The organism is Amycolatopsis sp. NPDC051102 (genome assembly GCF_040682815.1).
In the GTDB taxonomy this organism is placed as follows: domain Bacteria; phylum Actinomycetota; class Actinomycetes; order Mycobacteriales; family Pseudonocardiaceae; genus Amycolatopsis.
Genome location: NZ_JBFBBT010000012.1, coordinates 56253 through 111892, shown reverse-complemented (window position 1 = coordinate 111892; position 55640 = coordinate 56253). Strand labels below are relative to the sequence as shown.

52 protein-coding genes, 3 tRNA genes and 2 pseudogenes (2 of these 57 cut by a window edge) are annotated in these 55640 nt (G+C 70.4%); 28 read left to right on the top strand and 29 right to left on the bottom strand.

The genetic code is table 11. From position 1 onward, the window contains the following. Nucleotides 1–1174: the 5' portion of an AAA family ATPase gene (locus tag AB0M93_RS30025; protein WP_364279167.1), read on the bottom strand. 293 nt of this gene lie to the left of the window's left edge; only the first 1174 of its 1467 coding nucleotides appear in the window; it begins with the start codon at nucleotides 1172–1174; its stop codon lies off the left edge, out of view. Between the two features lie 269 nt (nucleotides 1175–1443). On the opposite strand from AB0M93_RS30025, the gene AB0M93_RS30020 reads away from it, so the two are divergent. Next, complete coding sequence (locus AB0M93_RS30020; protein ID WP_364279164.1) at nucleotides 1444–2430, top strand: hypothetical protein; 987 nt, start codon at nucleotides 1444–1446, stop codon at nucleotides 2428–2430. Nucleotides 2431–2444: 14 nt separating this feature from the next. Here AB0M93_RS30020 and AB0M93_RS30015 read toward each other — a convergent pair whose 3' ends face one another. Beyond that, the gene (locus AB0M93_RS30015) at nucleotides 2445–3344 is read right to left on the bottom strand and encodes a LysR family transcriptional regulator (RefSeq protein ID WP_364279161.1); all 900 of its coding nucleotides are present in this window, start codon (nucleotides 3342–3344) and stop codon (nucleotides 2445–2447) included. 87 nt (nucleotides 3345–3431) lie between these two features. On the opposite strand from AB0M93_RS30015, the pseudogene AB0M93_RS30010 reads away from it, so the two are divergent. Next, nucleotides 3432–4731 (top strand): annotated as a pseudogene (locus AB0M93_RS30010) (aspartate aminotransferase family protein). 53 nt (nucleotides 4732–4784) lie between these two features. Here the strand turns inward: AB0M93_RS30010 and AB0M93_RS30005 are convergent. From AB0M93_RS30005 to AB0M93_RS29990, 4 genes are all read right to left on the bottom strand, one after another. Then, nucleotides 4785–6137: a cellulose binding domain-containing protein gene (locus tag AB0M93_RS30005; protein WP_364279159.1), complete on the bottom strand. Its 1353-nt coding sequence runs from the start codon at nucleotides 6135–6137 to the stop codon at nucleotides 4785–4787. After that, nucleotides 6134–7765, bottom strand: coding sequence for a glycosyl hydrolase family 18 protein (locus tag AB0M93_RS30000; protein WP_364279156.1), 1632 nt, complete (start codon nucleotides 7763–7765; stop codon nucleotides 6134–6136). The genes AB0M93_RS30005 and AB0M93_RS30000 overlap by 4 nt, the downstream gene beginning before the upstream one ends. A gap of 204 nt (nucleotides 7766–7969) precedes the next feature. Further along, complete coding sequence (locus AB0M93_RS29995) at nucleotides 7970–8389, bottom strand: DUF5360 family protein (protein WP_364279154.1); 420 nt, start codon at nucleotides 8387–8389, stop codon at nucleotides 7970–7972. 9 nt (nucleotides 8390–8398) lie between these two features. Then, on the bottom strand, nucleotides 8399–8941 hold the full coding sequence (locus AB0M93_RS29990; RefSeq protein WP_364279151.1) for a TetR/AcrR family transcriptional regulator: 543 nt from the start codon (nucleotides 8939–8941) through the stop codon (nucleotides 8399–8401). Between the two features lie 524 nt (nucleotides 8942–9465). On the opposite strand from AB0M93_RS29990, the gene AB0M93_RS29985 reads away from it, so the two are divergent. The 6 genes and pseudogenes from AB0M93_RS29985 to AB0M93_RS29960 form a co-directional block, all read left to right on the top strand. After that, nucleotides 9466–10644 carry an aminotransferase class I/II-fold pyridoxal phosphate-dependent enzyme gene (locus AB0M93_RS29985; RefSeq protein ID WP_364279149.1) on the top strand — a complete coding sequence of 393 codons (1179 nt, stop codon included), beginning with the start codon at nucleotides 9466–9468 and terminating at the stop codon, nucleotides 10642–10644. Nucleotide 10645: 1 nt separating this feature from the next. Then, nucleotides 10646–11836, top strand: a complete 1191-nt coding sequence (locus tag AB0M93_RS29980) for an MFS transporter (RefSeq protein ID WP_364279146.1) — start codon at nucleotides 10646–10648, stop codon at nucleotides 11834–11836. Next, nucleotides 11833–12702 carry a class I SAM-dependent methyltransferase gene (locus tag AB0M93_RS29975; protein WP_364279143.1) on the top strand — a complete coding sequence of 290 codons (870 nt, stop codon included), beginning with the start codon at nucleotides 11833–11835 and terminating at the stop codon, nucleotides 12700–12702. Before AB0M93_RS29980 ends, AB0M93_RS29975 begins: the two co-directional genes overlap by 4 nt. Further along, the gene (locus AB0M93_RS29970; RefSeq protein ID WP_364279140.1) at nucleotides 12699–15239 is read left to right on the top strand and encodes an MMPL family transporter; all 2541 of its coding nucleotides are present in this window, start codon (nucleotides 12699–12701) and stop codon (nucleotides 15237–15239) included. Before AB0M93_RS29975 ends, AB0M93_RS29970 begins: the two co-directional genes overlap by 4 nt. Beyond that, a complete protein-coding gene (locus AB0M93_RS29965) occupies nucleotides 15236–15946 on the top strand; it encodes a type II CAAX endopeptidase family protein (protein WP_364279137.1) in 711 nt (236 codons plus the stop codon). The genes AB0M93_RS29970 and AB0M93_RS29965 overlap by 4 nt, the downstream gene beginning before the upstream one ends. A gap of 2 nt (nucleotides 15947–15948) precedes the next feature. Beyond that, a pseudogene (locus tag AB0M93_RS29960) lies at nucleotides 15949–16206 on the top strand (transposase); the annotation flags it as partial. 195 nt (nucleotides 16207–16401) lie between these two features. Here AB0M93_RS29960 and AB0M93_RS29955 read toward each other — a convergent pair. The 5 genes from AB0M93_RS29955 to AB0M93_RS29935 all read right to left on the bottom strand — a co-directional run bounded on the left by AB0M93_RS29955 (nucleotide 16402) and on the right by AB0M93_RS29935 (nucleotide 21119). After that, nucleotides 16402–16475, bottom strand: a tRNA-Arg gene (locus AB0M93_RS29955). Between the two features lie 41 nt (nucleotides 16476–16516). Further along, nucleotides 16517–16606: transfer RNA gene (locus tag AB0M93_RS29950), tRNA-Ser, on the bottom strand. Between the two features lie 65 nt (nucleotides 16607–16671). After that, nucleotides 16672–18387 (bottom strand): phosphatidylglycerol lysyltransferase domain-containing protein, encoded by a 1716-nt coding sequence (locus tag AB0M93_RS29945; protein WP_364279134.1) that lies wholly within the window; start codon nucleotides 18385–18387, stop codon nucleotides 16672–16674. Nucleotides 18388–18424: 37 nt separating this feature from the next. Beyond that, nucleotides 18425–20404: an acetoacetate--CoA ligase gene (locus AB0M93_RS29940; RefSeq protein ID WP_364279131.1), complete on the bottom strand. Its 1980-nt coding sequence runs from the start codon at nucleotides 20402–20404 to the stop codon at nucleotides 18425–18427. 85 nt (nucleotides 20405–20489) lie between these two features. After that, nucleotides 20490–21119 (bottom strand): dienelactone hydrolase family protein, encoded by a 630-nt coding sequence (locus AB0M93_RS29935; protein ID WP_364279129.1) that lies wholly within the window; start codon nucleotides 21117–21119, stop codon nucleotides 20490–20492. Nucleotides 21120–21243: 124 nt separating this feature from the next. Between AB0M93_RS29935 and hisC the strand changes: the two genes are divergently transcribed. The 3 genes from hisC to AB0M93_RS29920 all read left to right on the top strand — a co-directional run bounded on the left by hisC (nucleotide 21244) and on the right by AB0M93_RS29920 (nucleotide 23437). Beyond that, a complete protein-coding gene (gene hisC / locus AB0M93_RS29930) occupies nucleotides 21244–22299 on the top strand; it encodes a histidinol-phosphate transaminase (RefSeq protein ID WP_364279126.1) in 1056 nt (351 codons plus the stop codon). Nucleotides 22300–22388: 89 nt separating this feature from the next. Continuing rightward, nucleotides 22389–23261, top strand: coding sequence for a DUF5753 domain-containing protein (locus tag AB0M93_RS29925; protein ID WP_364279123.1), 873 nt, complete (start codon nucleotides 22389–22391; stop codon nucleotides 23259–23261). Then, complete coding sequence (locus AB0M93_RS29920) at nucleotides 23258–23437, top strand: DUF397 domain-containing protein (RefSeq protein WP_364279120.1); 180 nt, start codon at nucleotides 23258–23260, stop codon at nucleotides 23435–23437. The genes AB0M93_RS29925 and AB0M93_RS29920 overlap by 4 nt, the downstream gene beginning before the upstream one ends. Here the strand turns inward: AB0M93_RS29920 and AB0M93_RS29915 are convergent. The 3 genes from AB0M93_RS29915 to AB0M93_RS29905 all read right to left on the bottom strand — a co-directional run bounded on the left by AB0M93_RS29915 (nucleotide 23430) and on the right by AB0M93_RS29905 (nucleotide 25054). Further along, complete coding sequence (locus tag AB0M93_RS29915; protein WP_364279117.1) at nucleotides 23430–24200, bottom strand: sulfite exporter TauE/SafE family protein; 771 nt, start codon at nucleotides 24198–24200, stop codon at nucleotides 23430–23432. The two genes, AB0M93_RS29920 and AB0M93_RS29915, sit on opposite strands and share 8 nt — an antisense overlap. Before the next feature lie 61 nt (nucleotides 24201–24261). Then, the gene (locus AB0M93_RS29910; RefSeq protein WP_364279559.1) at nucleotides 24262–24378 is read right to left on the bottom strand and encodes a VOC family protein; all 117 of its coding nucleotides are present in this window, start codon (nucleotides 24376–24378) and stop codon (nucleotides 24262–24264) included. Between the two features lie 52 nt (nucleotides 24379–24430). Beyond that, nucleotides 24431–25054 carry a GNAT family N-acetyltransferase gene (locus tag AB0M93_RS29905; protein WP_364279556.1) on the bottom strand — a complete coding sequence of 208 codons (624 nt, stop codon included), beginning with the start codon at nucleotides 25052–25054 and terminating at the stop codon, nucleotides 24431–24433. A 44-nt stretch (nucleotides 25055–25098) separates the two neighbouring features. On the opposite strand from AB0M93_RS29905, the gene AB0M93_RS29900 reads away from it, so the two are divergent. Together AB0M93_RS29900 and AB0M93_RS29895 are read left to right on the top strand one after the other, a co-directional pair. After that, nucleotides 25099–25782 carry a FadR/GntR family transcriptional regulator gene (locus tag AB0M93_RS29900; RefSeq protein ID WP_364279114.1) on the top strand — a complete coding sequence of 228 codons (684 nt, stop codon included), beginning with the start codon at nucleotides 25099–25101 and terminating at the stop codon, nucleotides 25780–25782. Then, entirely contained in the window at nucleotides 25782–26594 is an 813-nt protein-coding gene (locus AB0M93_RS29895; protein WP_364279112.1) for a class I SAM-dependent methyltransferase, read from the top strand. Before AB0M93_RS29900 ends, AB0M93_RS29895 begins: the two co-directional genes overlap by 1 nt. Here AB0M93_RS29895 and AB0M93_RS29890 read toward each other — a convergent pair. Continuing rightward, nucleotides 26591–27088 (bottom strand): FBP domain-containing protein, encoded by a 498-nt coding sequence (locus AB0M93_RS29890; RefSeq protein ID WP_364279109.1) that lies wholly within the window; start codon nucleotides 27086–27088, stop codon nucleotides 26591–26593. The genes AB0M93_RS29895 and AB0M93_RS29890 overlap by 4 nt on opposite strands. 64 nt (nucleotides 27089–27152) lie before the next feature. Here AB0M93_RS29890 and AB0M93_RS29885 point away from each other — a divergent pair, with 64 nt between their 5' ends. After that, complete coding sequence (locus AB0M93_RS29885; RefSeq protein ID WP_364279106.1) at nucleotides 27153–28643, top strand: adenylate/guanylate cyclase domain-containing protein; 1491 nt, start codon at nucleotides 27153–27155, stop codon at nucleotides 28641–28643. Here AB0M93_RS29885 and AB0M93_RS29880 read toward each other — a convergent pair. After that, nucleotides 28631–29620 carry a beta-ketoacyl-ACP synthase III gene (locus AB0M93_RS29880; protein ID WP_364279103.1) on the bottom strand — a complete coding sequence of 330 codons (990 nt, stop codon included), beginning with the start codon at nucleotides 29618–29620 and terminating at the stop codon, nucleotides 28631–28633. The genes AB0M93_RS29885 and AB0M93_RS29880 overlap by 13 nt on opposite strands. Before the next feature lie 200 nt (nucleotides 29621–29820). Here AB0M93_RS29880 and AB0M93_RS29875 point away from each other — a divergent pair, with 200 nt between their 5' ends. After that, nucleotides 29821–30294: an Lrp/AsnC family transcriptional regulator gene (locus AB0M93_RS29875; RefSeq protein WP_364279100.1), complete on the top strand. Its 474-nt coding sequence runs from the start codon at nucleotides 29821–29823 to the stop codon at nucleotides 30292–30294. 179 nt (nucleotides 30295–30473) lie between these two features. After that, nucleotides 30474–30878: an SsgA family sporulation/cell division regulator gene (locus AB0M93_RS29870; RefSeq protein WP_364279097.1), complete on the top strand. Its 405-nt coding sequence runs from the start codon at nucleotides 30474–30476 to the stop codon at nucleotides 30876–30878. 92 nt (nucleotides 30879–30970) lie between these two features. Here AB0M93_RS29870 and AB0M93_RS29865 read toward each other — a convergent pair whose 3' ends face one another. Beyond that, entirely contained in the window at nucleotides 30971–32074 is a 1104-nt protein-coding gene (locus AB0M93_RS29865) for a S1 family peptidase (RefSeq protein WP_364279094.1), read from the bottom strand. 462 nt (nucleotides 32075–32536) lie between these two features. Between AB0M93_RS29865 and AB0M93_RS29860 the strand changes: the two genes are divergently transcribed. After that, on the top strand, nucleotides 32537–35458 hold the full coding sequence (locus AB0M93_RS29860) for an AAA family ATPase (protein ID WP_364279091.1): 2922 nt from the start codon (nucleotides 32537–32539) through the stop codon (nucleotides 35456–35458). Nucleotides 35459–35525: 67 nt separating this feature from the next. Beyond that, on the top strand, nucleotides 35526–36134 hold the full coding sequence (locus AB0M93_RS29855; RefSeq protein ID WP_364279553.1) for a hypothetical protein: 609 nt from the start codon (nucleotides 35526–35528) through the stop codon (nucleotides 36132–36134). A 1-nt stretch (nucleotide 36135) separates the two neighbouring features. On the opposite strand, the gene AB0M93_RS29850 is transcribed toward AB0M93_RS29855, so the two are convergent. The 4 genes from AB0M93_RS29850 to AB0M93_RS29835 form a co-directional block, all read right to left on the bottom strand. Then, complete coding sequence (locus AB0M93_RS29850) at nucleotides 36136–36846, bottom strand: G1 family glutamic endopeptidase (protein ID WP_364279088.1); 711 nt, start codon at nucleotides 36844–36846, stop codon at nucleotides 36136–36138. Between the two features lie 226 nt (nucleotides 36847–37072). After that, the gene (locus AB0M93_RS29845) at nucleotides 37073–38122 is read right to left on the bottom strand and encodes an ABC transporter substrate-binding protein (RefSeq protein WP_364279086.1); all 1050 of its coding nucleotides are present in this window, start codon (nucleotides 38120–38122) and stop codon (nucleotides 37073–37075) included. Between the two features lie 22 nt (nucleotides 38123–38144). Beyond that, entirely contained in the window at nucleotides 38145–39029 is an 885-nt protein-coding gene (locus AB0M93_RS29840; RefSeq protein WP_364279083.1) for an ABC transporter permease, read from the bottom strand. Further along, entirely contained in the window at nucleotides 39019–39825 is an 807-nt protein-coding gene (locus AB0M93_RS29835) for an ABC transporter ATP-binding protein (protein ID WP_364279080.1), read from the bottom strand. The genes AB0M93_RS29840 and AB0M93_RS29835 overlap by 11 nt, the downstream gene beginning before the upstream one ends. Nucleotides 39826–40020: 195 nt before the next feature. Between AB0M93_RS29835 and AB0M93_RS29830 the strand changes: the two genes are divergently transcribed. Together AB0M93_RS29830 and AB0M93_RS29825 are read left to right on the top strand one after the other, a co-directional pair. Further along, nucleotides 40021–41604: a sensor histidine kinase gene (locus AB0M93_RS29830; protein ID WP_364279550.1), complete on the top strand. Its 1584-nt coding sequence runs from the start codon at nucleotides 40021–40023 to the stop codon at nucleotides 41602–41604. Next, a complete protein-coding gene (locus AB0M93_RS29825) occupies nucleotides 41601–42260 on the top strand; it encodes a response regulator (protein WP_364279077.1) in 660 nt (219 codons plus the stop codon). The genes AB0M93_RS29830 and AB0M93_RS29825 overlap by 4 nt, the downstream gene beginning before the upstream one ends. Nucleotides 42261–42262: 2 nt before the next feature. Here AB0M93_RS29825 and AB0M93_RS29820 read toward each other — a convergent pair whose 3' ends face one another. Both AB0M93_RS29820 and AB0M93_RS29815 read right to left on the bottom strand, forming a co-directional pair. Further along, nucleotides 42263–42880, bottom strand: coding sequence for a hypothetical protein (locus AB0M93_RS29820; protein WP_364279075.1), 618 nt, complete (start codon nucleotides 42878–42880; stop codon nucleotides 42263–42265). 91 nt (nucleotides 42881–42971) lie between these two features. Further along, on the bottom strand, nucleotides 42972–43790 hold the full coding sequence (locus tag AB0M93_RS29815; protein ID WP_364279072.1) for an SDR family NAD(P)-dependent oxidoreductase: 819 nt from the start codon (nucleotides 43788–43790) through the stop codon (nucleotides 42972–42974). 132 nt (nucleotides 43791–43922) lie between these two features. On the opposite strand from AB0M93_RS29815, the gene AB0M93_RS29810 reads away from it, so the two are divergent. Both AB0M93_RS29810 and AB0M93_RS29805 read left to right on the top strand, forming a co-directional pair. Next, nucleotides 43923–44720, top strand: a complete 798-nt coding sequence (locus tag AB0M93_RS29810; RefSeq protein WP_364279069.1) for a trypsin-like peptidase domain-containing protein — start codon at nucleotides 43923–43925, stop codon at nucleotides 44718–44720. Nucleotides 44721–44738: 18 nt separating this feature from the next. Next, nucleotides 44739–44963, top strand: a complete 225-nt coding sequence (locus AB0M93_RS29805) for an RNA-binding S4 domain-containing protein (protein WP_364279066.1) — start codon at nucleotides 44739–44741, stop codon at nucleotides 44961–44963. On the opposite strand, the gene AB0M93_RS29800 is transcribed toward AB0M93_RS29805, so the two are convergent. After that, nucleotides 44960–45901 carry an Ldh family oxidoreductase gene (locus tag AB0M93_RS29800; protein WP_364279064.1) on the bottom strand — a complete coding sequence of 314 codons (942 nt, stop codon included), beginning with the start codon at nucleotides 45899–45901 and terminating at the stop codon, nucleotides 44960–44962. The two genes, AB0M93_RS29805 and AB0M93_RS29800, sit on opposite strands and share 4 nt — an antisense overlap. Nucleotides 45902–46002: 101 nt before the next feature. On the opposite strand from AB0M93_RS29800, the gene AB0M93_RS29795 reads away from it, so the two are divergent. From AB0M93_RS29795 to AB0M93_RS29785, 3 genes are all read left to right on the top strand, one after another. After that, nucleotides 46003–46284: a DUF2277 domain-containing protein gene (locus tag AB0M93_RS29795; protein ID WP_364279061.1), complete on the top strand. Its 282-nt coding sequence runs from the start codon at nucleotides 46003–46005 to the stop codon at nucleotides 46282–46284. Nucleotides 46285–46354: 70 nt separating this feature from the next. Further along, the gene (locus AB0M93_RS29790; protein WP_364279058.1) at nucleotides 46355–47194 is read left to right on the top strand and encodes a patatin-like phospholipase family protein; all 840 of its coding nucleotides are present in this window, start codon (nucleotides 46355–46357) and stop codon (nucleotides 47192–47194) included. A 78-nt stretch (nucleotides 47195–47272) separates the two neighbouring features. Further along, nucleotides 47273–47362 (top strand) — tRNA-Ser (locus AB0M93_RS29785). Between the two features lie 60 nt (nucleotides 47363–47422). On the opposite strand, the gene AB0M93_RS29780 is transcribed toward AB0M93_RS29785, so the two are convergent. Then, on the bottom strand, nucleotides 47423–48310 hold the full coding sequence (locus AB0M93_RS29780) for a pyridoxal-phosphate dependent enzyme (protein WP_364279055.1): 888 nt from the start codon (nucleotides 48308–48310) through the stop codon (nucleotides 47423–47425). A 5-nt stretch (nucleotides 48311–48315) separates the two neighbouring features. Next, nucleotides 48316–48789, bottom strand: a complete 474-nt coding sequence (locus tag AB0M93_RS29775; protein WP_364279052.1) for a MarR family transcriptional regulator — start codon at nucleotides 48787–48789, stop codon at nucleotides 48316–48318. A 507-nt stretch (nucleotides 48790–49296) separates the two neighbouring features. Between AB0M93_RS29775 and AB0M93_RS29770 the strand changes: the two genes are divergently transcribed. Then, the gene (locus AB0M93_RS29770) at nucleotides 49297–50223 is read left to right on the top strand and encodes a neutral zinc metallopeptidase (protein ID WP_364279049.1); all 927 of its coding nucleotides are present in this window, start codon (nucleotides 49297–49299) and stop codon (nucleotides 50221–50223) included. 55 nt (nucleotides 50224–50278) lie between these two features. Here AB0M93_RS29770 and AB0M93_RS29765 read toward each other — a convergent pair whose 3' ends face one another. Continuing rightward, a complete protein-coding gene (locus AB0M93_RS29765; protein WP_364279046.1) occupies nucleotides 50279–51820 on the bottom strand; it encodes a M28 family metallopeptidase in 1542 nt (513 codons plus the stop codon). An 81-nt stretch (nucleotides 51821–51901) separates the two neighbouring features. Between AB0M93_RS29765 and AB0M93_RS29760 the strand changes: the two genes are divergently transcribed. Then, a complete protein-coding gene (locus AB0M93_RS29760) occupies nucleotides 51902–52879 on the top strand; it encodes an NAD(P)H-quinone oxidoreductase (protein WP_364279043.1) in 978 nt (325 codons plus the stop codon). Here AB0M93_RS29760 and AB0M93_RS29755 read toward each other — a convergent pair. Further along, entirely contained in the window at nucleotides 52876–54075 is a 1200-nt protein-coding gene (locus AB0M93_RS29755; protein WP_364279040.1) for a cysteine desulfurase-like protein, read from the bottom strand. The genes AB0M93_RS29760 and AB0M93_RS29755 overlap by 4 nt on opposite strands. Nucleotides 54076–54209: 134 nt before the next feature. Between AB0M93_RS29755 and AB0M93_RS29750 the strand changes: the two genes are divergently transcribed. After that, complete coding sequence (locus AB0M93_RS29750) at nucleotides 54210–54794, top strand: bacterial proteasome activator family protein (RefSeq protein WP_364279037.1); 585 nt, start codon at nucleotides 54210–54212, stop codon at nucleotides 54792–54794. A gap of 580 nt (nucleotides 54795–55374) precedes the next feature. On the opposite strand, the gene AB0M93_RS29745 is transcribed toward AB0M93_RS29750, so the two are convergent. Beyond that, nucleotides 55375–55640 carry the 3' end of an epoxide hydrolase family protein gene (locus tag AB0M93_RS29745; RefSeq protein WP_364279035.1) on the bottom strand. The gene runs 880 nt beyond the window's last position, so only the last 266 of its 1146 coding nucleotides appear in the window; its start codon lies off the right edge, out of view; the stop codon is at nucleotides 55375–55377.

Below are 55640 nucleotides of genomic sequence, written 5' to 3'. Positions count from 1 at the left end.
CCTTCTCAGGTTCGTCCAACGTCGGCCCAAGGTCGTCCAGGCGAGTCCGAAGGGCCCGCGCGAATGCCTCGGCGCCCGGAATCGGCACGGGAATGTGGTCGAATCGCCGTCCCAGCGCCTGCCCGAAGCGGAACACCCGCTGCGCATCGACGGCGTTGTACGTTCCCAGCAGCCTCCAGTCGGTACCGGCCAGGTAACTGATCGGCCCACCGCTCGCGCCACCGCGACGCAAGCGGCTCAAACCGATGACCTGACTGTGTGGCGTGTCAGCCCAACCCAAGATGATCTTGCCGGCTCCCGGCTCGCCACTCGTCCGGCCCACCTCGACCGTTTGGCCGGACAACCAGGTGAACAACCCCGCGAATATGCGGTCGAGATCGGCGCGGTTGGCCTCGTCCAAAATCAACCACCGGTCCTGCCGGATGGCCTCCAGCACGTGTCCGGGGCTGAAGCGGAGTCGTCCCTGGTCGTCCACGGTGTCGCCTCCGACCAGTTCCCGGACGGTCCACGACTCATCCGGGGTGACCAGTATCGGCTTGCGGAGCCGAGTCAGTCCGTGAACTGACGGGTCCTTGCTTATCTCGGCGACCAACTCGGTGAGCAAATGCGTCTTCCCCGTGCCTGGTGGGCCCACGAGCATCACGGCGGGCCGCGACCGGACGGACGCCTTGAGCATGCGCCGAACTCGTTCGTCAAGCTCTAGCCGGTACTTGGGCTCGGCAATCGGTGAGACTTCTTCAGCCTCGATTCCGAGGAACTCGCTCAACACGGACGCCGCGCTCTCGCCTCCTGCGCCGTACCCCAGCCAGACAGCCTCCCACCCAGTGGCCTTCCAGCCGAAGACGAGGCCAACGGAAACGCGCTCAGGGGGCGGAGCGACCAACAGCTCCCAGAACTCCTCGGACACCGCCGCAGCCCTGTCGTCTGCGCGCAGGTCCACCAGTGCTACCCCGAGTACCGCGCGGGCCAGCTGCCCGGTCCTCCGGAACTGTTCAACCAACTCGTCTTCACCGGTGACACGGACCGCGACGACCTTGTCGATCGGCAATGAGCCCGCGTTCGTCGCGAGAAGCACCTCAAGCTGGCGCAGCTCATCGCCGAGTTCGTCGTGGTCAGCTTCTGCTAGCCCTATTTCCGCGAGCTCGTCCGCCAGTCGCTGCGGCAGTTCCGTCATGGCAGACAACCGTACTGGCGCTGTGACACCGAACAGCGCCGACACACTACGTCACTGTTCTGGTGCCCAGACAGGGCACGACACGCTCTCGCGTAGCTAAGCGAAGGGCGCGTACTCGCGCTTCGCGCAGCTACACTCCGTCGCTGAGGACACGGAGGGGTGAGGTGGACGAAAGGCAGCTCATAGCTGAGCTGAAAACGCTCCGCGTAGCTCGAGTCGGGGGTCAGCGTGCTCCGCACAAACCCCTCCTGCTGCTCTGGCTCCTCCAAATGTTCGTCAAGCGACGTAGGTGGGACGCGACGTACGACGAGGCGGAGGCTCCCGTCGGCCGCCTCATCAGCAAATACGCCCCCGGCGCCGCCGAGGCCACCGACTTGGCCGCCAACCCCTTCATCCGCCTGGAACGATCGCTTTGGGAACTCTCGGATTCGTCAGGCGCTGCGATTGCCGGCAATACCTCCCAAAGCGGCTCATGGCTCAAAGCCCGTGGCGCGCGTGGTCGACTACGTCCCGGAATTGCACGACTCCTGAACAACCCGAAGACCCTCGTTGCCGCGATTGAGGCGCTATTGGAGGAGTACTTCACACCGGGCGCGGCGGAGCTTGTCCGGGCAGAGCTCGGGCTCGACCTCGTCTTCAGCCCGGCTGCCTCGCCACTGCGCCGCCCCAGTCGCTCGGTCAGCAAGCGAGTCGATCGCGCTGAAACGGAGTCTGTTCGCGGGCGATTCCACCTGCCCACGAACTTCGAGAACCTGGACTACGACACGCGGCTGCGGTGGCGGGCTCTGATGTGGTTGGTCCAGGTTCGCGCAACCAACAACAATCGCATCCCGTCGAACCAGCTGAGCCTCTTCGAGTTCGAAGGCAAGAGGATCGCTCTGGCGGACCGGCAGCGGGGCATCCGAAAGCCGAAAGAGCTGGAAGCCGCACTGTCGATCAAGACCGCCTATAGGCCAGACCACCAGTCACGCCCCTACGAAGACGGCGTCATCGGCGAAAGACTGCGCCGCTACAAGTACGCCGGCGAGGATCCGAACTACTTCACGAACGTCGCCCTGCGCCGAGCCTACGAACAGAAACTGCCGCTGATCTACTTCCTCGGCCTGGCCAGCGGCATCTACGAGGCCCTGTTCCCGTGGTGGATCGTGGCAGACCAGCCGGAGGAGCTCCAAGTGGTGATCAGTCTCGACCCGCCCCAGGGCACCGATCCGATCTGGACCCCCTGGGCTCGGCGTGGCCGCCACGCCGCCAGATAGCGAGTCCCGGCTGATCAGCTCACACCCTTCGCGAGGCCCGGGAGGTCCGGCAGCTGCCGCAGGGCTTCGAGCACCACGTTGACCGCCGCCCGCGGTGGGGAGCCGCGGCGGACGACCGCCGCGATCGTGCGCGTCACCGGGGTTGCCAGCTCGCGCGTCGCCACGCGGTAGCGGCGGTCCACGGCCAGGCCGGGGAGCAGGGCGATCGACAGGCCGGCTTCGACGTGCTGCAGCGTCATCAGGTAGTTGCTGAAGCGGCACACCACCCGCGGCTCGAAGCCCGACTCCCGGCACAGGCGCAGCGTCAGGTTCGCCATGTACGACTGCGGCACGTCCAGCGCCCACGGCGCGTCCGCGTAGGCCGAGAGCACCGCCGGGCCGCGGGGCGCCTCCGGCGGTGTCACCAGCACGATCGGGTCCGTCGCCAGCGGGATGATGTCGAGGTCGGGGCCCAGCGGCAGCTCAACGAAGTCGGTCGTGGTGATGATGACGTCGGCGTCGCCGCCGCGCAGGGCCGGGATGCTCTCGTGCGGTTCCAGCTCCAGCAGCTGGACCTCGAGGTGCGGGTGCGTCAGCCGGGTCACCGCCGGCACCGCCAGGGTGTGGATCGCGCTCTGGAACGCGCCCAGCCGGACCAGGCCCGCCGGTTCTTCGCCGAGGCTGCGCAGCTCCGCCTCGACCGTGTCCATGTGGTCGAGGATCGCCCGCGCGCGGCGGGCCAGCATCAGCCCCGCCGGTGTCAGGCGGACCCGGCGGCCGGTGCGTTCCAGCAGCTGGGTGCGGGTTTCCGCTTCGAGGACGGCCAGCTGCTGCGAGACGCTCGACGCGCTGAGGTTCGCGTCCTGCGCCACCGCGCGGATCGTGCCCAGCGTGTCCAGCCGGCTCAGCAGGCGCAGGCGCCAGGGGTTCAGCATGCCGCCATCCTTGTTCGGCGAAACCGAACAGGAAAGCCGGAATTGTGAGATGGACGTGGCGCTCGCGGCGGACCTACCGTCGGAGCCATGGCTGCTTCCTTCTGGGCGGACGTCGACCGGCACCTCGTGCGTTACGGCGGCGCTTTCACCCGCGAAATCATCGACCACGCCGAGGGCAGTTTCGTCGTCACCGAGGACGGCCGCCGGATCCTCGACTTCACCTCCGGCCAGATGAGCGCGATCCTCGGGCACTCGCCCCCCGAGATCGTCGAGACCGTCCGGCGGCAGGCCGGGCGGCTGGACCACCTGTTCAGCGGCATGCTGAGCCGCCCGGTCGTCGACCTCGCGCGGCGGCTGGCCGAGACGCTCCCGGCGCCGCTGGAGAAGGCGCTGCTGCTGACGACCGGCGCCGAGTCGAACGAGGCGGCCGTCCGGATGGCCAAGCTGGTGACCGGCAAGCACGAGATCGTCTCGTTCGCGCGGTCGTGGCACGGGATGACGCAGGCGGCGGCGAGCGCGACCTACAGCGCCGGCCGCCGCGGCTACGGACCCGCCGCACCGGGCAACTTCGCCATCCCGGCGCCCAACGCCTACCGCCCGGACTTCACCGACGCCTCCGGTGAGCTGGATTGGCGGCGTCAGCTGGACTTCGGCTTCGAGATGATCGACGCGCAGTCGGTCGGCAGCCTGGCCGCGTGCCTGGTCGAGCCGATCCTCAGTTCCGGCGGCATCATCGAACCCCCGCCCGGCTACTTCGCCGGCCGAGAAATGCCGCGAGCGCGGGATGCTGCTGATCCTCGACGAGGCTCAGACGGGCTTGTGCCGCACGGGAAACTGGTACGCGTTCGAGCGCGACGGCGTCGTCCCGGACATCCTGACGCTGTCGAAGACGCTTGGTGCCGGGCTGCCGCTGGCCGCGGTGCTGACGAGCGCGTCCATCGAGCAGGAGGCCCACGACCGCGGGTTCCTGTTCTTCACAACGCATGTGTCCGACCCGCTCCCGGCGGCGGTCGGCAACACAGTCCTGGATGTGCTGATTCGCGACCGGCTCGACGAGCGGGCGCTTTCGCTGGGCGCGTTGCTGCGCAGCGGTCTGGACGAAATCGCGTCCCACCACGAGGTCGTCGGCGACATCCGTGGCCGTGGCCTGCTGGCCGGGCTGGAACTGGTGGTGGACCGGGAGACCAAGCGCAGTTCGGACGAGCTGGGGGCGCGGGTCACGCAGCGCTGCCTCGAACTCGGGCTGCACATGAACATCGTGCAGCTGCCCGGGATGGGCGGGGTGTTCCGGATCGCGCCGCCGCTCACGGCGTCCGAAGAGGAGATTGCGCTCGGCGTGTCCATCTTGGACCAGGCGATCGGCGACGCCGTCAAGCTCCTGGCGTGAAAACGGCCTCCTTGCCGGCCCGGGGCGCCGGCAAGGAGGCCGTCACGACAGCGTCAGAAGCCCGCTGTCACCTTCGTGAAGTCCCAGTCGTTCTGGGCGATGCCGCTGCAGGTCGACTGCACGCCGCCGCCGGGGCAGCCGCGGTCGCGGTTGACCGACCAGAACGCCAGGCGGGCGATCTTGTTCGACTTGGCCCAGTTCGTGATCTGGGTCCAGGTCGACAGGTCGGTCAGCTCCTGCTGGTCGGACAGGCCGTTCATGCCGGAGATGCCCACGTGGGCGTACGCCGTGGCGTCACTCCAGCCGAACGTCGACTTCAGCTTGTCGCGCAGCCCGTTCGCCGCGCTCACCGTGCTGTTGTACATGTTCGCACCGCCACCGAAGTCGAACGGCATGATCGTGTACACGTCCACGTTCGCGCCCAGCGCCTTCGACTGGTCGATGAGCCGGTTGCCGTAGTAGTTCGGGCCGGTCGTCGACGTGCCGAAGGTCAGGATCGTCTGGATCCCCGGGTTGTTCTGCTTGACGATCTTCAGCGCGTTCAGGATGCGGTCCTGCACGGCCTCGTTCTCGAACTCGTCGGAGTTCTCGATGTCGATGTCGATCGCCTTCAGCCCGTAGGCGCTGATGACCTGCTGGTAGGCGCCGGCCAAGGCCTCCGGCGTCGAGCAGGCCGGGCCGAGCTTGGTGCCGCTCCAGCCGCCGAACGACGGCACGACCTGGCCGCCCGCCGCCTTGATCTGCGAGATCGCGGCGGCGTCGGCGCTGCCCTGCAGCGGACGGCTGCTGTCCCACGCCGGGTTGCAGCCACCGGAGGCGTTGACGAACGCCATGGTGAACCACTTGACCCCGGTCGCGTTCATCACCGTCTGCGGGTTCGGCGGGCTGCCCCAGCCCATGTACAGGTACGGCGCGCCGCGGCCACCCGCCGGGGGCGGTGTCGTGGTGGTCGGCGGGGTCGTCGTCGTCGGAGGCGGCGTCGTGGTCGTGGGGGGTGTACCCCCGGCGGCACAGGAACCCCCGTTCAGCTTGCAGTTCGACGGCGCGGCGTACGAACCCGAGTACGTCACGTTGAAGCCGAAGCTGGCGCTACCGCCGTTGGCGACGTTGCCGTTCCAGGTGTTCTTGACCGTGACGTGCTGGCCGGACGCGGTGTAGCTGCCGTCCCAGAGGGACGAGATCTTCGCGCCGGACGGCAGGTCGAACTCGACGGTCCACGACGGCAGCGTCGAGCCGGAGCCGTTGGCGATCGTGTACTTGCCCTCGTACCCGGTGCCCCAGTCGGAGCCCTTCGAGAAGGTCGCGGACACGCCGCCCGCCGCGTTCGCCGGGGCGATCACGAACATCGCGCCGATCGTGGCGGCCGCGGCCGCCAGCCCGAGTGCGGGCAACCACCGGCGGCTCATGACAGGCCGTTCTTCATCGCGGTGATGAGCTCGCCGCCCGTGGTGTCGCCGGTCAGCTCCCAGAAGAAGGCGCCGCCGAGTCCCTGCTGCTTGGCGTAGGACATCTTGCCGCCGATGGTCGCCGGGGTGTCGTAGCTCCACCAGTTGCTGCCGCACTTGGCGTACGCGGTGCCGGCGAAGGTGCCGGTCGACGGGCAGGTGTTCTTGAGGACCTTGTAGTCCTCGATGCCCTGCTCGTAGGTGCCCGGCGCGGGGCCGGTCGCGGTGCCGCCCGGGGCGTCCTGCGTGACGCCGGTCCAGCCGCGGCCGTAGAAGCCGATGCCCAGCAGCAGCTTGCTCGCCGGGACGCCCTTGCTCTTGAGCTTCTGGATCGCCGCGTCGGAGTAGAAGCCCGGCGTCGGGATGCCGTTGAAGTTGGTCAGCGGCGAGTGCGGGGCGGTCGGGCCCTGCGCGGCCCAGGCGCCGAAGTAGTCGTAGGTCATGACGTTGAACCAGTCGACGTACTGCGCCGCGCCGCCGTAGTCGGCGACGTCGAGCTTGCCGCCGTTGCTGCCGTCCGCGGTGATCGCCGAGGTGATCAGGAACGACGAGCCGAACTTCGCCCGCAGCGCGCCCAGGAGGTTCTTGTAGGCCGCGGCACCGCTGGTGTCACAGGAGAGACCGCAGGCGTTGGGGTACTCCCAGTCGATGTCGATGCCGTCCCAGATGTCGGCCCAGCGCGGGTCCTTGAGCAGGCTGTAGCAGGACTGCGCGAACGCGGCCGCGTTCTGCGCGGCCTGCCCGAAGCCGCCCGAGTAGGTCCAGCCGCCGAACGACCAGATCACCTTGAGGCCCGGGTGCAGCTTCTTGAGCTTGCGCAGCTGGTTGAAGTTGCCGGCGACGGGCTGGTCCCAGGTGTCGGCAACCCCGTCGACACTGCCGGCGGCGTCGTAGGTCTTCTGGTAGTCGGCGTACGGGTCGTCGTTCGCGGTGCACTGACCGTTCTTGACGTTGCCGAACGCGTAGTTGATGTGGGTCAGCTTGCTGGCCGAGCCGGAGGTTTCGATGTTCTTGACGTGGTAGTTGCGCCCGTAGACGCCCCACTGCACGAAGTACCCGACGTTCTTCAGGCCGCCCGGCGGGGGTGGCGTGGTGGTCGTCGGCGGGGTGGTGGGCGTGGTCGGCGTGGTGGGGTTCGTGGTCGGCTGCGTCGGGGTGGTCGGCGTCGTGGTGGGAGTGCCACCACCGGCGTCGCAGGAACCGCCGTTCAGCTTGCAGTTCGACGGTGCCGAGTAGGTGCCGGAGTAGCTGACGTTGAAGCCGAAGCTGGCGGTGCCACCGTTGCCGACGTTGCCGTTCCAGCTGTTCTTGACGGTGACGTGCTGCCCGGAAGCGGTGTAGCTGCCGTCCCAAAGGGACGCGATCTTCGCGCCGGAAGGCAGGTCGAACTCGACAGTCCAGCTCGGCAGTGTCGCGCCGGAGCCGTTGTTGATCGTGTACTTGCCTTCGTACCCGGTGCCCCAGTCGGAGCTCTTGCTGAAGGCGGCGCTCACTCCACCGGCAGCGCTCGCCGGCACGGTGACGAGACCGACCGCGATCGCGCCGACCGCGGTGAAGAGACCGAGGAGGTGCCATCTCTTTCTGGACATCGCTCTCCCTTGAGCCAGGTGCAGGGACGGCGAACACCAACACCGCCGGCGGGGACCAGGGCGGTGTTTGCGCCGTTTTGCGAAGACGTTACGTGGTCCAGACCAATTACGGAAGTGTCACCACGGAGCGTGGTTGATGGTCAAGACCAGTCCTGGATACGAGCACCTCATTGGTCCAGTCCGGTTACGCAGCGGATTGATCGCTCAGCGCCGACCCTTCCGGTTCCGGAGCAGGACCGCGAAAGCCACGGCGGGGAACAGCAGGAGCCACAGATTCGGCAGCCACCACACCGGGTTGAAGTCGGCTCGAAGGATCCAGAAGGAGATCGCCTGCAGCCCCGCCGTGAAGGTCAACGTCAACGACACCGCCACGACGAGCCGGCCGTTCGGGTGGCCGCGCTTCAGCGCGCGCAGACCCGCGAGCCCGGTGAGGCTGGCCAGGACGTCAAGAACGAGGAACGAGTAGTTCCAGTCGGTGAGCACGGGGTCGGCGTAGTCCTTGAAGGCCCAGCCGGGCGGGATCAGCTCGGCGGTCACGATCACCCAGTAGACAAGGAAGCCGGCGTCGGTGAGGACGAGGGACCACCGAGTCAGGCAGGGCACCGCGAGCGGAGAGGGTTTCACCGGTCTCGATCACTCTTTCCCGGCGGCCGTTTCGATCATTTCCACCAGCGTCCGTCGCAGGTCGAGGTAAAGATTTTCCGTCGGTTGCGCAAGTTTCAGGATGCGACTCGTCCACCAGCCGTCAGCGGCGAAACGAACGAGCGTGGCCACTGTCGGGTCGAGTCCGTCGGAAGCCAGCCTCCGCTGCCACTCGGTGTATTTTTCCCGGAGGATTTCGAGTGTTTCGTCGCCACCGCTGATGGCACTCAACAGAGCTACGGAAACTTGGTCGCGCTGACCGCCCGCCTCGGGCTCGGATTCGGGAACGGCGGCGGCCAGCCAGGCCATGGTGAATGCACCCGGGGGCGCCCCTTCGGGAGGCAGCACCTTCTCGAAAGTGTCGACCTGGCGGCGCAGCACACCTTCGATCAAGGCGTGCTTACTGCGGAAGTGGTGGAGCAGGCCACCCTTGCTGACGCCGGCCAGCGCAGCCACGTCCTCCACCCTCAGAGCGTCCGTGCCCTTCTCAAGGATGAGCTTCTCGGCGGCGTCCAACACCTTGGTGCGCAGCATATGACTCCCAAACCGTCTAGACGGTCGGTCCAGCTTAGCCGACTTGCCCCGTCGCGGCAACGAGCTCGAGCAGAGCCGACTAGCTACTCACGGTGTTCGATGTGACACTTTCCGCCACGGTGCACAGTCTCAGCTGGCGCAGCACAAGCCATGGTGAAGAGGCATTCTTCAGGATTCGATCGGGAATCGAAAAATCTGTGTGTCCCGCCCAGCCGAGCTGGTGGATCCGGCCGAGTTGGCTGCTCGAGGCCGCTTCGACACTGATTAAGCAAGCACTCCGAAGGCGGCACCAATTGAGATGATCATGACTTGCCGATCAATTCCTCCTGATGGAGCAATCCAGTAACAGCCTGAAGTTTCTTCCGATATCCTGACCGAAGTCGCGACGCTGGGGGCATCGCCAAGGCTGTCGAAATTTCTGCGTGCGACTGGGGGGCAGCCGGACTGCGAGCGAGCCAAGGGCCGTTCAGCGCACTGGCCGAACCCGTCCGTGAAACGTGAATCTCGGAAGACGGGTTGACCAGATGGATATTTTCCACAAATGCGACGGCTTCACCGCGGCGCGGGAGGCGATGGCTGCGGACCTGTACCCGTACTTCGTCGTGCTGGACGGTCACGAAGGTACGGAGGTGCGCTACCAGGGCCGGTCCGTCGTCATGTGCGGCTCCAACAACTACCTCGGTCTGACGACGGACCCGCGCGTCAAGGCGGCGAGCCAGGCGGCGACCGACGAGTTCGGCACCTCGTGCACCGGCTCCCGTTTCCTCAACGGGAATCTGGCGCTGCACGAGCAGCTCGAACGAGAACTGGCCGCCTACTGCGGCAAGGAGGAGGCGCTGGTCTTCACGACCGGCTACCAGGCCAACCTCGGCGCCGTGAGCGGGCTCGTCGGTCGCGGCGACCACGTCTTGATCGACCGTGCGGCACATGCGTCCGCGATCGACGCCGCGGCGCTGAGTGGCGCACGGACGCGGACGTTCCGGCACGACGACCCGGCGTCGCTGCGCCGCCTGCTGCGGAGCTGCCCGCTGGACGCGGGGCGGCTCGTGGTCGTCGACGGCGTGTACTCGATGGACGGTGACGTCTGCTCGCTGCCGGAGCTGCTCGCGGAGTGCCGTGCGTTCGGTGCCCGCCTGCTGCTCGACGACGCCCACGGCATCGGAGTGCTCGGTGGTGGCCGCGGCACCGAAGCGCACCTGCCCGGGGACGACGAGGCCGACCTGACCACCTTGACCTTCAGCAAATCGCTGGCCTCCGTCGGCGGTGCGGTGCTGGGCAGCGCGCAGGTCGTCCATTACCTCCGTCACCACGCGCGCAGCTTGATCTTCAGCGCCGGCATGTCCCCGGCGAACACCGCCGCGGCGCTCGCCGCGCTCGGAATCCTGCGGGAGGAGCCTTGGCGGGTCGAGCGATTGCACGAGAACGCCGCGTACCTCCGGGCGGGGCTGCTCGACCTCGGGATCGACGTCGGCACCGGGACGTCCCCCATCGTGCCGGTGTTCACCGCCGACCACACCGAGACCTTCGTGCTGTGGCGGCGACTCCTCGACCGAGGGGTGTACGTGAACGCCGTGGTGCCGCCGGCGGCATCCCACCGGCTGCGCATGAGCGTCATGGCCACGCACACACCCGATCAGCTCGACCACGTCCTCAACGCGTTCGCGGACGTGTTCGCCGATCGGTCGCTGGCGGTCGGGGCCTAGGGTGACCGGGAACGCCAGGTCCGTCATCGCCGCGGTGTGCGCGGCGATGCTGATCGACAGTCTGCTCTACAGCTTGGTCGTCCCGGTTCTGCCCGGGTACGCGGCCCGGCTCGGAGCGAGTCAGGCGGAGATCGGCGTCCTGTTCGCCTCCTACGCCGTCGGGCTGGTGGTGGCCACCCCGGTGCTGGGCCGGCTGTCCGACCGGTTCGGCCGGCGCCGCCCGATGCTCGCCGGCTCGGCCGGGCTGGCGGCGAGCACGGTGCTGTACGCCTTCGCCGACTCCTACGCGCTGTTGCTGACAGCTCGCTTCGCCCAGGGCGTGGCCGCGGCGGCCGTGTGGACGGCGGGCGTGGCACTGGTCGCCGACTTGGTCCCGGCCGAGCGGCTCGGCCGGTCCATGGGGCTGGTCATGGGCGCGATGTCGGTCGGGCTGATCCTCGGTCCGCCGTTGGGCGGGTTCCTGGAGCAGTACGGCGATCACCGCACCCCGTTCCTGGCCGTGGTGGCCGCCACGGTGGTGGGTGCGGTGATCCAGGCGGTCCTGATCCGCGACGGCGCCCGGCGAGTGGCCGTCGCCTCGGTCCGCAGCCTCCTCCGCGATCGGTCCCTGCGCGGAGTGGTCGTCGCCGTGGCGCTGGGTTCGTCGGCGCTCAGCATGCTGGAACCGATCTTGCCGCTGGCGCTCGCGGATCGGTACGGCGCCACCCCCGCGGTCATCGGCATCGTGTTCGGCGCGGCCACCCTCGCCAACGGCGCGGCCAGCCCGGTGATCGGCTTCGCCGCCGACCGCTGCCACCGGGTCCGGCTGATGGCACTGGGGCTGGTGCTGTCCGGGGGCCTGCTGCCGATGCTGCTGCTCCCGGGCGGGCCGGTGGGGACCGGGGCGGTGCTCGTGGCGTTCGCTGTCGCCTACGGCTTCGTTCTCGTGCCCGCGCTCCCCGAACTCGCGGCGGTCGCCGAGCGCCACGGCGGCGGCGCCTACGCGACCGTGTTCGCCGTCTTCAACCTCAGCTACTGCGTCGGCATGGTCGTCGGCCCGACGGCCGGTGGCGCCGGCGCCCAGGTGTCGTTGCCGGCCACGTTGGCCGTGACCGGAGCGCTCCTGTGCTTTTCCGGGCTGCTGCTGCTCACCCGCATCACCGTCACACCGGAACCGCGTCCCACCGCACGGCAGAAAGGCTCATCCCAGTGATCAGCACCAGACTGGCCATCAGGGCTCTCCGCCTGGCCGTCACGCGAGCATCGTCGAACCCGATCCGCGACTACGATGCCGCGAGCCAGGACTACGACTCGTTCTTCACCCGGGTGATGGGCAAGCACTCGGCCGACGCGCTCGAACTGGTCAAGATCGTTCCCGGGGACGTCGTGGTCGAGCTGGCCTGCGGCACCGGCCACCTGACCACGCGGATCCAGGAACGGCTCGACTCGCGGGGCACGATCCTCGCCGTCGACAAGTCGCCCGGCATGCTGGCGGTCGCCCGGGAAAAAGTCACGCCGCGGCCGGGACTCACCGTCGACTTGCAGGTCGGCGACATGACCGAGTTCCTGCGGGCGCTGCCGGATGCGAGCGCCGACATCGTCATCTGCGGCTGGGCGATCTGCTACGCGAAGCCGGTGCAGCTGCTCAAGCAGATCCACCGGGTGCTCCGGCCCGGCGGCCAGGTCCTGGTCGTCGAGACGCGCGCGGACGCGCTCCGGACGCTGGTGGAATCGCTGGAGCAGGTGTTCGCGCAGGACCCCTCGGTGATGACCGCGCTCATCCGGGTCAACCTGCCCAAGAACGCCGACGTCGTGGCCCGGTGGTTCACGAGGGCGGGGTTGTCCGTTTCGCGGCGCGAAGAGGGAGAGCAGCTCCTTCCGGTCCATTCGCCCGACGAAGCGCTCGAGTACGTCCAGCGCTCCGGCGCGGCGGCGGGCTTCAAGGACGCCGTCGACGCGAGCCGGGAGGCCGAGGTCCTGGCCAAGCTGCGCACCGCGCTCGCCGAGCGGGCCGGGGAACTGACGCTGCGTCACACCTACGTCGTCGTCTCGGGTCGCAAGCTGGGACCCCGCTGGTGACCGCCGGCCAGATCGTGCCCAAGCGAGAGCTGCCACCGGCCGGACGCGGGAAACGGGCAAGGGGGATCGACCGGTGGCTGCACCGGCTGGCCGAGGGGATCGTCCGACGGCGCAAGCTGGTGGTTGTCGCCTGGCTGGTGCTCATCGCCGCGTGTACGCCGTTCGCGTTCGACCTGCCGTCCATGCTCACCAAGCAAGGCGCGTCGAAGGTCGTGCCCGGCACCGCGAGCGCCGACGTCGAACAGCTCGTCCAGCGCGAGTTTTCGCAACGGTCGCAACGGGAGACCCTGCTGGTGGTGGCCGCGCCGGACGTCCGCGACGCCCGGGTGAAGCGGCTGCTCGAAGAGATCGACACCGAGCTGCGGCCGTGGTCCGGCCGCGGTCTCGTCGGGCAGACGTCATCTCTGTTCACCACGTACCGCGACGCCGTCGTGCAGTACCTCGCCACGGTGCGGAACGAGGTCTCCGCCGCGGCGCCGGATCCGGCGGCCAGGCCGGCGGCCGTCGACGGTCTGGTCGCGGCCGGCCAGCTGCCCGGCGAGCTCGCCGGGCCGGCGAAAACCGCGCTGACCACCGGTGACGCCGGACTTGCCGAGGTTGCCACCGGGGTCACCTTGGCCGCGGACTGGAACCGGTTCCCTGTCCCGCTGCCGGCGGAGCTCGTCGCCCGGTTCGCGTCGACCGGAGGCGACAGCACGCTGGTCACCGTGAGCTTCACCGATCGGGCCGGTAAGGATCCCGACGTGGCAGGCCTGCGCGATATCGGCGCCCGGGCGCTGGCGGCGAGCGGGCTCGAGCACACAGCGCGCGTGCACGTCACCGGCGAACTCGCGCTCATCCACGACACCTACGCCAAGGCCGACAGCGACAACGGCACGATGGAAACGGCAGCGTACGTGCTCATCTTCGTGGTGCTGCTGCTGTTCTTCCGCGCCGTGCTGCCCGCGATCATCACGCTGGTCTCGATCGGCCTCGCCATGAACGTCAGCCAGGCCGCGCTGTTCGCCCTCGGGCACGCGGTGACGCTGACGCAGTTCACCGTCACGATCATGACTTTCGTGATGCTGGGCGCGGGCGTCGACTACAGCATGCTGTTGTCCTCGCGCTACCGCCAGGAACGCCTCGCCGGACGGTCGGCGCGCGACGCGGTGGTCGCCGCGACGGCGCGTTCCGGGGAGAGCGTCCTGCTCGCCGCGGCAGCGGTCGTTCTCGCGTTCGGCGCGACGCTGCTTTCGCCGGTCGACTGGATTCCGCCGCTGGGCTACGGCGGCCTCATCGGCATCCCGTTGATCCTCCTAGCGGCGCTGACCCTCACCCCGGCACTCCTGGCGATCCTGGGCGACCGGTTCTTCCTGCTCGGCCGCAACGCGCTCGGCAACATGGAGGAATCCGGCGCCCTCAGCGGCTACCTGAAGAAGATGTCCGCGCTCGCGCGGCGGCGCCGCGTCGCGGTGCTCGTGGTCTTCCTGGCGCTGACCGCACCGTTCGCCGTGGTCACGGCGCTCGGCAAGACCACCGCCGATCCGGTGGCGCTCAGCCCGGCCACCGACTCGAAGCAGGGGATCGACGTCGTCACGGGCGGTTGGGGTGCCGGCACGGCGTTCCCGAGCGTGGTCGCCGGGCGGGTGCGCCCCGACCTCGCGAGCCCGGACACTCTGCGGCCCGCCGGGTACCAGGCAGTCACCGCCTTGACCGCGAAGCTCGCCTCGGTCGGGGGTGTGGCCGGGGTCGACGCGCTGACGAGGCCGTTCGGGAAACCGCTGGGCGAAGCGGAAACCGCGGCTCTTCCGCCGGTCGTTCGGCACGACTTCCTGTCCCCGCAAGGGGATCTCCGGATCGTCCTCCGGCTGCAAGCCGATCCCTACTCGGAACCCGCCCGTGCCGTCCTGAAGCAGGTCGACGCGGTGCTGGCCGCGGACGGTGCGACGGTCGGCTCCCTCGCACTGGGCGGGACGACGAGGGTGGACGAGGAATACCACGCCGCGCTCAACTCGAGCTTCTGGCAGATGGTCGTGCTCGTGTCCCTCGGCGTGTTGCTGATGCTGCTGGTGACGCTGCGGTCGATCCTGATCCCCGTCCAGCTGATCGCGACCATCATGCTCAGCAACGTGTGGGCGATCGGCATCACCGTTCTCGTGTTCGAAAAGGTGCTCGGCGACGCGATCATCGACGACCTGCCCATCTTCCTGGTCATCTTGATGATGGGCTTGGGCATGGACTACGAGATCTTCCTCGTGACCCGCGTCCGGGACCTCGCCAGAGAGGGTCTGGGGATCGCGGACGCCACCGGCCGGGCGGTCGTCGACACCGGCCGGGTGATCACCTTCGCCGGTCTGGTGATGGCCGGAAGCCTCGGCACGATGATGCTGTCGTCGACGCTGATGCTGCGACAGTACGGAACCGGCTTGGCCGCGGCGGTCCTGCTGGACGCCACGCTGATCCGGATGCTGTTCGTGCCGGCGGCGCTCGTCCTCTTCGGCCGGTGGAACTGGTGGCTGCCCCGGATCGGCCCACGGCGCCGAGCGGCCACGCCGTGACAACGCGGAACCCGTCGCTGCTGTCCCACGTCCGGGGCTGGCACGAGGCGGCGCCGGTGCTCAGTGCCCTCGCCGGGTACGGGGTGCTGGCGGCGGTCCGGCTCGCCGGCGCGTTCACCGTGCCGTGCACGGTGCTGTCGATCCTCCTGACGCCGTCGGTTTTGGTCGCCGTGCCGCGTGACTCCTGGACCGGCGTCGGGCTGCGTCCGGCCCGCAAGCTCCCGGCGGCCGTCGGCATCGGAGTCGTGCTGGTGACCTATGTGGACGTCGTGTCGTGCAACTGGGCCGCGTTCGGCACGACGACGGGCAACTGGACGATGGGGATCCCGGCGCTGTTCCGCACCATGGTGCCCGGCAACGAAGTGCTTCTGTGGGTTTTCATGGTCCTGGCCATGGGGCTGTTCGTGCCGCTACTGGAAGAGATCTGCTACCGGGGAGTGCTGTTCACCGCGGTCGCCCGGCAGGCCGGCACGGCCGTGGCCGTGGTGGTTACGTCGCTCGGCTGGGCCTTCGTGCACCTGGGGAACTACGGGCTCAGCCCGTTCGCCCCGGCCGTGATCGCCGGCGTGCTGCCGTCGGTCTTCTGCATGGGACTGGCCCTCGGCTACTGCCGGGTGGTGACCGGCTCGGTGTTCGCCAGCGCCGCGGCGCAGGGCATCGCGAACCTCGCCCTGGTCTCGTGGGTGACGATGGCGGCGCCGCCATGACCATGGCAACGCAACTGGCGCTTCGCCTGGTGACGGACGACATCTGGAGCTACGTCGAGCCGCTCCTGCCGTCTGCTCGGACCCGGCCACAGGGTGGGGGCCGGGCCCGCGTCGAGAACCGGGCGGTTTTCACGGCGGTGGTGTTCGTCCTGGCCACCGGCTGCACGTGGCACCGCTTGCCGCCCGCTTTCGCGGTCAGCGCGTCCACCGCGCACCGCCGGTTCCTGGAGTGGACCCTGGCCGGCCTGTGGGATCGAGTCGAGCACGTCCCGCCGGACCGGCGGATCACGCCGACGGAGCGGGAGTGGTTGCGAGCTTTGGCGGCCGAGGCCCGTGCGCGGGCCGGGCGCACCTGAAAGCTGTGCCACGCAACACCAGGACGAGCTCGGCGGGTGATGGGGCAAAGAAAGAAGCCCCCTCCGGAGAGGGGGCTTCTTTGCTGTCTCAACCAGACGTGCGCCCGAAGGGATTCGAACCCCTGACCTTCTGATCCGTAGTCAGATGCTCTATCCAGCTGAGCTACGGGCGCGTGTTCAGTTGTAACCTAGCACCCGGCGAACCGGGTGCCAGCGGAGGCTCCGGGATTTGAACCCGGGAGGGGGGGTTACCCCCAACCGCATTAGCAGTGCGGCGCCATAGACCAGACTAGGCGAAGCCTCCTGGGCCCAACGACCACTGCTCAGATAGGTTACACACCCCCCGATCACCCCGGAACAGCACCCCCCTTACGCCCGCTGGAGCAGTCTGAGCAGGCGTGGGGAGCGGCCGCCCAGGCCTTCGGCCTCGAACGTTGCGATGCCCACCCGGGGGAGGTCGCGGACCTTCGGGTACACCAAGTAGCGGGGGACCCAGCGGGGCTGGAACTTCGCGTTGAAGCGGTACAGCGACTCGATCTGGATCCAGCGCGAGAAGAAGTGCAGCACCTTCGCCGACATGCGAGCGACCGGGCCCGCGCCGATGCGCTGGCCCTGCTCCATCAGCGCCCGGAACGCCGCGAAGTTCAGCGAGACCTGCGTGACGCCGTGGCGGCCCGCTGACAGCAGGAGCTCCGAGATCATCAGCTCGTTGACGCCGTTGTCGGCCGTTCTGTCGCGGCGCATGACGTCCAGGGAGAGACCCGTTGTGCCCCACGGGACGAACTGGAGCACCCCGCGGACGCGGCCGCCCTGCTCCGCCGTCACCAGTACCGAGCCCGGGTCGCCCATGCGGCCCAGTGCCATCGAGAAGCCGCGCTCGGTGTCCGTTCCGCGCCAGTTGGCCGCCAGGACCTCCAGCTCGGCCAGCTCGCCCGGGCGCAGGTCCTCCGCCCTTCGCACCAGGACCTTGTAGCCCGCCCTTTTCGTCCGGGCCGCGGCCTGGCGGACGCCGCGCATCGTGCGGCCGTCCAGGGTGAAGCCCGCCGCGTCGACCACCGCTTCGTCGCCGATCTCCAGTACCTCCAGGCCGAACCGGGCCCAGACCGTCGCGCCGAGTTCGGAGACACCCATCGCCGCCGGGGTCCAGCCGTTGCGGCGGCAGACTTCCAGGTACTCCTCGATCGCGCCCGGCCACGCCTCGTGGTCGCCCAGCGGGTCGGCCGAGCACAGGGCCACGCCGGCGATCACGCGGTAGGTGACCGCCGCCTTGCCCGTCTTCGAAAACACCGCGAACTTGTCGCGCCGCAACGCGAAGTAGCCGAGCGAGTCGCGCTCGCCGTGCTCGTCCAGCAGCCGGCGCAGCCGCGCGACCTCCTCGTCGGTCAGCCGGGGCGCCGGCTCCGCCGAGCGCAGCAGGAAGTACGCCGACACCAGGACCGCGGCGAGGCCGAACAGCAACCCGACGGCGGCGGTCAGGTCCTCCAGCCACATCTGGTGGAACACCGCGGGCCCGCTGGCCGCGACCAGCGCCAGCGCGGACTCCGCGAGCCGGTCGCCGAAGCCCATCGGCTCCAGGACCGCCCGCGGCGCCACCGACAGCAGGATGACGTTGATCACGAACCCGGCGAGCGCGAGCTGGACGAACACGCGCACCGCCCGCCAGCGCCCGACCACCGGGTCCGGCTTGGCCACGAAATAACGCCGGTTCGCGATCAGGCCCACCAGCAGCACCACCGACACCAGGCCGGCGGCGAAGACGTGCTTCAGCCCGAGGTGCGACATCGTGAGCAGCACCGTCGCGCCGACCGCCAGCTGCCACGCCCGGCGCTTGCGGCGCCGCAGCCCCGCGGCCAGCAGCACCAGCAGCACGCCCATGACCAGCGCCACGGTCGCCGCGGCGACCGTGGCCTCCTGCGGCAGCTCCAGCCACTCGGCCAGGTGCCCGCGCAGGCTGCGGCGCCCGGCCGGGATCAGGATCGAACCCAACGTCATCAGGCCCGCCAGCCGGGTCACCCAGGTGATCACCCCCACGGTGGTGGCTCCGGCCACCTTCCAGGTGATCTGCGCGCGTGTCCCCGTCACCACCTGTACAACCCGCCGTGGATGATCATGCTTCCCCCATCTAGCCCCCGGCGAGCTCCACGAACGGCGTCAGCGCTGCCGGGTTGACCAGCGCGTCGCGGCTGACGGCCCGGTCGGGAGCCACACCGGCCAGGATCTTCTTCACCGGTACCTCACACTTCTTACCGTTCAAGGTACGAGGTATCTCGGAAACCACGACGAACCGATCGGGTACATGGCGCGGTGACAGTGCGCTACGGAGCTCTTTGCGCAGGCGCGGCTCGACGTCTTCGAGCTTGACGCCCTCGGTCAGCACCACGAAACAGATCAGCTGGCCGTCTTCGTTCCCGGCCGCCGAGGTGTCCACGACCAGGGAATCCGCGACCTCGTCGTAGCCCTCGACGACCCGGTAGAACTCCGCTGTACCCATCCGGACGCCGCCGCGGTTGAGTGTCGAGTCGCTGCGGCCGTAGATCACCGCCGAGCCGCGGTTCGTGATCCGGATCCAGTCCCCGTGGCGCCACAGCCCGGGGTACATCTCGAAGTACGCCTCACGCAGGCGCGAGCCGTCCGGGTCGTTCCAGAAGAACACCGGCATCGACGGCATCGGCTTGGTGATGACCAGCTCGCCGACCTCCTCGACGACGGCGTGGCCGGCCTCGTCGAACGCGTTGACCGCGGCCCCCAGCGCCGGGCAGGACAGCTCGCCGAGCCACACCGGGACGTCCGGCGCGGACGCGACGAACGCCGCACACAGGTCGGTGCCGCCGGACACGGAGCAGATCTGGACGTTCCGCCCGACCTCGTCGACGATCCACCGGAAGCCCTCGACGCTCAGCGGCGCGCCGGTGGAGCCCAGTGCGCGCAGCCCGGTCAGGTCGTAGCGCTCGGCGGGCTTGATGCCGGCCTTCAGGCAGCTCTGGATGAACGGCGCCGACGTGCCGAAGTAGGTGACGCGGTGCTGCTCGGCCAGGTGCCAGAGCGCGTTCAGGTCGGGGAAGCCGGGGCTGCCGTCGTAGAGCACGATCGTGGTGCCGACCAGCAGGCCGGAGATGAGGAAGTTCCACATCATCCAGCCGGTGGTGCTGAACCAGAAGAACCGGTCGCCGGGCCCGAGGTCGGATTGCAGCGCGAGGGCCTTGAGGTGCTCCAGCGTGATGCCGCCGTGGCCGTGCACGATGCCCTTCGGCAGGCCGGTGGTGCCCGACGAATAGAGCACCCACAGCGGGTGGTCGAACTCGACCGGCTCGAACAGCAGGGGCGCGCCCTCGTGCTTCGCGAGCAGCTCGTTCCAGTCGAGGGCGCCGTCCATCCGGCCTTCGCCGACGTACTCGACGAGCACGGTCGCGGCCAGCGACGGCAGCTGCGCCTGCAGGTCGGCGATCGTCGTCCGGATGTCGAACTGACGGCCGTTGTACGCGTAGGCGTTGACCGCGAAGAGCACCTTCGGCTCGATCTGGACGAAGCGATCCGCGACCGCGCGGACGCCGAAGTCCGGCGAGCACGACGACCAGATCGCCCCGACGCTCGCCGCGGCGAGGAACGCGACCAGCGTCTGCGGGCAGTTCGGCGCCAGGGCGACGACCCGGTCCCCCTTGCCGACGCCGAGTTCGAGGAACGCGGCCCGGGCCGCGGCGACCTGCGCGCGAAGCTCGCCGTACGTCAGGTGGCTCGCGAAGCCGTCTTCGCGGTGGAAGATGACCGCGGTCTCGTCGTCACCCTTCGCCGCACCCGCGACGCCGGGGGTGAGCGCGTGCTCGGCGTAGTTCAGCGTGCCGCCCTCGAACCAGACGGCGTTCGGCATCTCCCCCGACAGCACCGCGCCCGGCTGGTCGTGCCAGCGGACGCCGAGGAAGTCCGCGACCGCCGCCCAGAAGTCCGGGCCGCGGTCGACCGAGAACTCCCACAGGGAGCGGTAGTCGTCCACCTCGACGCCGCGCTCGGCGCGCAGCCACCGGCGGAAGGCGTCGATCTTGGTGTCGGCAACATGGCCCGGCTCGGGGCGCCAGAGCACTTCGGGGGCGTCGGCGGTGTGCGTCACGCCCCGAGCCTAATCCCTCGGATCCGGAAGTCACCGTGGTCGGAACCGACATGGAACCCCGGTGGACAGTGTGCGCGGCCCACACCTACCGCAGGTGGGCGTCGAACCAGTTCAGCGTCCGCTGCCAGGCCTCCGCGGCCGCGCCGGGATCGGCATCGAACCGGTGGTTGGCGCCCGGGTAGTGGACGACGTTCGTGGCGACCTTCGCCGACGCGGCCGCGTCGCGCAGGCGCTCGACGTCGGCGCCGCCCGCCTCGTCGCCGGCGTCGCCGTACATGCCGAGCCACGGGCTGGTGAGCTTGCCCGCGATCTCGACCAGCGCGGGCAGTTCGGCGGCCTGCTGCCCGCCGACGCTGACGGCCGCGCCGAGCCTGCGGTGCGACGCGACGACCAGCGCCGCGGTGCCGCCCAGGTCGAAGCCCATCACGCCGAGCAGGTCGGCCTGGACGCCCCGCTCCACCAGCCAGGCGAGGGTCAGGTCGGTCGCGTCGAGCAGGTCCTGCTGGGTGAGGCGGTCGTTCTCCAGGTGCGGGGTGACGGTCAGCCAGCCCTCCGTGGCGAGGCTCGCGAGCAGCAGTTTCACGCCGTCGGTGACGCCGTCGGCCTCGTGCAGCACCACCAGCCCGCCGCGTAGCGCGCCTTCGGGTTCCGAGAAGGTCAGGCGCAGGGTGCGGCCGTCGGTGCGCTGGTAGTCCGCGGTGGAGGTCGACGTCATTGGTTCACTCAATCACTTCGAGGTGAACGGGAGGAAGCCCCGGCCCCCCGAAGGCAGTCGCGGGGCGGCGGCCGGAAAAGATACGGTGAGCGGGTCGTCCCGTCGAATTCCAGGAGCGCCGAAGATGTCGTCCGTGTCCCCGCGTGCCGATCTCGAATCGTTGCCGAAGTACATCCCCGGCCGGACGATCGAAGGCGCGATCAAGCTGGCGAGCAACGAGGTGCCCGGCGGCGCGCTGCCGAGCGTCGCGCAGGCGATCGCCGACGCCGCGACCGGGATCAACCGCTACCCGGACACCGGTTCGCAGGCCCTGCGCGAGCGGCTCGCGCGCGAGCTGGACGTGCCGGTGGAGCACGTCGCGATCGGCTGCGGCTCGGTGTCGCTGTGCCAGCAGACGATCCAGGCGGTCTGCGCGCCCGGCGACGAGGTCATCTTCGGCTGGCGCTCCTTCGAGGCGTACCCGATCGTCACGCAGGTCGCGAACGCCGTCTCGGTCAAGGTCCCGATCACCGAGGGCCAGGAGCTCGACCTCGACGCGATGCTCGCGGCGATCACCGACCGGACGCGCGTGGTCTTCATCTGCAACCCGAACAACCCCACCGGGACGGCGGTGCGCCGCGCCGAGCTGGAGCGGTTCCTGGCTTCGGTGCCGGAGCACGTGCTGGTGGTCCTGGACGAGGCGTACAAGGAGTTCGTCACCGACCCCGAGGTGCCCGACGGCGTCGAGTACACCCGCACCCGGTCGAACGTGATGGTGCTGCGCACGTTCTCGAAGGCGTACGGCCTCGCGGGCCTTCGCGTCGGTTACGCGGTGGCGCCCGAGCCGATCGCGGACGCGCTTCGCCAGGTGTACGTGGCGTTTTCGGTGAACATGCTGGCCCAGGTGGCCGCGCTGGCGTCCCTGGACGCGGCCGACGAGCTGCTCGAGCGCTGCAAGGAGATCGTCGCCGAGCGCGGACGCGTGCGGGACGCGCTGCTCGAAGCGGGTTACCGGGTGCCGGAGACGCAGGCGAACTTCGTCTGGCTGCCGCTCGGTGACCAGGCGGTGCCGTTCGCGGAGCACGCGCTGGACCGCAAGCTGGTGGTGCGCCCGTTCGCCGGCGACGGCGTGCGCGTGACGATCGGGACCCGCGACGAGAACGACCTCTTCCTCGCTGCCGCAAGGGAGTTCCGCCAGTAGCTTGCCGCGGTGGCAAGGCGGCGTCCGATGGGTTGATCTTGCCGTGGCGCTGAGCCGTTCCCGGTGGGGGACGGCTTAGCTTTCCCGGCATGAGCGAGCGAGACCGCGATTCGTCGGCGACGGGCCGCGAAGTCGGCGACGAGCTGAAGCGGTTTCGCGTCGGCGCCGGACTGCTGCTTTCGGATCTCGCGGACCTGCTGGGTTGTTCGGCCAGCAAGATTTCGCGGATGGAGAGCGGGGTCCGGGGTTACTCCGAGCTGGACGTGACCATGTACCTCGCGAGCTGCCGGGCTTCGCGCGAGGACGTGGTGCGGGTGCTCGATCTGGTGCGGGAGCAGGCGGACGGGTACCGGATCCGGCCGCATCGCGAGCAACTGCCGGACGAGCTGCGGTCGTTGATCGTGACCGAGACGCAGGCGACCGAGATCATCGAGTTCGAACCGCTGATCGTTCCGGGCATCCTGCAGATCGAGCAGTACGCCCGCGCGGTCTTCCGGTGGTTCGGGCTACGCGACGAGACCGGCATCGACGTTCGCGTCCGGGCCCGGCTGAGCAGGCAGAAGCTGCTGCGGCGAAGGGATCCTCCGCGATTCACGTTCTACATCCAGGAAGCTGCTCTGCGGGCGAAGGTCGCCAACGATCAGGCCATGCACGAGCAGATCCTCCACCTCCTGCTCACGTCCTCGTTCGAACACTGCGTGATTCGGGTGGTTCCGGAGGCTGCCTGCCCGGCGGGTGTTCTTGGCGTGGGGTTCAGGATCATGCGCTACAACCAAGCTCCGGTGGTGGCCTACGTCGAGAACCAGACCGCGAGCTTGTTCCTGGAAGATCCAGCCGACTTGGAGATATACCGCTACGTGCTCAAGCGAGTGGCCGATCTTGCCCTGGATGGAGGACAATCCCGGGAGTGGCTTGCCGCACTGGCAAGTGAGTACGACCGAGCGAAGGACGAAACGCGATGACCTCCCACAGCCGGTCCTGGCGCAAGAGCAGCTACAGCGGCGGCAACAACGGGAACTGCGTCGAGGTCGCGCCGGACACCGAGCTGGTCGGCGTCCGGGACTCGAAGGCGCCGGCGTCCGGGGAACTGGCCGTCCCGGCCGAGGCGTGGACCACCTTCCTCCGTCAGCTCAGCTGAACTGCTTGACCAACAGCTGAATCACGGCGGCCACGCCGATCACCACGATCACGCCACGCAGCACCGTCGGCGGCAGCTTCCGGCCGATCTTCGCGCCGAGGAAGCCGCCGGCGGTCGAGCCGACGGCCAGCCACAGCACGACGGCCCAGCTGACCGGCGCGACGAAGGCGTAGATCACCCCGGCGACAACGTTCACCACCGCAGCCAGGACGTTCTTGACGCCGTTGAGCTTCTGCAGCGGCTCGGACAGCAGCATCCCCATCACGGCCATCAGCATCACGCCCTGCGCGGCGGTGAAGTACCCGCCGTAGATGCCGATGAGGAAGATGAAGAACATCAGCAGCGGCCCGGGCTTGTGCTCTTCGCCGTTTTCCTCGCGGCGCTTGGCCACCCACGCGGACACCTTCGGCTGCACGATGACGAGGATCACGGCCAGCCCGACCAGCACCGGCACGACGGCTTCGAAGGCGTCCTTCTGCAGCGACAGCAGCAGGATGGTGCCACCGATGGCGCCGAGGAAAGACGCGACACCGAACTTGACGACCTGCGGCCAGTAGCCCTTGAGCTCGTGCCGGTAGCCCCAGGCACCGCTGAGCGTCCCGGGCGCGAGCCCGATGGCGTTCGACGTCGTCGCCGTCACGGGCGGATAGCCCAGCGCGACGAGCACGGGAAAGGTCACCAGGGTCCCCGACCCGACGACGGCGTTGATCGTCCCCGCCCAGATCCCGGCGACCACGACGATCACCGCGTGCCACCACGTCATGAAGCAATCACGTCCGGAGCCTAAGCACCGTGGGCCACTCCCGCGACGCAGATGTGTCAGGTCAGACAGTCACCTCCGGGGTGAAGACGCAGAACTCGTTGCCCTCCGGGTCGGCCAGCACGTCCCAGCCGGTGTCGCCGCCGCGGGCGCGGATCAGCGTGGCGCCCATCGCGACCAGCTCGGCCGGGTCGCCGTAGACGCGTCGAGGGCGAGGTCCTTGAACCGGGCTGTCATGCCGCTCCTTCCGGGACGTCGGCCGGGACGACGTCGGACATCACCCGCCAGCCGAGCGCGCTGTACAGGCCGCGCCCGGCCGCCGAGGCCAGCAGGACGCTCGAACTCGCGCCCGCCGCCTCGCCCAGCCGGTGCATCACCACGCGGCCGAGGCCACGGCGGCGGTGCTCCGGCTCCGTTTCGATCTTGTCGAACACCGCCACTCCGCCGGCCACCGCGACCCGGCCACGGGCCGCCGGGGCCGCGCCGGCCGAGACCAGCACGTCCCACGCCGGGCCGTCGCCGGTGACCGTCACCGAATACCCCGCCGGGACGGCGACCGGCGGCACGGGTCCGTCGACCGCCATCAGGTACTCCGTCTCCCCTACCGTCCACGCCGGGGTGAGGCCGGCCAGGACCGCGGACCGCGAGCCGCACGTCTTCAGCCACGTGCCCGGCTCGGCCACCGTCCGGGCGCGGGACGCCACCGCCGCCGGCGACCGCAGCAGGTAGCGCACCCGGTGCCCGGGCAGGCCGACGTCGACCCGGTAGCCGTCACCTTCGGAAACCGGTGGTGGTGTCGCCCGGGACACCGCCCAGCCGCGCACCCACGCCCCCAAGATGTCCATGCCGGTGATCATGACAGCCACCCCCGACAGTTTCCGCGAGCTGACAGGATGAGCCCGTGGACACCGAGCAGGTCTGGAGCGCGACCGTCGACCGGCTGCGGGCGCGGATCGACTCCGGCGACCTGCCGCCGGGCTCGCGGCTGCCCGCCGAGCGCGTCCTGTGCGAGGAGCTCGGCATCAGCCGCGGATCGCTGCGGCAGGCGCTGCGGGTGCTCGACTCCATCGGGTACGTCCAGATCCGGGCCGGCTCCGGCACCTACGTCCGCGAGCAGCAGGAACAGCCCTTGCGGACCTGGTTCACCGAGCACGACCAGCTCGTCGAGAAGCTGTTCGACCTCCGGGCCACCGTCGAGCCGACCCTCGCCGAACGGCTGGCCCGGCACGCAGGAGCCAAAACCGTCAGCCGGCTCGAGGACAACGTCGCCGAGATGGCGCAGGCCGCCGAAGCCGGGGACATGCTGCACGTCATCGCCGCCGACGCCGAGTTCCACCGGGTGATCGCGCAGAACGCCGGCAACGACGACGTCGCCGGGCTGCTTCGGTCGGTGCTCGCCCTGGTCGGCGAGGAGCGGCGGGCGGCGCTGCGGCTGCCCGGGCAGATCCGCAAGGCCGTCGCCGACCACCGCGCCATCCTCGACGCCATCCGCCGCTCCGATCCGGCGGCCGCGCGCGAGCTGACGCTCAAGCACCTCGTCGACGCCAAGACGTACGCGCACGACTTCGCCGCGGAGGAGCGCTGATGGAAAAGGTCCACTTCACCGAAGAGAAGGCCACCAACCTGGCCACGCTCTACGGCCGCGCGCTCGACTACCGCAGCGCCCACCCGATCCTCGGCGACAAGGCGGCCGACGACGCCGTCCGCCGGATCGACTACGACTTCACCAAGGTCGGCATCTCCCCCGACCGCGCGATTTCGGTCGTCCTGCGGGCGAAGCCGATCGACGACTGGGCCGCCGATTACCTGCGCGACCACCCGGACGCCATCGTGCTGCACCTCGGCTGCGGCCTGGACACGCGCTTCCAGCGCCTCACGCCGCCGGAGACCGTCCACTGGTACGACGTCGACTACCCCGAAGTCGTCGAACTGCGCGAGAAGCTCTACGGCAAGGCGCCGAACCAGACGCACATCGGCTCGTCGGTGACCGACTTCGGGTGGCTCGACCAGGTGCCGTCCGGCCGGCCGGCGCTGATCGTCGCCGAAGGCCTGACGATGTACCTGAAGCCCGAAGCCGGCATCGAGCTCTTCCGCCGGCTGGTCGCGAAGTTCCCGTCCGGCGAACTGATCTGCGACCTCTTCAGCCGGACGGCCATCAAGAGCCAGAAGCTCAACGGGCCGGTGCGCAAGGCGGGGGCCACGCTGTACTGGGGTGTCGACGACCCGCGCGAGCTCGAACCCTGCGGCCTCACGTGTGAGTCCTCGTTGGACGCCGGGCACTGGGCGAGCCCGGACGTGCTGGCCAAGATGGGCCCGATCACCCGGTTCCAGATGCGGCTGCTGAAGGTCTTCCCGGTCCTGGCCCGGACCGCGCACATCGTCCGGTACCGCTTCTAACGCGACTCCAGCACCCGCGCCACGAACTTGTGCAGCTTCTCCGCCATCCGCGCGGCGCGTTCCTCGACCGTCAGCGTCTCGAACGGCTGGGGGACGTCGGACTTCAGCTCGCCGCGGACGTACTGGCAGCAGGCCAGGTTGCCGCAGGCGTAGATGCCCAGCGTGTTGCCCTCGCGGCCGGACTTGCCGGCGCGCTTGGCCGAGAACAGCGTGATGTCGGCGAGGCCGTGGGTCGTCGTGCAGAAGCCGCAGATGTTGCTGCGCAGGCGGGACTTCGGGGGCGCGGCCGCGCGCAGGGCGAGCCCGATCACCTCGCCGCCGTAGGGCAGCACGAGGTAGGCGCGCGCCGGTGCCTTCGGGTCGCGCCAGCCGAGGAATTCGCGCTGGTCCCACGGGATTTCCGACGGCGGGGCGGGCAGTGTCACGCCCTTGGCTTCGCCGCGGGTGCAGTTGACGAACGAGGCCCGGATTTCGTCCTGGCCGAGTGGATCCATGATCCGCACGGTAGCCACCGGCCGGCGGCGGTGGCCACGGATTTTCGGCCGTACGATCAACGCCGTGCGCAAGATCGCCGTGAAGAACTTCCGGGTGGTGTTGCGTACCAGCCTGGGCTTCGCCGGGCTGGGCATCGGCTCCAGCGTCGCCGGCTCCGGCGTGGTCGCCCTCCTGCTGGTGCTGCAGGGCCTCCCCAACGACGTCGGCGACCGCGGCTGGGTGCTGGGCCTGACCGCCGCCGGGATCGTCGCCGGCTCGCTGCTCGCCGGGACGCTGTGGACGGCGTGGCTGCAGCGCCGCACCGCCATCTGGTTCGTGCTCGGCCGGCCGCCGTCGGTGAGCGAGGCGCGGCGCGCGCTGCGGCTGCCCGTCGACATGGCGCTGGTCAGCGGCACGCTCTGGCTCATCGGGACCGTCGTCCTGTCCGTGCTCGCCGGGGTGCTCGGCTCGGCAGGCGACGCCGCCGGCATGGCGACGGTGATCGGGCTCGGCGGGCTCACCACCGTCGGGCTCACTTACCTCGCCGCCGAGTGGGTGGCGCGGCCGGTGATGACGATCGCGCTGGCGGTCCTGCCGCCGCGCGGGTCGCTGCCGGTCACCGTGCTGACCCGGCTGATCGTCACCTGGGCGCTGGCCAGCGGCGTCCCGCTCGTGGGCGTGCTGCTCGTCGCCACGCCGCCGGACCTGGGCTCGGGCGACCACACCGCGAGCCTGGTCATGCTGTCGGTGATCGGCCTGGCGGTCGGCGCGATCGGCACCGCGCTGCTGGCCAGGGCGGTCGCGGCGCCGCTGCACCGGCTGCGCGTGGCGCTCGACGAGATCGCCCGCGGCAACAACGACGTCACCGTGGACGTCGACGACTCCAGCGAGATCGGCCTGCTCCAGACGTCGGTGAACCAGCTCGCCGCCGGCCTGCGCGAGCAGGCGCGGATGCGGGACCTGTTCGGCAGGCACGTCGGCGCCGACGTCGCCCGGCACGCCCTCGAGTACGGCGCGTCGCTCTCGGGCGACGTCCGCGAGGTCACGGCGTTGTTCGTCGACGTCGTCGACTCGACCGCGCTGGCCTACCGCACCCCGCCGGAGGAGCTGGTCGGGAAGCTGAACCGGCTGTTCGCCGCGGTCGTCTCCGCGGTCAACGCGCGTGGCGGCCTGGTCAACAAGTTCCAGGGCGACGCCGCGCTGTGCATCTTCGGCGCGCCGACGCGGCTCGCGGACGCCCCGACGGCCGCGCTGGCCGCGGCGCGCGCGATCCGGGACGCCGTGCGCGAGGCCGGCGAGCTGGACCTCGGCATCGGCGTCTCGAGCGGCCCGGTGTTCGCCGGGCAGCTCGGCAGCAGCAGCCGGCTCGAGTACACCGTGATCGGCGACGCGGTCAATGAGGCCGCGCGGCTCACCGAGCTCGCCAAGGCCGCCCCGTCACGGCTGCTGGCCAGCGACGCCGTCGTCTCCGCGGCCCTGCCGAGCGAGGCTGCGCACTGGGAGAAGCACGGCGAACTGGAGCTGCGCGGCCGCCAGGAGGCGACGCCCACCTGGACCGCGCGTCAGGACGGCTGACCCAGATCCGGCCAGCGCAGCACCGTCGAACCCCAGGTCAGGCCCGCACCGAACGCGCTGAGCAGGACGCGGTGGCCGGGCGCGAGGGTGCCGTCGGCGCGCGCGTCGGCCAGGGCCAGCGGGATGGACGCGGCGCTGGTGTTGCCGACCCGGTCGATGTTGGCGACCACGGCGTCGGCCGGCATTCCCAGCTGTTTCGCCGTCGCCTGCAGGATCCGGATGTTCGCCTGGTGCCCGACGAAGCGGTCGACGTCGCCGACCATCCAACCCGCTCGCTCCAGGACGGTGCGCGACGACTCGGCCATCCGCGCGCAGGCGTGCCGGAACACCGCCGTGCCCTGCATCGCGAGGAACCGGTCGGCCGGGGTGTCGGAAAGCCGCTTCCGGGCGCCGCCGGCCTCGACCCACAGCAGCTCGGCGTGCTCGCCCTCGCTGTGCAGGTCGAACGGTCCGAACGCGCCCGGCTCGTCGGCGTCGCCCGCCCGCAGGAGCACCGCGCCGGCACCGTCGCCGAAGATCGGGACGGTGGTGCGGTCGGCGGGGTCGACGAGCGTGGTGAACGTGTCGGCGCCGACGACGAGGACGCGCTCGGCCAGCCCGCCGGCGATGAACCCGGCGGCCGTGGCCAGTGCGTAGACGAAGCCGCTGCACACGGCGTTGACGTCGAACGCCGCGGCGGTGCCGAGCCCGAGCCGCGCGGCGACCTGCGGCGCGCTGGCCGGGCAGGGCTGGTCCGGCGTGGCGGTGGCGAGCACGACGGCGTCGGCGGAGGTGCCTCCGAGCGCTTCGCGGCCCGCCTGCACCGCAAGATCCACAGTGGACTCCCCGGGCCCGGCGACGCGGCGCTCGCGGATCCCGGTGCGGGTCCGGATCCACTCGTCCGTGGTGTCGAGCCGGGCGGCGATTTCGTGGTTGTCCAGGACTTTCGTCGGCAACCACGAACCGAGACCGGTCAACACGGCGGCAGGTGCGGGCACGGGAGAGCCTCCCCACGCCGGTGGGTTGGCTGGCGACCGGCTGGTCTTCCACTTCTATGGGCTACCCCCTGGTAGACCGGCCAGTTGTGTTCGACGTCACGTAAGAAGTTGTTTCATCTTCCTCGCGGAGGGAGTAGTGAGCGACGTCACGGAGGAGTGACGGCGGGCGGATTGTCGGGGGTGCCGGTTAGCCTGCTGAGGTGCCGACACCCGACCTCGACCAGCTCGACATCGCCATCCTCGCCTGCCTCCAGGCCGACGCCCGCACCATCGCCGAGACGATCGGCGCGAAGGTCGGGCTCTCGGCCGCCGCCGTGCAACGGCGGATCAAGCGGCTGCGCGAGGCGGGCGTGATCGAACGCGAGGTGGCGGTGCTGTCGCCGGCGGCGCTCGGGCTGAGCATGACGTTCGTGGTGATGGTCGAGATGGAGCGGGAGAACCTGGCGGTCCTCGACGCCTTCCGCCGGCAGGTGCTGGCCGACGACTGCGTGCAGCAGTGTTACTACGTCACCGGCACGGCGGACTTCGTGCTGATCGTGACGTGCCCGGACATGGCGGCCTTCGAGGCGTTCACCCGCCGGATGTTCTTCGACAACCCGAACGTCCGGCACTTCACGACGAGCGTGGCGATGGACCGCGTGAAGGTGGGGCTCACCCTGCCGCTCGAACCGTGATCCGTCACCACCTGTGCCCGCCTGAGCGCAAGGGGTATGTGCCAGGTGTTACACCACAATGGACGGATGCAACCGATCAAGTGAACGTGAGAGTTTCTTCGTCATGACCGTTCCCCCTGGTCATCTCCTTGCCGAACAGTTCGCGCCGCGCGAACCACCGCGAGACTCCAGGAGGGGCCGTGCACACCGACGCCGTACACCAGAGCCAGTTCGTGCTGCTGAACGAGAGCACCACGCCCGTCCTGTCGCGCCTGTCCTACCAGGCGCACGAGCCGTTCGCGGTGACCGTGGCCTTCCGGACCGAGCGCGGCCGGTGGATCGAGTGGACCTTCGCGCGTGACCTCCTCGTGGCCGGGCTGGACGAGCCGGCCGGGCTCGGGGACGTCCGGATCCGCCCGGACCTCTCCGACGACGAGGACTTTCTCACCCTGGAAATCGAGTCACCGGACGGCTATGCGTCGTTCGAGCTCGAAGTCGAGGACGTCCGGACGTTCCTCGACGCGTCCTGCGAACTCGTGCCGCTCGGCGAGGAGAGCGCGCACTTCGACGTCGACGGGCTGATCGAGGAGATCAGCAACGTCTGACCCCTGAGACCTCCCATTCCCGCGGCGAGGACGAAGGGCGGGTTTCGGGCGCGCTGGAGGCGCCCGAAACCCGCCCTTTCGCCTGCCGGGGATCAGCTGGTCTTGAGGGTGGTGCCGGTGCCGGACAGCGCCGGGGCGATCGGGAAGAAGTACGTCACGGACGAGTTGCCGCCGGACAGCAGGCCCTGGGCGTAGTTGCCGGCGATGAAGCCGCCGCCCGAGTCACCGGCCGCCGAGTGGACGTTGGTCGCGGTCATGCCGTTGACCGTGCCCTCGGAGTAGCGGACGCTCTGGTTCTTCGCGCCGATGGTGCCGCAGGTCCAGCCGGTGGTCGAGCCGGCCTTGCAGACCGACGAGCCGGTCGCCGCGTTCGACGAGCCGCGCACCGCGGTGCCGTTGTTCATCTGCGCGACCGGGGTCCAGTTGCTGTTGGTGCGGACCGCCGAGTAGTCGCTGCCCGGGAAGCGGTAGGTGATCCAGCTGCCGAGCGCCGCGCCGTTCGACCCGGTCAGCGCGCCGCCGCCGGTGAGCGCGCCGCAGTGGCCGGCGCTGAGGAAACCGGTGGTCGTGGAGAACCCGACCGAGCAGCGCGCCGAGCCGCCGATGTAGTAGGCGTCGCCGCCGCGGATGTTGGCGTAGGTCGTCGGCTTCGCCGCCGTTTCGCGAATCGTCACCGCGGACTTGTCCACAGTGGACTTCGCCAGGAACGCCTCCGCGGCGCCGCGCTGGCCCTGCAGCACATCCAGGGTGACGCGGTTGGTGGTGGCGTCGACACCCCAGCCGGTGATCGCGGCCGGGGCCGCCTTGTCGGCGGCGTTCAGGGCGGCCACGGTCGAGTCGAGCTGGCGGGCGCTGAACTTCACGACTTCCGCTTCCGCGCCGGCTTCGCGGATCTTCGCGACCAGCGCCGCGTTCGTCGTCGTGACGTGCGCCTTGCCCGTCGCGGCGTTGTAGGTGGCACCGCCGAACGCGTCGCCCAGCGCCGAGGTGAGCGATTCGGTCACCCGGTTGGCGACGTCCTCGTTCTTCAGCCGCGTAAGCGCCTGGTCGTGGGTCAGGCCGAGGTCCCGCTGCATGGCGGGCACGATGTCCGGGTTCAGCAGGTCCTGGCCCGACGCGGGAACGGCGGTCGCGGTGAGCGCGCCCGCCGCCATCACCGCGGTGGCAGCGGCACCGAGAAGTCTCGCGATCCTCATGCTTCTCCCTAGGTGGTTACGCGCGGCTCCGCATCGGCCACGCAGTGGTACTCCCCCGGGTGAGGGTCCCCGCAGTGCGCGTTACGGTGCAATCCGGGCACCCGGCGAATGGGTATACGCATTCACCGAGGACGAATCCCCTGCTCCAGCCGGGCTCAACGGCCGCGCGTCACCCGGTCGGACAGGTCCGTAAGTAGGGTTTCCGTGAACTACTTTCAGTAGTCATCTCCGGTACACGAACGCGTTAAGCGACGTTCGAACGTGCGATCGCCCGAGGTTTCGCACGCACGGTGACCCGTTTCCGCACGTTCCCGCAGCAAACCGGTGACGGTCGGTAGGCGGACGTGTGACGACAGCAGCGACCACGTATTCGGTGAAAGGTTTACGGACGGATCGGCGCTGCTTAGGCTCCGCGCACGGTCTCTGCCCCCTGGGGCAACAGGTGTGCGTCGAGGAGGTCATATGTGGCTGACCGCCCCCCGCCCCACTTCGGTGTCCGTCCGGTCCGGACCCGCCCGGCTGACCGGCCGCGACACCGAGCTCGACGCCATCGTCGCCGTGCTCAAGAGGCGCCCGGCCACCGTCCTGATCGAGGGTGAGCCGGGCATGGGCCGCACCCGGCTGCTCGCGGAGATCGGCCGGCGCAAGGAGTTCGACGGCGGCCGCGTCCTCACCGGCGCCTGCCAGCCGCTGCGGGAACCCTTCCCCTACGGACCCGTCCTGGAAGCGCTTCGCGCGGTGGGCGAGTCCCCGCTCGGGCCGCTCAGCCCGGTCGCCGGCGTGCTGCGGCCGTTGCTGCCGGAGCTCGCGGAAGCGCTTCCCCCGCGGCCGGACCCCCTCGCCGACCCGGTCGCCGAGCGGCACCGCGTGTTCCGCGCGGTGCGGGAGCTGCTGGCCGCGTGCGGGCCCACGCTCGTGCTGATCGACGACCTCCAGTGGGCCGACGAAGACACCCGGGACCTCATGCGGTTCCTCGCCGGCGCGATGCCGCCGGAGCTGGCGGTGGTCGCCACCTACCGGTCGGCGGCCGACGGGACGGTGGCACGAGGTGTCCCGTTCCGCACCGATCCGGCCGTGCACTCCGCCCGCGTCGCGCTCGGCGCGCTCGACGTCGCGGCCGTGCGCGAACTGGCCGCCGACATCCTCGAGCTGCCCCGCGTCACCGGCGAATTCGCGGCGAAGCTGCACGAGTGCACCGCCGGGATCCCGTTCGTGGCCGAGGAAACGCTGCGGGCGCTGAAGGAAGCGGCCGAGCGGCTGCCGGTCGGCGAGGTGCTCTCCGACCGGTTGCTGGAGAACCTCGAAGTCCCGGTGCTGCTGCGGGAAGCCGTCACCGAACGGCTTTCCGCGCTGCCCGAGCACGCCGTCCGGCTGGCCGGCGCGGCCGCGGTGCTCGGCGTCGGTGCCGAAGCCGCCGTGCTCGGCGAACTGGCCGGGCTCACCGACGACGCCCTCCGCTGCGCGCTGCTCGCCGCCCTCTCCGGCGGGGTGCTCGGCGAAGTCGGCGACGGCCGCTACGGCTTCCGGCACCCGTTGGCGCGCAAGGCGGTCTACGACACCGTGAGCGGCCCCGAACGCGCGTTGCTGCACGCCCAGGCGATCCGCGTGCTCGCCGCGCAGCCGTCCCCGCCGCTCACCCTGCTGGCGCGGCACTCCCGCGCGGCCGGCCGCGTCGACCAGTGGCGGCACTACGCCGAAGCCGCCGCCGACGAGGCGATCACCCGCGGCGAGACGTCGCGCGCGATCGACCTCCTGCAGTCGGTGCTCGCCGAACCCGGGCCGGCGCAGGCCGACATCGGGCGGGTGGCGGGCAAGCTGAGCCAGGTCGCGCTGCGGGGGTTCCGCCCCGACGTGCTCGGCACGCTGGAACGCGTGCTCGAAGAGGTGACGCTGCCGCCGTCGGTCCGCGGGTCGATCCGGCTGAGCCTCGGCATGCTGCTGGTCCGGACCATCGGCGGGCTCGGCCGTGGCCGCCTCGAGGTCGAGCGCGCGGTCGGCGAGCTGACCGACCGGCCGGACCTCGCCGCGCGCGGGATCACGCTGCTCGCTCAGCCGATCGACGGGCTGACGCCGTTGACGTGGCACGAATCCTGGCGCGCCCGCGCGGGCGAGGTGTACGAGCGGCTCGACGACCCGGAGCTGCGGCTCGCGCTGACCGCCGACCGCATCGCCGCCGCGTCGCACGTCGGCGACGGCTCGGCGTGGACGGAGTTCGAAGCGCTGTCGGACACCGTCGGCACGGTCGCCGAGCGCGTCCAGCTGGCCCGGCTGTGGTGCAACCTGGCCGACGGCCAGTCGTGGGCGGGGCACCTGGACCGCGCGGAGCGGCTGGTGACCGAGGGCGTGCGCCGCGCGACCGACGCCGGCGCGCTGTACGCGATCGGCCTGATCGAGGGCACCCGCGTCCGGCTGGACTGGGTGCGCGGCCGCTGGACCGGCTTGGCCGAGGCCGCCGAGCAGCTGCGGGACAGCTACCCGGAGCTCGGCCCGATCGTCATGGAGTCCTCGCTGGTGCTCGGCGGGCTCGCGGCCGTGCGCGGCGAGTTCGCCGCCGCGCAGCGGCACCTGGCCGCGGCGAGCGTGCACGCCCCGGACCGCGGCCCGATCCCGGTGGTGCTGTCGGCCGCCGGGGTGCTGATCTCCGTGCTGCTCGCGACCGACGACGTCGACGGCGCCTGCGCGGCGGCCGACACGGCGGTGGCCGCGGCCGGCCGCAAGGGCGTCTGGATCTGGGCGGCGGCGCTGGTCCCGGCGGCGGCGCAGGCGTACGCGCGCGCCGAACGCTGGCCGGAGGCCGACAACGTGGTCGAGGCGTTCGCGCGCGGCATCGAGGGCCGCGACGCACCGGTGGCCACGGCCGCGCTGGTGGCCGGCCGGGCCGTCCTGCTGGAAGCGCGCGCGAAGCACCTGGCCGCGGCGACGTTGTTCGACGAAGCCGCGTCCGGCTACGCGGCCCTGCCGATGCCCTACCCCGCGACGGCCATGCGCGAACGCGCGTCGATGTGCCGCCTCGCCGCGGGCAACCGGACCGCCGTCGACGAGCTGACCGCGGCGGCCGAGGCGTACGAACAGCTCGGCGCGACCCGCGACGCCGGCCGCTGCCGCCACCAGCTGCGCGAGCACGGCGCCTGGGCACCGTCGCAACGCGGACGGCGGGGGTACGGGAGCGAGCTGTCGCCGCGGGAGCGCGAAGTGGCGCGGATGCTCGCGGAAGGCCGGACGAACCGGGAGATAGCGGACGGGCTGTTCCTGTCGCCGCGGACGGTCGAGCAGCACGTGGCGAAGGTGCTGCGGAAGCTCGGCGCCCGATCGCGGACGGACGTGGCCCGCAAACTGCCCGGCGCGGTCAGCGTTGGCGCACCGGGCGGCGGCGCCCTAACGTGAGCCGGTGACCGAAGAGGCCCTCCCCGCCTGGCGCCGGCGGACTTCCGGCGAGACGCGCTGGCCGGCGATGGGCGTCGTCGTCGCCACGCTCGTGCTGCAGGTCGTCCTGCCCGAAGACATGGCGCTGCGCCCGTGGTGGCTGCTGCCCGGGGTCTCCGGGTTGCTCGTCGTCGCGCTGCTGCTGGCCAACCCGGGCCGGATGACGCAGTTCAGCGCGGCCGAACGCGCCATCTCGCTGCTGCTCGTCGCGACGGTGACGGCGGTGAACGCGTTCTCCGCGGTGTCCCTGGTCTACGACATCGCCACGGGCACCATCGGCGACCGCGCGGGAGCCGTGCTGGTGACCGGCGGAGTCGTGTACTGGACGAACATCGTCGCGTTTTCCCTGTGGTACTGGGAGTTCGACCGCGGCGGCCCGGGCCGGCGAGCTGCGGGCCGGGCGGAGTTCCCGGACCTGCAGTTCCCGCAGATGGCCGACCCGGACCTGGCCCACCAGGACTGGGAGCCGTCCTATCTGGACTACCTGTACTTCTCGTTCACCAACGCGGCCGCCTTCAGCCCCACCGACGTCATGCCCCTGCGGATCTGGGCGAAGATGACGATGATGCTGCAGGCGGTCGTGTCGCTGGTGCTGGCGGTGATGGTGGTCGCCTGGGCGATCAACAACCTGAAGTAGCTCAGTGGCGCGAGATGGTGAAGCTCTGGCCGTCCGAGCCGATGGCGCCCGGGATCCACGTGTAGGTGCCGCGGTCGTCCGCGTCCAGGCCCGACGGGCTCGTCGAGGCCAGGTTCGTTCCGTTGAACTTGACGCCGGTGAACTTGACGCCGCCCGAAATGCTCGGGTACGAGTCCGTCGGGGACTCGATGATCGCCTCCGCCGAGGCGTGCCTCGACGTCAGGGACTTCGTCGTGCTCTTCGACCAGCCCTTGGTCGTGTCGGACAGGTCCAGGCGGTAGGTGTTGGTCGCCGTGCGCGTCACCGTGGCCGTGATGTGGTCGCCCGCGCTGACCGACACGCTGTAGTACACCGGGGCCGCCGGGTACATCTCGTACCAGGCCGAGTACACCGGGCGCCCGCTCGAGCAGTCCGTCTCGACGCCCGTCTGCTCCACAGTGGACGATCCGTCGCCGTCGATGCCGACCCAGGGTGCGAACAGGTCGTTGGTCGAGTTGCACGTCACCGACGGCTCGGTCCAGCTCGCCGTGGCCGTGGTGAAGCTGCCGAAGCTGACGTAGCCGCCCCAGTTGCCGCCCGCGAACTGGTGGCCGTGGAAGTGGGAGCCGTACTCGACCGCGGCGTGGGCGGTGCCCGAGACGGCGAGGCCGGCCGCGGCGGCAGCGGCCGCCGTGAGCACGCGGGCAGTGCGCGACGCGAGGAACCTGGACATGGGGACTCCGTTCACCGAGGGGGACCGGGAAAACCGTGTCCCAAGTGTTGGAGCCGCACCGGAAAGAAGGTAGCTACTTTCGAAGGGTCTTCACATTCCGGGAAATACTCACCATTTGCCGGTTTTCCACCCTGGTGAACGAAAAGACCCGTGAAGGCCTCCGCGGGGGAAGAGGCCTTCACGGGTCCATGTCGCTCACCTACCGCCCGGTCAGGTGAGCGGAGCTTCAGCCTTGCTTCGCGGCCGCGTCGACGAACTCGGTGGTGTACGTCTTCGCCAGGTCGATCGAGTCCTTCTTCGGCTTCACGTTCTTCGAAAAGCTCGAAAGCACCTCGAGCACGTTCTTCGCGCCGGCGGCGTCCATCTTGCCGTCGCCGTTGAACATCCCGATGCTGTCCTTGATGGACTTGATGTACAGCGCCTTGTCACCGCCGCTGTAGGACGGCGGCATCTTCGCCGCGATCTCCTCCGGGCTGTGCTGCCCGATCCACTTCAGCGTGGCCACGAAGGCGTTGGCCAGCTTCTGCACGGCGTCCTTGTTCCGGTCGACGAAGTCGCAGCTCATATACAGCGACGACGCCGGGTACAGCCCGCCCAGCGCGGCCTTCGTGCCCTCGACCGTCCGCAGGTCGTACAGCACCTTCGCCTTGCCGGTGTTGGTCAGCTGCGCGATCGTCGGGTCGGTCGTCATGCCGCCGTCGATACCGCCGTTGTCCAGGCTCGCGATGAACGTTTGCCCGGCGCCCACCTTCACCGGCGTGTACTGGTCGGCACCGACGCCCGCCTTGGCCGCCAGCGCCTTCGTGAGGAAGTCGGTGGACGACCCGAGCGACGTCACGCCCAGCTTCTTGCCCTTGAAGTCGGCCGAGCTCTTGATCGCGTCGGCGTGCGCGGTGCCGACGACCTCGGCCTCACCCGGGATGTTGGCCAGCTGGACCACGCTCTTGATGCACTGGTCCTTGGCCTGCAGGTCGATCGTGTGGTCGTAGAACCCGACCACACCCTGCACCTGCCCGGCCACGAGCGCGGTCTCGGCGTTGGCGCCCGACTGCTCGCTCTGCAGCTCGACGTCGATGCCCTGCGCGGCGAAGTTGCCGAGCTGCTGGGTGAGCATGGCGGGCAGGTAGATGACCTTTTCCAGGCCACCGACCATGATCGTGACCTTCGGCTTGCCCCCTTCGCCCGTGGCGGCGACGCGGGAGTCCTGGCACGCGGTGGTCAGCGCCGCCACCACGGTCAGCGCGGTGAGCGCGCCGGCGATTCGGCGAATCCTCATCGATTCGGTCCTTTCCGATGACTCAGATGGCGGTCTGGCTGGAGGTGGACATCGAGGGCCGCCACCGCAGCAGCCGGTTCTCGAGGTTCCCGATGCCCCACTCGGCCAGGAGGGCGACGACGGTGATGATGATCATCGCGGCGTAGATGCCCGCGGAGTCGAACGTGCCCTGCGCGTTCGAGATCAGGAAGCCGATGCCGGCCTTGGACCCGGCGTACTCGCCGACGACCGCGCCGATCAGCGCGAAGCCGAACGCGGTGTGCAGCGACGACAGGATCCACGACGTCGCGCTCGGCAGCACGATCGCCTTGATCACCTGCATCCGGCCCGCACCGAGGATGCGCGCGTTGTCGATCAGGTTGCGGTCCACCTCGCGGGCGCCGGTGAAGGCGTTGAAGAACACCACGAAGAACACCAGCACCACGACGGTGGCGACCTTCGACGCCAGCCCCAGGCCGAACCAGATGACGAACAGCGAGGCGAGCACGATCCGCGGGACCGCGTTGGCGGCCTTGATGAACGGCGCGAGCACGTCGGCCAGGTACTGGCTGCGGCCGAGAATGACGCCGAAGATCACGCCGGCGACCGCGCCGATCGCGAAGCCGACCAGCGCCTCTTCGACCGTGACCCACAGCTGGTACCAGAGCGAGCCGAAGTCGGTGCCGCTGGTGATCCACTCGACCAGCCGCTCCCAGATGCGGGACGGCTTCGAGTAGAAGAACGGGTCGATCCAGTAGGTCGCGGTCAGCTCCCAGCTGCCGAGCCAGACGACGACCAGGGCCAGCCGCAGCAGCCAGGTGTTGCGCTTGCGCCGCGACGACGCCCGCTTCGCCCGGGTGAGGATGTCCTGCTCGGTTTCCAGGACCGGGAGGGACGCGGCCGGCGCCGCGGGAGTCTCAAGCGACACGGGTCGCTCCCTTCTCACGGGCCTTGTCGACCTCGCTGCGCAGTGATTCCCAGATGTCCGCGTAGAGCTTCCGGAAGTCCTCGGTGAGCCGCAGGTCCTCCACCTTCCGCGGCCGCTCCAGCGGGATCTCGAAGACGTCCTTCACCGTGGCCGGCGACGTCGTCAGCACGACGACCTTGTCCGAGAGCGCGATGGCCTCGTCGAGGTCGTGCGTCACGAAGATCACCGCGGCCCCCGAACCGGACCACAGCCGCAGCAGCTCGTCCTGCATCAGCGCCCGCGTCTGGACGTCCAGGGCCGAGAACGGCTCGTCCATCAGCAGGATCTTCGGCTTGGTGACGAGCGTCTGGGCCAGCGCGACGCGCTTGCGCATGCCACCGGAAAGCTGGTGCGGGTAGTACTTCTCGAACCCGGCGAGCCCGACGCGGCCGATCCAGTCGACGGCCTGCGCGCGGGCCTCGGCCTTCGGCACACCGCGGAAACGCGGGCCGGAGGCGACGTTGTCGAGCACCGAGCGCCACGGCATCACGGCGTCGGTCTGGAACATGTAGCCGACACCGTCCGGAATGGACTTCACGTCCTCGCCGTTCACCCGCACCCGGCCGGCCGACGGCGGCTGCAGCCCGGAGACCAGCGAGAGCGTCGTCGACTTGCCGCACCCCGTCGGGCCGACGACGGCGACGAACTCGCCGGGCTGCACGGTCATGGTCAGATCGCGGACGGCCGTGTGCACGGAACCGGACCCGCTCGGGAACCGTTTGGTGGCTCCGGTGAGTTCGATCAGTGGGGGAACCATGGGGAGGTGACTCCTTCGTCATCACGTGGTGGGGGTCACGTTGGGGAAGGACGTTAAATACGTGTGGCGCCGAGGTGAAGCTTGTCGACGTTCTGCGTCGCCACTGCGCGTTCTGAATGTTTTGCTCATTTAGCGCACGGCGCTGACCAGGGGGTATGGTCTCCAGCCATGCCAAAGTGGGCGCTCTTCCCGCGCATGCGGTTCAGCAGGCAGGTGCTGCTGCTGCAGATCGGCGTGGTCCTCCTCGTCGTCGGGATCGGCGTCGCCCTGGTGAGCGTGCTGCTGAACCGCACCCTCACCGGCCAGTACGGGGAGCGGGCGCTGGCCATCGCGAAGTCCGTCGCGGCGGACCCGGTCGTGGTGGCGAACGCGGCCGCGAAGGTGCCGGGCGGGGCACTCCAGGAGCGGGCGCTGGCCGTGCGCGACCGAACCGACGCGCTGTTCGTCGTGATCACCGACGACAAGGGCATCCGGCTCGCGCACCCGACGGCCAGCGAGATCGGGAAGAAGGTCAGCACTCCGGCGGACCGGGCGCTCGCCGGGGAAGACGACGTCAGCGCCGTGCAGAGCGGCACGCTCGGGCTGTCCGTCCGCAGCAAGACGCCGATCTGGACGCCGGACCACCGCCGCGTGGTCGGCGAGGTCAGCGTCGGGTTCGACGTGGCCGACCCGACCGGCGACTTCAACCGCCTGCTGACGGTCACGCTGCTGTTCGCCGGCGGCGCGCTGCTGCTCGGCGCGGGCGCGTCGGCGCTGCTGAACCGGCGGCTGCGGCGCGTCACGCACGGCCTGGAGCCGCATGAGCTCACCGAGCTGCTCTACGAGCGCGAAGCCGTGCTGCACGGGATCGGCGAGGGCGTTCTGGCCGTCGACGAGGCCAAGCGCGTCTCGGTGCGCAACACCGAAGCGGAACGCCTGCTCGGCACCGAACTCCCGCTCGGCGCGGCGATGTCCGAGCTCGAACTGAGCCCGCGGCTGCACAAGGCCGTCGCCGAGGGACGGCCGGTCGACAACCTCCTCGCGGTGGCGGGAAACCGCGTGCTGGTGATCAATTCGCGCGTGGTCCGGCTGGACGACCGGGACATCGGCACCGTGCTCACCTTCCGCGACCGCACCGACCTCGACACGCTCACCCGCGAGCTCGACGGCATCCGCGCGCTGTCGGACGGCCTGCGCGCCCAGCGGCACGAGTTCGCCAACCGCCTCCACACGCTCTACGGGCTGCTTCAGCTCGGCCACCACACCGAAGCTGTCGAGTACCTGCAGACGCTCACGGACTCGTCGTCGGCGCGGCCGAGCGAGCTGGGCGACGCCGTCGCCGACCCGTACCTGCAGGCGCTGCTCGTCGCGAAAACCGAGCAGGCGCAGGAAAAGGGCCTCACCCTCAAGCTCGCCGAAGACAGCTGGGTGCCGGCGACGGTGACCGACCCGATCGCCGCGAACACCGTGATCGGCAACCTCGTCGACAACGCCCTGCACGCCGCGCGGATGGGCCCGCGGCGGCCGGCGACGGTCGAGGTCGGCCTGCTCGCCGAGGACGGCACCCTGCACGTGTCCGTTGTGGACAGTGGCCCCGGCGTGCCGGCGGACCTGCGGCGGACGTTGTTCGACGAAGGCGTCTCGACGAAGATCGCGCCCGGCCACGGCCTCGGCCTGGCGCTCGCCCGGCAAGCCGCCCGCGCCCGTGGCGGCGACGTCTGGCTGGCCGACCCCGGCGAAGGCGAAGCGGGCGCGCTGTTCGTCGCCAAACTGCCCGGAATGCTGACGGAGGACGGATGATCCGCACGCTGATCGTCGACGACGACTTCCGCGTCGCCGGCGTGCACGCCGGGTTCGTCGAGGAGGTGCCCGGCTTCGCGGTGGTCGGCACCGCGCACACCGCCGCCGAGGCCCGCGCCCGCGTCCGGGAGCTCTCGCCGGACCTCGTCCTGCTCGACGTCTACCTGCCCGACGAGTCCGGGCTCGCGGTGCTCCCGGAGCTGCAGACCGACACGATCGTGCTGTCCGCGGCGACCGACAGCGCGTCGGTGGCCGCGGCGATCCGGGCGGGCGCCCTCAACTACCTGATCAAGCCGTTCACCACGCGCCAGCTCGCGGAGCGGCTGACGTCGTACGCGCGCTACCGCGGCCTGATCGCCGAAGACCGGGCCCTGGCCCAGGACGACGTCGACCGCGCGTACCGCGTGCTGCACGACCAGGACCGCACGTCCGCGCCGAAGGGCCAGTCGACGGCGACGTCCCGGCTGGTGTTGGAGCAGCTGCGGCGCGCCGGACGTCCGCTGTCGGCCGCGGAGGTCGCCGGGGAGCTCGGCATGGCACGGGCTACGGCCCAGCGGTACCTCACCGCACTGGCCGAATCGGGCACGGTCCAGATGCGGCTGCGCTACGGCGCCACCGGCCGTCCGGAGCACGAATACCGCTGGTCCGACGCCTGAGGTCAGCGGCCGTAGCGCTGCATCATGCTCTCGGCCGCGCTGACCCAAGCCTGGATGGGGTTCGTGGTCGGCGTCGGCGTGGCCGAGGTCGGCAGGTCGACCCGGGCCTCGGCCTCGTCGTCCGGCACCGGCTTCTTCGGCTGCGGTTTCGCCTGCGCCTGCACCTGCTGCTTCGGCACGGGCTTCGCGGGCACCGGCACGAACACCGTCTTCGGCGCCGGCGTGACGACGACGGGCGCCTGCGGGGCGGGCGGCTCCGGCGCGGGCGCCGCGGCGACGGCCGGGCGCGTGTCCAGCGAGGCCGCGTCACCGTCCGGCGACGGGCTGAACATGCTGCCGGTGAACAGGCCGCCGCCCAGCCACCCGGCCGCGACGAGCAGCACGGCGGCCCCGCCGCCGAGCCAGGTGCGGGCCCGCCGCCGGATCACCACCGACTTCGGGCGCAGGTCCTGGTCGCACACCGGCGGCCGGGTGTAGATCGGTTCGGCGGCCAGGGTTTCGTCGTCGGTGCGGCGGCGCCGGGGCAGGCTCGCCGCGACGATGCCCGTGCGGTCCAGCAGTTCGACCGCGGTGCGGTCGCTGGACGAACGGGTCGCACTGCGCGGTGCGGTGCGAAGCATCGGGGACCTCCGGGACGGGGCTCACGGACCTCACGCATTCTGGACCATTTCGGACGGTCCTGTCCGAAACGCAACTCCATTGAGTGAAGCCTCAGTCGTCCATCTGCTTGAGCCCGAGCCGTGCGAGCACCGCCAGCGGACGCTGGTAGGCCGAACCGAGCACGCGCGGAATGGCGTCGATGACGTAGGCGTCCGGTCCGATCAGGATCCGCGCCGACTTCCGCTCGATCCCGCGCAGGATCGTCTGCGCCGCCTTCTCCGGTGTGGTGCGGGCGATCCGCTCGAAACCCTGCGCGGCCTTCTCCTGGTCTTCGGCGCCGCTGCGCGAGTTGCGCACGATGTTGGTCTTGATCCCGCCGGGGTGCACGCAGCTCACCGCGACCGGGTGCCGCGCGATCAGCATTTCTTCGCGCAGCGCTTCGGTGAATCCGCGCACCGCGAACTTCGCCGCGTTGTACGCGCTCTGCGTCGGCACGCCGACGAAACCGAACACGCTGGAAATGTTGACGACGTGCCCCTCGCCGGAAGCGATCAGGTGCGGCAGGAACGCTTTCGTGCCGTTCACGACGCCGCCGAGGTTGATGCCCATCAGCCAGTCGTAGTCCTCGAACGTCATCTCCTCGACGGTCGCGCCGAGCGCCACGCCCGCGTTGTTCACGACGACGTTCACGCGGCCGTACTCGTCGGCCACCTCGTCGGCGTGCGCGAGCACGGCGGCGCGGTCGGCAACGTCCAAGGTGTACGCGCGGGCGTTGCCGCCGGCCAGCTCGGCCGTCTCTTCCGCGTTCGCGGTCACGACGTCGGAGAGCGCGACCCGGGCGCCTCGCCGGGCGAACTCACAGGCCAGCGCGCGGCCGATGCCCGAGCCCGCTCCGGTGATCACCACGACCTTGTCCGCGAACCGCTTCATCGGCCCTCCCGCCCGTCCGGTGTTACTCCCGAGTAGGGGATGTTAGCGGCTGTGAGCTTGCTGTGGGTGTGCTGATTGTGTCCGTCCGTCGTCCTATGGTGATGTGGTCTACCGCACCGGGACGAGGAGGCGATGTACTTGCGGCGGCCGGCCGTTCTGCTCACCCTCGCCGCGATCGTCCTGCTCGGCGTGACCTACGTCGTGGTCGTGAAAACCATCCAGCAGCCCGCGCAGGCGACGACGCCGGAGACCGCCACGGTCGAAGCCACCCCGGCGCGTGACCTGCCCGCGGTGTCGAGCCCGGCGGTCGGCGCGCTGTTCGTCGAAGGGGCGCACTACTGCACGGCCAGCGTCGTGCACAGCGACCAGGGTGACGTGCTGCTGACCGCGGCCCACTGCATCCACGACGGCGAAGGCGGCGGCTACATCGCCGGCATCACCTTCGCGCCCGCCTACCACGACGGGATCGCGCCCTTCGGCTACTGGACGGTGTCGGACGAGCGCGTCGCGCCCGGCTGGAGCACGTCTTCGGACCCGGATCTCGACGTCGGCTTCGCCACCGCGCACCAGGTGGGCACCACGAAGACGCTGGAGAGCCTGGTCGGCGCGAACCTGCTGGCCACCGGCACCGCGTTCGAGCAGCCGATCACGCTCACCGGCTACCCGGACGACTCCGAGGTCCCCGCGGTCTGCCAGAACACCACCAGCAGGCAGGACACCTACCAGCTGCGGGTGGACTGCACGGGCTTCCCGACCGGCACGAGCGGCGGCCCGTGGGTCACCCAGCAGAACCCGAAGACCCGGCTCGGCACGGTCATCGGCGTCATCGGCGGCTTCGAGTACGGCGGCGACGACCCCGACACGTCGTACTCGAGCTACTTCGACACGGACGTCCTCGCGCTCTACCGGCAGACGACCGCCCGCACCTGAGACGGCATGATGCGGGGCATGAACGAGCCCGTCGACGTACCGATCACCGGAGAGCCGATCCGGCTCGGCCAGTTCCTCAAGCTGGCCGGCCTGGCCGAAGACGGCTCCCACGCCAAGGACCTGCTCGACGCCGAAGAGGTCACGGTCAACGGCGAGGTCGAGACCCGCCGCGGCCGCCAGCTGACCGACGGCGACGTCGTGGCGGTGGGCCCCGACCGCGGCAAGGTCGTCCTGGTGCACTAACCGGCGCTGGTCAGCGGCGGCAGGCCGAGCGACGCCGCGAGGGCGTCCAGCTCGCGGCGCACCGGCCCGGCGAGGGGCACGCCGAGGGCCCGGCACTGCTCGAGGTGCTGGGCCTCGCGCCAGCCCGGGTAGCGGATCGGCGCGCCGCCGTCCCAGCCGAGCATGCTGCCGAACAGCGCGCTCGCGGCCCGGTAGAAGCCGTCGGGGCTGCGCAGCGTCGTCGGCGCGATCGCCAGCACCAGCAGGCCGGTGTCGTGCTCGTGGTCGGCGACGCCGGACAGCACCCCGGCGAGCACGTCGACCAGCAGCGTCAGCCCGGCGGCGTCCGAGCCGGGACGGTCCATGTCGAACACGAACTCCGGGTACGGGCCGCCGGGCGCCGCCATGCCCAGCGGGTTCATCGGCTGGCCGGGCTCGCCACCGGCGGCGAGCACCAGCCCGATCATCGCGTGCGGCAGGGCCCGGGCGGCGTGGTGCCCGGCGCGCCCGAACGGCCCGATCCCCCGCATCGAGACGAGCCCGACGCCGAACCGGCCGGCCCGCGTCACCGCCCGGTCCATCGCGTCGCCGACGGCCCACAGACCGGGCGCGCGGCGGTAGTCGATCAGCGCCGCGGCCCCGCGGTCGGCGATCATCAGCGGCTCGGCGTGCGGCACGACGAGCCCGTTCTTCAGCAGCGGCAGGTGCACGCGGGTCAGGTCGGCGACGCCGGTCTCGGGCGAGCCGGTGAGATCGCCGTGGCAGAGCGCTTCGGCCGCGATGCGGGCACGCACTTCGGGGAGGCCGTGGGCGGCGAAGACGTGTGCCACGAGGGTGACCAGTTCGTCGGCCCGCACACGCGGCCACGCCTGTTCCGGGATCGGGGTTTCCGGGACTTCTTCTTCGAAGATGCCGGGTTCGGGGCGGGTGGAGCGGAAGGGACGCGGTCTGAGAGGCACTTCCCCGACATTGCCCAGCGCTGGTCCAGGCGTCAACGACGTCGGCCCGGGCCTACCCGACCGTGTGATCGAGGGGTCCGAAGCGACGTACCCTGAGCGGCATGTGCCGAAACATCACCACCCTGCGGGGACTTCAGCCGGCCGCGACGGGTGAGGAGATCGAGGCCGCGGCGCGGCAGTACGTCCGCAAGGTGACGGGCGTGCAGTCGCTGTCGGACGCCACGCGCGAGCCCTTCGAAGCCGCGGTCGCCGAGATCACGGAGATCACCACCCGGCTGCTGGAGCAGCTGCCCGAGCGCCGCCAGCCCCCGGCGACCGTGCCGCCGCTGCGGCGCCCCGAGGTGCGGGCGCGGATCGCCGCCAAGGCCCTGCGCCAGCCCTGACGCACCGCCTGGGCGGAGCGGAGCCTCCCGGCGGCCCGGAATTGTCGGACCTGCTCGCTAGGCTGCCCACATGGGTGGACAAGCTTTGGTTCTGGGTGGCGGCGGAGTCGCCGGGGTCGCGTGGACGACGGGCCTGCTGGCCGGATTGGCCGAGCACGGTCAGGACTTGACGGGCGCGGACCTGCTCGTCGGGACGTCGGCGGGGTCGGTCGTGGCCGCGCAGGTGACGAGCGGCCGTCCGCTGGCGGAGCTTTACGCGCGCCAGGCCGACCCGGCGCACCAGACGGCGGAGATCCCGGCGGAAATCGACTTCGAGAAGTTCGCCGCCGAGTTCGGCGGGGCGGTCGCCGGCGCGACCGACCCGGCCGAGGTGCGGCGCGCGGTCGGGAAGCTGGCCCTGGCCGCGGAAACGGTGCCCGAAGCGGACCGCCGCGCGGTCGTCGCCGCGCGCCTGCCGGTGCACGAGTGGCCGGCGCAGCGCCTGGTGATCGTGGCGGTCGACGCGGAGACCGGCGAACCCCGCCGCTTCGACCGCGAGTCCGGAGTGTCGCTGGTGGACGCGGTGGCGGCGAGCTGCGCGGTCCCGGGCGTCTGGCCGCCGGTGACGATCGAGGGCCGCCCGTACGTCGACGGCGGCGTCCGCTCGGCCGAGAACGCCGACTACGCGAGCGGCTGCACCCGCGTGACGGTGGTTTCGCCGCTGGGCGTGGACGCCCCGCTGCCGATGGAGAAGCCGCTGCTGGAGGTGCTGGACGACCTGCGCGCGGCAGGCGCGGAGGTCGCGCTGATCACCCCGGACGAGGCGTCGCAGGCGGCGATCGGCGAGAACCCGCTGGACCCGGCGACACGCACACCGGCCGCGGAGGCGGGTCGCGCCCAGGGCGCGGCCCTCACGCTGACCTGGACCTGAGCGGCGCGGCCGGCGAGAAGGCGGTCTCCGGCGGGGCCCAGGTCGTCCCGGAGTGCGTCGGCTACCCTCGTGGGCAGGGGTAGCGTGTCCGAGCGGCCGAAGGAACATGTCTTGAAAACATGCGAGGGGGCAACCTCTCCGTGGGTTCGAATCCCACCGCTACCGCCACGCAGCTGACGTCCGGGCTCCCGGTCAGGACACCCTGACCGGAAGCTCGGCCGGACGTCGCTAGCTCAGCACGGCGACGATCCGGGTGCCAGCCGCGAACTCCCCCGCCTCGATGCGGACGAACAGGCCGTAGAGCATCTTGGCCTCGTACACCCAGTCGAGCGTGATCCCGTGGCGAGCGCCGAAGCCGGCGATGAAGGCGTCCAGTTCCGGTTTTCGCTTGGCGTAGCCGCCGAAGGCGAAGTCGTAGTCGATCGTCCAGTTCGCCGTCGCCGCCCCGAACGCCTCGCGCTGCAGCCGCCGCACCTCGTCGTCCAGGAACCGGCCGCCCTTGAGCACCGCGAAGCCGAGGGCCCGCTGTCCGGCGCCCAGGCCGGCCGCGATCCCGGCCAGCGTGCCGCCCGTGCCGCAGGCGCACGCGATGACGTCGAACTCCGTCGTGATCTCGGCGGGCAGCTCGGCGCAGCCCCGCACCGCCAGGCCGTTGGAGCCGCCCTCGGGCAGGACGTAGCAGGCGCCGAACCGCTCCGCCAGCCGCGCGAGCACGTCCGGCTCGGTCTTGCGGCGGTAGGTGGCGCGGTCGAGGTAGGTCAGCACCATGCCGCGGCCGGCCGCGTAGGCGAGCGAGTCGTTGAGCGGCCGGTGCTCCTCGCCGCGGATCACCCCGACGGTCTCGAAGCCCAAGTGGTGCCCGGCAGCGGCGGTGGCGCGGATGTGGTTTGAGTACGCCCCGCCGAACGTCAGGAGCCGGCCGAAGCCCTGCTCCCGGGCCGCATCGAGGTTGTGGCGCAGTTTGCGCCACTTGTTCCCCGGCACCTCGGGATGGATGAGGTCGTCCCGCTTGAGCAGCAGCCGCACGCCGTACGGCGCCAGCCGCTCGTCCGGCAGCCCGGCCAGCGGCGACGGCAGCCGCACGCGACCGGCCAGACCACCCTCGGCGGCGTTCACGCAGGTCAGCTTTCGCTCTCCAGCAGGTGCGCTTGCACGCGCTCGAACGCCGCGGCGATCGTCGCCTGCTCCTCGGGGCTCAGCAGGTCGATGAGGTGCTCGCGGACGCCTTCCACGTGCGTCGGCGCGGCCTTCTCCAGCAGCGCCAGACCCTCGTCGGTCGCCTCCGTGACCACGCCGCGCTTGTCCTCCGGGTCACGCGCCCGCCGGACCAGGCCCGCCGCTTCCAACTTGGCCACTTGGTGCGAAAGCTTGCTCTTCGTCGACCCCATGTACATCGCCAGCTCGGTCATCCGCATCCGGTGGCCGGGCTGGGACTGCAGGCAGACGAGCACCTCGTAGTCGGTCAGGGACACGTCGTGGCACTCGGACAGCTCGCGGTGCAGCCGCTGCCGCAGCAGGAGGGTCGCCACGATGTAGGAGCGCCACGCCGCCATCTCGGCTTCGTCCAACCAACGCACAGGCCGCTCCTTGCTCATAAGACAGCCTAGAACGCTGATCAACGGATCGCGCGATCCGAGTCCGATTCGGCTGCCGGTGAAAATGCCGTCGCAACATCGCCCGAAGGTGGGGTTACGAAAAGGTTGAGACTCGGCGGGGAAAGGCGCATTCTGCTTGTCGGCGGAGGTCGGTCAGGGTAAGCGGCGCGGCGACGGCGACGTGCCGGCCCGGCTCCCCGTCAGGAGAGGTCAGGTGGTTGCGTGGCGGGTGATTCTCGCGGTTGACCGCCAGCTGCGTCCCCGCGATCGGAACGGACATCTACCGGGTTGGTCGCGATTGTGAACAGCTACTGAGCGGGCTTCCATGCGTTCACGCATACGGCGTCGGTCGGGCCTGGATCTCGTCACGGCCTCGGAAGCTGTGACGACAGCGCCTGAACGCCGGCCCCGGAAGCGGCCGACCGCTCGACAGAAGACATACCTCGGTACCAGCCTGGGTGCGCCCGTCAGCGCGACGGACGCACCCAGGCTCGTTACGATTCCCCAGTGAGATTCGACGACGACGCCGGCCTGGACGCCTCCGAAGTCCAGGACCTGCGCGGAAGCGGTGGAGGCGGCGGCGGTATCGGCGGCCGCGTGGCGCTCGGCGGCGGTGGACTCGGCGTCGTCGGGCTGATCATCTACTTCGTGCTTTCCCAGCTCGGCGGGGTCAGCACGGGCGGCAGCGGCCTGAGCGGCGGGCTCGGCAGCGTCGGGTCCGGCCAGCAGGTCGACAACACCAAGCTCGCCAGCGAGTGCAAGACCGGCGCGGACGCCAACAAGAACCACGACTGCGCGATCGTCGCGATCGTCAACTCCGTCCAGGACTACTGGGCGCAGCAGTTCGCGCGGTCCGGCTCGACGTACCAGAAGGCGCCGACGAGGTTCTTCAACGGCGGCGTGCGCACCGGCTGCGGCAGCGCCACCTCGGACACCGGGCCGTTCTACTGCCCGGCCGACTCCGACGTCTACATCGACCTGTCGTTCTTCGACGAGCTGAAGACCCGCTTCGGCGCGCAGGGCGGCCTCTTCACCGAGGCGTACGTGCTCGCCCACGAGTACGGGCACCACGTGCAGAACCTGCTCGGCACGTCGAAGAAGGGCACCGGCACCGGCCCGACGTCCGGTTCGGTGCGCCTGGAACTGCAGGCCGACTGCTACGCGGGGGTGTGGGCCAACCACGCCTCGACGACGCCGACCGAGAGCGGCAAGCCGCTGATGACCGACGTCACCCAGGACGACGTCAACTCCGCGCTGGACACCGCGTCCCGCATCGGCGACGACTACATCCAGGAGAACCTCGGCGGCGGCCAGGTCGACCGCTCGAAGTTCACCCACGGCACGTCCGCGCAGCGCAAGAAGTGGTTCACCACCGGCTTCCAGACCGGCGAACCGGCTCGCTGCGACACCTTCGGCACCAACAACCTGGGCTAGCCAAGACACGACGAAGGGGCCGCCCCGCTACCGGGACGGCCCCTTCGGTCTGTCGTCAGGCAGTCAGTGCGTGCGGGTCGCCCGCCACGGCGCGGGCGGAGAAGTTCCGCTGCGCCTTGCGTTCGGCGGCCTTCTGCTTGGCCACCTTCGCCTTGCCCGGCTGGACGCCGTTGACGCTCTCGGTGCTCGTCGCGTAGACGCCGAGGGCCCAGGCGACACCGTCGGCGTTGCGGTCCAGCGCGACGCGGTCGATGTTGCCGAGGTTGTCGCAGGCCTGGTGGTAGCACGGGTCGAACGCGATGCCGGCCGTGCCGCCCCACTTCGCCGCCTGCGCCGGGGTCTTCAGCACCTCGGCGCCGGTGTCCAGGCCGCCGGCCGGGATGCCGACGGCGATGAATTCGCCGTAGTCCGAACGGCCGGTGAAGTCGGTGCCCTCCAGGGACACGCCCCGCGCGGCCTGCATGAAGTCGACGAAGGTCTTCTCGATCTGCGCCGAGCCGTACGGGCCGGCGCCCGCGCCGACGCCGTCGGAGTTGTCGCCGTCGTAGGCGAAGTAGCCGGCGTTCGGCGAGCCGATCATGTCGAAGTTCAGGTACAGCGCGATGTCGAGCTGCTGCTCGAAGCTCAGCGAGTCGACGTAGTAGGTGGAGCCGATCAGGCCGAACTCCTCCGCGCTCCAGAAGCCGAAGCGCACGGCGTTGTTGACCTTCGGGCTGCTTCCCAGCTGCAGCGCGGTCTCGAGCAGGGTCGCCGAGCCGGTGCCGTTGTCGTTGATGCCCGGCCCCGCCGGGACGCTGTCGAGGTGCGAACCGAGCATCACGACGTTGTCCTTGCGCCCGGTCTTGGTCTCGGCGATGACGTTGTAGCTGGTCCGCGCCTCCTGGAAGGCCCGCAGCTCCAGCGTCACGTTCTGGCCGCCGAGCGTGGCCAGCTGCGCCCCCGCGGCCGCCGTCACGCCGCCGGTCGGGATCTTCGCGTTCTCGGGGCCACCGAGCGTCCCGTTGAGGGCGCCGTCGGTGTTGTTGTAGACGATCGCGCCGATCGCGCCCGCCGCCGCGGCGGTCTGCTGCTTCTGCGCGAACGAGCAGCCGCCGCGCTTGATCAGCGCGATCTTGCCCGCGACGTCCGCGGTGTAGTCGGTGGCCTCGCAGCCGCTGGTGTCGTCGACGGCGACCACGGCGAGCGGCGCGGTGATGCCGCCGACCGGCGTCGACGTCGTGTACTCCATGGCGATGACCGGGACGCTCGCGCCGCCCGCGGTCAGCTTCTCGGCCAGGGTCTGCGAGTAGGTGAACGGGAACTCCTGGCGGGTCACCTGGTAGCCGGCCGCTTCGAGCTTGGTCGCGATGTACTCCGCGGACTTCTTGTGCCCTTCGGTGCTCGCCGCCCGGGTGCCGCCGTTCGTGTCGGCGATGCGCTGGAGGGCGATCAGGTGCCGGTTGACGCCGTTGACGTCGACCTTCTTGACGAGCTGCTTGGCCAGGGCGGGGCCGTCGGGGACTGTGTTCGCGGCGGCGGCCGGGGTCAGGCCGAGCACCAGCGTCGCGCCGGCGGCCAGGGCCATCGGCGGCAGAATTTTCGCTCTAAAGAGTGACATGGTTGCTCACCTTTGTTCGATTTGAGAAGTCCGTCAATGCGCCTTTCGGCGGGACCTTTCGCCGCGGTATACAGTCGACACATGTACGCGATCACCATCCGTGAACCAGGTGACCCGGACGTTCTCGAGTGGGCGGAGGTCGCGGATCCGCGGCCCGGCCCCGGCGAAGTGCTGCTGGAGGTGGCGGCCAGCGCGGTGAACCGCGCGGATCTGCTGCAGCGGCAGGGCCACTACCCACCGCCGCCGGGTGCGAGCGAAACCCTCGGCCTCGAATGTTCCGGCACGATCGCGGAACTCGGCGAAGGCGTCGAAGGCTGGAACGTCGGCGACGAGGTCTGCGCGTTGCTCTCGGGCGGCGGCTACGCGGAGAAGGCCGTCGTCCCGGCGGGCCAGCTGCTGCCGGTGCCGGGCGAGATCGACCTGCTCACCGCGGCCGCGCTGCCCGAGGTGGCCTGCACGGTGTGGGCGAACGTCGTGATGCATGCCAACCTCACCGAGGGCGAGGTGCTGCTGGTCCACGGCGGCGCCGGCGGCATCGGCACGCACGCCATCCAGGTCGGCAAGGCGCTCGGCGCCACCGTCGCCGTCACCGCGGGCTCGCCGGACCGGCTCGAAAGCTGCCGCCAGCTCGGCGCCGACATCACGATCAACTACAAGGACAAGGACTTCGTCGAGGTGCTCCGCGAGGAGACCGGCGGCGCGGACGTCATCCTCGACAACATGGGCGCGTCCTACCTGGGCCGCAACGTCGACGCGCTGAAGCAGGACGGCCGGCTCGTGATCATCGGCATGCAGGGCGGGGTCAAGGGCGAGCTGAACGTCGGCGCGCTGCTCGGCAAGCGTGCTTCGGTGTTCGCCGCGGGCCTGCGGTTCCGCCCCCTCGAGCAGAAGGCGGCGATTGTCGCCGACGTCCGCGAGCGCCTGTGGCCGCTGGTGTCCGACGGTCTCGTGAAGCCGATCGTCGGCCAGGTCGTGCCGATGGCCGAAGCCTCGACCGCGCACCGGATCCTGGAAGAGGGCAGCGTGTTCGGCAAGGTCCTGCTGGCCGCGAAGTCTTAACGCAGTTCGTCGAGGACCCGCACGAGCTGGTTGATCTCGAAGACGTTGGAGTAGTGGGCGAGCCCGATCCGCACGGCGCCGCCCACTTCTCCGACGCCGAGTGACGCGAAGACGCCGCTCGTGCCGTCGTCAGCGAAGGCGCACAAGCCCTGTTTCGCCAGGTATTCGGCGACCTCGGGCGCTTTCTTGCCGGCGACGGCGAAGGCGAGCGCGGGGATCCGGCGCATGGCGTTGCCGATGACCATGATGTGCCGCAGCGACAGCAGGTCCGTCGACAGCTGCGCGAGCAGCCCGGCGTGGTAGGACTTCGCCGACCCGAGCGAGGTGACCAGCCGCTCGCGCCGCGACCCGGCGGCGGCGTCGTCGAGGCCGGCGAGGTAGTCGATGGACGCGATGAGGCCGGCCAGCAGCGGGTAGGCGTGCGGGCCGAGTTCCAGGCGGGCGGCGCCGCGGGCCATCGGGTCGAGCGACGCCGGCGGGATCCGTTCGATCAGCTCGGGGTCGCGGAAGACGAGCGCGCCGACGGACGGCCCGCCCCACGCCTGCGCGGACACGACCATGACGTCGGCGCCGAGTGCGTTGATGTCGAGCGGCAGGAACGGCGCGGCGTAGGTGGCGTCGACGACGACGAGCGCACCGACCCGCTTGGCGAACTCGATGATGGTCGGCACGTCCGGCCGCGTCCCGACGGAACCGGACGCGAGCGTGACGGCGACGGCCTTGGTGCGCGCGGACACGAGCTGCTCGTACTGCCACGCGGGCAGCTCGCAGGTCTCGATGTCGATCTCGCCCCAGCGCACGACGGCGCCGACGCGCTTGGCGGCGCGCTGCCAGGGCGCGAGGTTCGCCTGCTCGTCGAGCCGGGACACGACGAGTTCGTCGCCGATGGTCCAGCGCTCGGCGAGCGCGTCGACGAGCCGGCGCAGCATGACGGGCGCGCTCGGCCCGAGCACGACGGCAGCCGGGTCGGCCCCGACCAGGTCGGCCACGGCCCGGCGGGCCGCGGTAACGATGCTTTCCGCGCGTTGTGAGGCCGGAAACGCTCCGCCCGGCCCGGACACCGGGGCACGCATCGCCGTGGAAACGGCCGAAGCGACCTGTTCCGGTACCAGCATTCCGGCGGCGCCGTCGAAGTGAATCCAGCCGTCACCCAGCGCGGGAAAGAGCCCACGGATACGAGCGACGTCGAACGCCATGGGGACACCGTACGGACGTGCGGTTTCGCCGTGCGTCCGGGGTTGGGTGGAGAGCCACCGGGAACCCGGTTAGCGGCTACGCTCGGAGACGGACACCCCCTGGGTGTCGCGGAGCGTGTCGAAGGCAAGCCAGGATGGAGCACATGACCGAGCCGAACTTCACAGCGGGTGACCCGGGCCAGGATTCTTCACCCCACGTGGTGGTCGTCGGACCGGACGGCACACCGGTGGGAGCCACCCAGCTGCCCCCCTCCGACGGCGACCACCCCGAGTCGGTGGGCGACCTCGTCGAAGAGCCGGCGAAGGTGATGCGCATCGGCACGATGATCAAGCAGCTCCTGGAGGAGGTCCGCGCGGCCCCGCTGGACGACGCATCGCGCACGCGGGTGCGCGAGATCCACCAGACGTCGATCCGCGAGCTGGAGAAGGCGCTGGCACCGGAGCTGCAGGACGAGCTGGAGCGGCTGGTCCGCCCGTTCACGGACGACTCGACGCCCTCGGACGCGGAGCTGCGGATCGCCCAGGCCCAGCTGGTGGGCTGGCTGGAGGGGCTGTTCAGCGGAATCCAGACGGCACTGTTCGCCCAGCAGATGGCGGCCCGCGTCCAGCTGGAACAGATGCGGCGTGGGTTGCCGGCTGGTCCTTCCGGGAGTGTTGGCGGAGTTGGGCCGGGGCACGAGCACGGGCCGGGGATTTCGGGGACCGGGCAGTACCTCTGAGGTGTTGGTCACGGGGTTGTCCACAGACCGAGGGGGATGTGGACAACCGCTGTGGATAACTCTCGTTGGGCCGGGTTTTGTCCGGGGTGGCGATAGGCTGGACTTGGGGACGCCCCCCAGAGAGGGCGGGGGCCGCTATTGGGCGGTCTCAGGCCACCGGCAAAGTCTGTTGTGCAGCTCGGCGCCGAATTTGACGGGAGAAGCTGCCAAAGAGCAGCCTCCTGCCTGCCGAGTGCGGCCTGGTCCTTGGCGGACCGTGATCCGGCCGCTCAACAGCGGATACGCGACTTTGCCGGAACGCTGCGAGAGAGGGCGCGGAAGTTCCGCGACGTCGCGCGCAGCGGCGGGGCCTGCCGAAATGCCATCACGGTTTCTCGGCCGGCGGGGCGGCTCCGGATGGGTAGCCGGTGCGGGAGCGGGAAGTCTCGTGCGGCCGAATCGAGTCGCCGATCGCCCGAGAGCCACACCGCAAACCAGTTAGCCAGCGGAACCTGTCGACCGCACTCCATCACCAGTTGCCACCGATCGGCGCCGTCGCAAGTGCCCAGGTCGCCAGCGAGCGGAATCGTCGGCAGCCCGCTCAGCGCAATGAGCGGAAGAACGCCCGGATGTCGCCGATCAGTGCGTCCGGTTCCTCCAGGCCCGGGAAGTGCCCTCCGCGCGGGAACTCCGTCCAGTGCAGGATGCGGTCCGTTCGCTCCGCCAGCGTCCGGACCGGGTAGCCGATGTCGTCCGGGAACACCGCCACCCCCGTCGGGACCGTGTTCTCCGCGACCGGGCCTCCCCAGCCGCCCGCTGCGTACAGGCGGGATGCGGAATTGGCCGTCTCCGTGAACCAGTAGATCG

Bases quoted from the DNA above. Each gene is read 5' to 3' on its own strand.
- AB0M93_RS30020 (WP_364279164.1), top strand. From the start codon at position 1,444: ATGTTCGTCAAGCGACGTAGGTGGGACGCGACGTACGACGAGGCGGAG.
- AB0M93_RS30015 (WP_364279161.1), bottom strand. From the start codon at position 3,344: ATGCTGAACCCCTGGCGCCTGCGCCTGCTGAGCCGGCTGGACACGCTG.
- AB0M93_RS30005 (WP_364279159.1), bottom strand. From the start codon at position 6,137: ATGAGCCGCCGGTGGTTGCCCGCACTCGGGCTGGCGGCCGCGGCCGCC.
- AB0M93_RS30000 (WP_364279156.1), bottom strand. From the start codon at position 7,765: ATGTCCAGAAAGAGATGGCACCTCCTCGGTCTCTTCACCGCGGTCGGC.
- AB0M93_RS29990 (WP_364279151.1), bottom strand. From the start codon at position 8,941: ATGCTGCGCACCAAGGTGTTGGACGCCGCCGAGAAGCTCATCCTTGAG.
- AB0M93_RS29985 (WP_364279149.1), top strand. From the start codon at position 9,466: ATGGATATTTTCCACAAATGCGACGGCTTCACCGCGGCGCGGGAGGCG.
- AB0M93_RS29935 (WP_364279129.1), bottom strand. From the start codon at position 21,119: ATGACGTCGACCTCCACCGCGGACTACCAGCGCACCGACGGCCGCACC.
- hisC (WP_364279126.1), top strand. From the start codon at position 21,244: ATGTCGTCCGTGTCCCCGCGTGCCGATCTCGAATCGTTGCCGAAGTAC.
- AB0M93_RS29925 (WP_364279123.1), top strand. From the start codon at position 22,389: ATGAGCGAGCGAGACCGCGATTCGTCGGCGACGGGCCGCGAAGTCGGC.
- AB0M93_RS29920 (WP_364279120.1), top strand. From the start codon at position 23,258: ATGACCTCCCACAGCCGGTCCTGGCGCAAGAGCAGCTACAGCGGCGGC.
- AB0M93_RS29915 (WP_364279117.1), bottom strand. From the start codon at position 24,200: ATGACGTGGTGGCACGCGGTGATCGTCGTGGTCGCCGGGATCTGGGCG.
- AB0M93_RS29905 (WP_364279556.1), bottom strand. From the start codon at position 25,054: ATGATCACCGGCATGGACATCTTGGGGGCGTGGGTGCGCGGCTGGGCG.
- AB0M93_RS29895 (WP_364279112.1), top strand. From the start codon at position 25,782: ATGGAAAAGGTCCACTTCACCGAAGAGAAGGCCACCAACCTGGCCACG.
- AB0M93_RS29890 (WP_364279109.1), bottom strand. From the start codon at position 27,088: ATGGATCCACTCGGCCAGGACGAAATCCGGGCCTCGTTCGTCAACTGC.
- AB0M93_RS29865 (WP_364279094.1), bottom strand. From the start codon at position 32,074: ATGAGGATCGCGAGACTTCTCGGTGCCGCTGCCACCGCGGTGATGGCG.
- AB0M93_RS29860 (WP_364279091.1), top strand. From the start codon at position 32,537: ATGTGGCTGACCGCCCCCCGCCCCACTTCGGTGTCCGTCCGGTCCGGA.
- AB0M93_RS29855 (WP_364279553.1), top strand. From the start codon at position 35,526: ATGGGCGTCGTCGTCGCCACGCTCGTGCTGCAGGTCGTCCTGCCCGAA.
- AB0M93_RS29850 (WP_364279088.1), bottom strand. From the start codon at position 36,846: ATGTCCAGGTTCCTCGCGTCGCGCACTGCCCGCGTGCTCACGGCGGCC.
- AB0M93_RS29845 (WP_364279086.1), bottom strand. From the start codon at position 38,122: ATGAGGATTCGCCGAATCGCCGGCGCGCTCACCGCGCTGACCGTGGTG.
- AB0M93_RS29835 (WP_364279080.1), bottom strand. From the start codon at position 39,825: ATGGTTCCCCCACTGATCGAACTCACCGGAGCCACCAAACGGTTCCCG.
- AB0M93_RS29830 (WP_364279550.1), top strand. From the start codon at position 40,021: ATGCGGTTCAGCAGGCAGGTGCTGCTGCTGCAGATCGGCGTGGTCCTC.
- AB0M93_RS29825 (WP_364279077.1), top strand. From the start codon at position 41,601: ATGATCCGCACGCTGATCGTCGACGACGACTTCCGCGTCGCCGGCGTG.
- AB0M93_RS29820 (WP_364279075.1), bottom strand. From the start codon at position 42,880: ATGCTTCGCACCGCACCGCGCAGTGCGACCCGTTCGTCCAGCGACCGC.
- AB0M93_RS29815 (WP_364279072.1), bottom strand. From the start codon at position 43,790: ATGAAGCGGTTCGCGGACAAGGTCGTGGTGATCACCGGAGCGGGCTCG.
- AB0M93_RS29810 (WP_364279069.1), top strand. From the start codon at position 43,923: ATGTACTTGCGGCGGCCGGCCGTTCTGCTCACCCTCGCCGCGATCGTC.
- AB0M93_RS29805 (WP_364279066.1), top strand. From the start codon at position 44,739: ATGAACGAGCCCGTCGACGTACCGATCACCGGAGAGCCGATCCGGCTC.
- AB0M93_RS29795 (WP_364279061.1), top strand. From the start codon at position 46,003: ATGTGCCGAAACATCACCACCCTGCGGGGACTTCAGCCGGCCGCGACG.
- AB0M93_RS29790 (WP_364279058.1), top strand. From the start codon at position 46,355: ATGGGTGGACAAGCTTTGGTTCTGGGTGGCGGCGGAGTCGCCGGGGTC.
- AB0M93_RS29775 (WP_364279052.1), bottom strand. From the start codon at position 48,789: ATGAGCAAGGAGCGGCCTGTGCGTTGGTTGGACGAAGCCGAGATGGCG.
- AB0M93_RS29765 (WP_364279046.1), bottom strand. From the start codon at position 51,820: ATGTCACTCTTTAGAGCGAAAATTCTGCCGCCGATGGCCCTGGCCGCC.
- AB0M93_RS29760 (WP_364279043.1), top strand. From the start codon at position 51,902: ATGTACGCGATCACCATCCGTGAACCAGGTGACCCGGACGTTCTCGAG.
- AB0M93_RS29755 (WP_364279040.1), bottom strand. From the start codon at position 54,075: ATGGCGTTCGACGTCGCTCGTATCCGTGGGCTCTTTCCCGCGCTGGGT.
- AB0M93_RS29750 (WP_364279037.1), top strand. From the start codon at position 54,210: ATGGAGCACATGACCGAGCCGAACTTCACAGCGGGTGACCCGGGCCAG.